26 protein-coding genes (2 of these 26 cut by a window edge) are annotated in these 57,671 nt (G+C 64.8%); 11 read left to right on the forward strand and 15 right to left on the reverse strand.

The genetic code is table 11. The features are described 5' to 3' along the window. On the reverse strand, positions 1 to 31,677 hold the 5' portion of the coding sequence (locus ACFWF1_RS35815) for a hypothetical protein (protein ID WP_379322253.1). It extends 5,265 nt beyond the left edge of the window; the window shows 31,677 of its 36,942 coding nt (coding positions 1-31,677); it begins with the start codon at positions 31,675 to 31,677; the stop codon falls past the left edge of the window. 66 nt (positions 31,678 to 31,743) lie between these two features. Next, on the reverse strand, positions 31,744 to 32,217 hold the full coding sequence (locus ACFWF1_RS35820) for a YbaB/EbfC family nucleoid-associated protein (protein WP_379283675.1): 474 nt from the start codon (positions 32,215 to 32,217) through the stop codon (positions 31,744 to 31,746). Between the two features lie 206 nt (positions 32,218 to 32,423). Here ACFWF1_RS35820 and ACFWF1_RS35825 point away from each other — a divergent pair, with 206 nt between their 5' ends. Beyond that, complete coding sequence (locus ACFWF1_RS35825) at positions 32,424 to 34,091, forward strand: hypothetical protein (RefSeq protein WP_379283674.1); 1,668 nt, start codon at positions 32,424 to 32,426, stop codon at positions 34,089 to 34,091. Positions 34,092 to 34,097: 6 nt separating this feature from the next. Here the strand turns inward: ACFWF1_RS35825 and ACFWF1_RS35830 are convergent, their stop codons facing one another. The 3 genes from ACFWF1_RS35830 to ACFWF1_RS35840 all read right to left on the reverse strand — a co-directional run bounded on the left by ACFWF1_RS35830 (position 34,098) and on the right by ACFWF1_RS35840 (position 37,297). Next, the gene (locus tag ACFWF1_RS35830) at positions 34,098 to 34,988 is read right to left on the reverse strand and encodes an SDR family NAD(P)-dependent oxidoreductase (RefSeq protein ID WP_379322254.1); all 891 of its coding nucleotides are present in this window, start codon (positions 34,986 to 34,988) and stop codon (positions 34,098 to 34,100) included. Positions 34,989 to 35,027: 39 nt separating this feature from the next. Continuing rightward, entirely contained in the window at positions 35,028 to 36,458 is a 1,431-nt protein-coding gene (locus ACFWF1_RS35835) for an MFS transporter (protein ID WP_379283672.1), read from the reverse strand. Positions 36,459 to 36,688: 230 nt separating this feature from the next. Beyond that, positions 36,689 to 37,297, reverse strand: a complete 609-nt coding sequence (locus ACFWF1_RS35840; RefSeq protein WP_379283671.1) for a nuclear transport factor 2 family protein — start codon at positions 37,295 to 37,297, stop codon at positions 36,689 to 36,691. A gap of 82 nt (positions 37,298 to 37,379) precedes the next feature. Here ACFWF1_RS35840 and ACFWF1_RS35845 point away from each other — a divergent pair, with 82 nt between their 5' ends. Beyond that, complete coding sequence (locus tag ACFWF1_RS35845; RefSeq protein WP_379283670.1) at positions 37,380 to 38,138, forward strand: AraC family transcriptional regulator; 759 nt, start codon at positions 37,380 to 37,382, stop codon at positions 38,136 to 38,138. Positions 38,139 to 38,144: 6 nt separating this feature from the next. Here the strand turns inward: ACFWF1_RS35845 and ACFWF1_RS35850 are convergent, their stop codons facing one another. The 3 genes from ACFWF1_RS35850 to ACFWF1_RS35860 all read right to left on the reverse strand — a co-directional run bounded on the left by ACFWF1_RS35850 (position 38,145) and on the right by ACFWF1_RS35860 (position 41,599). Continuing rightward, positions 38,145 to 39,983, reverse strand: a complete 1,839-nt coding sequence (locus ACFWF1_RS35850; protein ID WP_379283669.1) for a BTAD domain-containing putative transcriptional regulator — start codon at positions 39,981 to 39,983, stop codon at positions 38,145 to 38,147. Between the two features lie 283 nt (positions 39,984 to 40,266). Beyond that, positions 40,267 to 41,025, reverse strand: a complete 759-nt coding sequence (locus ACFWF1_RS35855) for an SDR family NAD(P)-dependent oxidoreductase (RefSeq protein ID WP_379283668.1) — start codon at positions 41,023 to 41,025, stop codon at positions 40,267 to 40,269. A gap of 52 nt (positions 41,026 to 41,077) precedes the next feature. After that, positions 41,078 to 41,599 carry a DUF6790 family protein gene (locus tag ACFWF1_RS35860; RefSeq protein WP_379283667.1) on the reverse strand — a complete coding sequence of 174 codons (522 nt, stop codon included), beginning with the start codon at positions 41,597 to 41,599 and terminating at the stop codon, positions 41,078 to 41,080. A gap of 226 nt (positions 41,600 to 41,825) precedes the next feature. Between ACFWF1_RS35860 and ACFWF1_RS35865 the strand changes: the two genes are divergently transcribed. The 6 genes from ACFWF1_RS35865 to ACFWF1_RS35890 all read left to right on the forward strand — a co-directional run bounded on the left by ACFWF1_RS35865 (position 41,826) and on the right by ACFWF1_RS35890 (position 48,619). After that, positions 41,826 to 42,551: a GntR family transcriptional regulator gene (locus tag ACFWF1_RS35865; RefSeq protein WP_379283665.1), complete on the forward strand. Its 726-nt coding sequence runs from the start codon at positions 41,826 to 41,828 to the stop codon at positions 42,549 to 42,551. Between the two features lie 276 nt (positions 42,552 to 42,827). Beyond that, a complete protein-coding gene (locus ACFWF1_RS35870) occupies positions 42,828 to 43,400 on the forward strand; it encodes a DUF6790 family protein (RefSeq protein WP_379283663.1) in 573 nt (190 codons plus the stop codon). Continuing rightward, entirely contained in the window at positions 43,397 to 44,602 is a 1,206-nt protein-coding gene (locus tag ACFWF1_RS35875) for an FAD-dependent monooxygenase (RefSeq protein WP_379283662.1), read from the forward strand. The genes ACFWF1_RS35870 and ACFWF1_RS35875 overlap by 4 nt, the downstream gene beginning before the upstream one ends. After that, positions 44,602 to 46,374, forward strand: a complete 1,773-nt coding sequence (locus tag ACFWF1_RS35880) for a sulfatase (protein WP_379283661.1) — start codon at positions 44,602 to 44,604, stop codon at positions 46,372 to 46,374. Before ACFWF1_RS35875 ends, ACFWF1_RS35880 begins: the two co-directional genes overlap by 1 nt. Before the next feature lie 26 nt (positions 46,375 to 46,400). Further along, positions 46,401 to 47,720, forward strand: coding sequence for an MFS transporter (locus ACFWF1_RS35885; RefSeq protein ID WP_379283659.1), 1,320 nt, complete (start codon positions 46,401 to 46,403; stop codon positions 47,718 to 47,720). Then, the gene (locus ACFWF1_RS35890) at positions 47,717 to 48,619 is read left to right on the forward strand and encodes a formylglycine-generating enzyme family protein (protein WP_379283657.1); all 903 of its coding nucleotides are present in this window, start codon (positions 47,717 to 47,719) and stop codon (positions 48,617 to 48,619) included. The genes ACFWF1_RS35885 and ACFWF1_RS35890 overlap by 4 nt, the downstream gene beginning before the upstream one ends. Here ACFWF1_RS35890 and ACFWF1_RS35895 read toward each other — a convergent pair. Then, positions 48,616 to 49,227 (reverse strand): TetR/AcrR family transcriptional regulator, encoded by a 612-nt coding sequence (locus ACFWF1_RS35895; RefSeq protein ID WP_379283656.1) that lies wholly within the window; start codon positions 49,225 to 49,227, stop codon positions 48,616 to 48,618. The genes ACFWF1_RS35890 and ACFWF1_RS35895 overlap by 4 nt on opposite strands. 102 nt (positions 49,228 to 49,329) lie before the next feature. On the opposite strand from ACFWF1_RS35895, the gene ACFWF1_RS35900 reads away from it, so the two are divergent. Both ACFWF1_RS35900 and ACFWF1_RS35905 read left to right on the forward strand, forming a co-directional pair. Beyond that, positions 49,330 to 49,986 (forward strand): peroxiredoxin-like family protein, encoded by a 657-nt coding sequence (locus ACFWF1_RS35900; RefSeq protein ID WP_379283654.1) that lies wholly within the window; start codon positions 49,330 to 49,332, stop codon positions 49,984 to 49,986. Positions 49,987 to 50,079: 93 nt separating this feature from the next. Continuing rightward, positions 50,080 to 50,502, forward strand: a complete 423-nt coding sequence (locus tag ACFWF1_RS35905) for a MarR family winged helix-turn-helix transcriptional regulator (protein ID WP_379283653.1) — start codon at positions 50,080 to 50,082, stop codon at positions 50,500 to 50,502. 66 nt (positions 50,503 to 50,568) lie between these two features. Here ACFWF1_RS35905 and ACFWF1_RS35910 read toward each other — a convergent pair whose 3' ends face one another. Next, positions 50,569 to 51,444 carry an LLM class F420-dependent oxidoreductase gene (locus ACFWF1_RS35910; RefSeq protein ID WP_379283652.1) on the reverse strand — a complete coding sequence of 292 codons (876 nt, stop codon included), beginning with the start codon at positions 51,442 to 51,444 and terminating at the stop codon, positions 50,569 to 50,571. Between the two features lie 92 nt (positions 51,445 to 51,536). Next, positions 51,537 to 52,889, reverse strand: coding sequence for an amidohydrolase family protein (locus tag ACFWF1_RS35915; RefSeq protein WP_379283650.1), 1,353 nt, complete (start codon positions 52,887 to 52,889; stop codon positions 51,537 to 51,539). An 86-nt stretch (positions 52,890 to 52,975) separates the two neighbouring features. On the opposite strand from ACFWF1_RS35915, the gene ACFWF1_RS35920 reads away from it, so the two are divergent. After that, positions 52,976 to 53,356, forward strand: a complete 381-nt coding sequence (locus ACFWF1_RS35920; RefSeq protein ID WP_379283649.1) for a winged helix-turn-helix transcriptional regulator — start codon at positions 52,976 to 52,978, stop codon at positions 53,354 to 53,356. 26 nt (positions 53,357 to 53,382) lie between these two features. On the opposite strand, the gene ACFWF1_RS35925 is transcribed toward ACFWF1_RS35920, so the two are convergent. The 4 genes from ACFWF1_RS35925 to ACFWF1_RS35940 form a co-directional block, all read right to left on the reverse strand. Continuing rightward, a complete protein-coding gene (locus tag ACFWF1_RS35925) occupies positions 53,383 to 55,059 on the reverse strand; it encodes a hypothetical protein (RefSeq protein ID WP_379283648.1) in 1,677 nt (558 codons plus the stop codon). A 282-nt stretch (positions 55,060 to 55,341) separates the two neighbouring features. Further along, entirely contained in the window at positions 55,342 to 55,905 is a 564-nt protein-coding gene (mug, locus tag ACFWF1_RS35930; protein ID WP_379283647.1) for a G/U mismatch-specific DNA glycosylase, read from the reverse strand. A 31-nt stretch (positions 55,906 to 55,936) separates the two neighbouring features. After that, a complete protein-coding gene (locus ACFWF1_RS35935) occupies positions 55,937 to 56,821 on the reverse strand; it encodes a helix-turn-helix domain-containing protein (protein ID WP_379283646.1) in 885 nt (294 codons plus the stop codon). A gap of 322 nt (positions 56,822 to 57,143) precedes the next feature. Beyond that, positions 57,144 to 57,671 carry the 3' portion of an HNH endonuclease gene (locus ACFWF1_RS35940; protein ID WP_379283912.1) on the reverse strand. It continues 408 nt past the right edge of the window, so 528 of the gene's 936 nt are visible here — the last part of the coding sequence; its start codon lies beyond the right edge, outside the window; it ends in the stop codon at positions 57,144 to 57,146.

A 57,671-nucleotide genomic window follows, 5' to 3' on the forward strand; every position in this document is an offset into this window, starting at 1 on the left:
ACCATCGACCCCACCACTCACCCCGTGTTTCTTGAACATCGCTCCGCGACGGCGATGTACCGCCTCTTCGGTCACCTCAACACCCAGTTCTTCGCGCAGCGCCCGTACAGTTCGCGAAGCGCTGTAGCCGGCCGCGGCATACAACCATTCCCGCGGCTGCTCGGAGATAGGCGCGCGCAAAAGTTGCGCTCCAGGATGCTGGGTGGAGTCGTATGTGGATGCTTGGGCTTCCGCCGGCGCTGCGGTCGCCGAAGAGGCCGACCCATCTCCTGCCCGGCGGTCCCGAAGCTTGGCGATATTGCTGTGGTTCAGGCGTCCCTGCCGCCGCAGCTCGGGGATAAGCTTCGCTGCCGCATCCCTGATGTCCTCGGGTCGCTGATCGGCACCAGCCCCCGATTCACCGGTAGCTACCCGCCCGAACTTCTCCCACACACTCCCCAAAATCTGATCCAACTCACCCGCGGCAAACCCCAACCTCCGCTCGATCTCCTCGAAACCGAACCCCCCAGCCCGATACTCCAACACCGCCCGCTCCGCCGTCGACAAAAACACCCACGACGAACCAGACGACCCCGGCACCAAATCCACAAACGTGAACTGACCCAACTCCACATCCCCCGCACGCGCCCCCGCAGCCCCCACCAAATCCCCCACAGCACCCAGCAGACCCTCCGCATCAAAAACAACACCATACATCTCGTACAGGCTGATCAATGCTTTCCGCGCTTTACTGCCCGATACTCCAGGGATATCCTCGATCCGCGCGAGATCACGACCACTCAGCACATGAGAAATAACCCGCTCTTCATCATCCGTCAAATATTGCGACGGATGACGCACAAACTTCAGGGCCTGCTCCCGATCCGGAAACCCCAACTCCCTCGCCCGCACCACAGCAGCATCGAAACCAGACACCCCCAAAATGGAATAGATCCATTCGAGGCGCCTCCTCACCGCCTTGATTGTTATATCGTTTTCGGGCAGCGAGAGTGCTCGCGCAATTCGCGCGGCATCGTAACCGGCGACAGCATACGTCCACACTTCCTTCCGCGCGTCACTGAGGGACACAATCGTGGGCTCCGACCCCACCTGCCGCAATTCAGCGAACAAACCCGGAACCTTCCGCACCGCCTGATCCAAAGCTCGAGCATCAGACTCTCGATTCCTCGTCCGAACGACACCGAATACCCGATACAAATCTTCGACAGAATTCTGCACCTCAGAAATTGTGCGTGCGCCTGCTTCCGGACGTTCACCGAGTGCCGCCACGATCTCACCGACAGAATTACCCTTCATCACGTAGGGCAGTACATCCCTCTCACGGTCCGTCAGATACCGCCACGGCGGCGGAACCTGTTGCAAAGCCTGTCCCCGATCCGCAAGCCCCAACTCACCAGCCCTCGCCAAAACACCATCGACCCCACGCACCCCGTGTTTCTTGAACATCTCTCTGAGAAGGCTACGTACCGCTTTTTCGGTCACCTCGACACCCAGTTCTTCGCGCAGCGCCCGTACAGTCCGCGTAGCGCTGTAGCCGGCCGCGGCATACAACCAGACGTCCATCTGCTTGGGGGCCCGTCTCGGTGCAGCAGCGCCGCCCGCGGGGTCCGGTTGCCGGCCTGCGTGCGAAAGTTGATCGTCCCCCCCGGGGACACTGGACGAAGACCCCGCCACCTGTCCCAGCCCGCCCGCACCGGCATTCCTCCGCCTGCGCTTGGCGGGAGGGGCGAAGAATTCGCTCGGCGGGCCCGCTGTGGCGAGGTCCACGTTCTTGGGATTTTCCGGTCCGTAGAAACCGTATGCGGCGGAGCCGCCGATCCCGATTGCTTTGAATTTCGGGAGGTGTTCGAGGCCGACGGCGACAATGGTGCCGCGGCTGGGAATTGTCCTGTCGGGCGGGTCCACGCGGATGTCGGGTACCCACGTATTCGCGGCCATCCGCAGCTTCGTGCCGTCCGGCATGGTGAGGAATTGCGCTCCGCTGGGTGTTTGCCAACGTCTGGCACCGTTCGGTAAGGCCAGGTCTCGTGAACCGTCGGGGTGCGCGAATTGCCGGGTTCCGTCTCGGGCGATGCTGTAGGTTGTCCCGTCCGGATCCTCCCGTGATTGGCTGCCGTTGGGATGGACGACGTATTTGGTGATGGTCTTGTCCGGGTTCTCGTGATGGAGAACCTGGGCGACGTCGGTTGTGGTGGCGTATCCCCATCCATTCGGCTCGAGGCGGTATTCGATACCGTCCTGCGAGCGGAGGAAGGGATTGCTGGGGTGCGGGTTCTCGAGCAACAGCGCGATCGGCAGGCCTTTCTCATTACGTAGGACGCCCTGGACCGGGTAGGCGTGACTGCCTCGCAAACCCGGTACCGCAATAATGTTTTCGAGGTCATTTCCGAATGCGGCAGTACCCAGCGTCACTATGCCGCGTTTGCGTGCCCAATCGATCCGGTCGGCGATTGCCTCTGCGGCGGTCCGGTACTCGGGATTCCGCTCGAACAGGAGCCGCCGCAGCGCGGGCGGTCCGTCGAACATCGCGTGCTGGTACGCCGTGAGGGCGTCTTTCTCAGCTGCCCACTGTCCGGGGAATTTTTCGTCGAGGTAACGACGGAAGCCCGCCGTCGAGTCGATGGGGTCCTCGTCGCGTAGATAACGCTCCCACGCAGCGGCTCGGGCGGCCTTATTGCCGGGATGGTCGGCCATTATCTTGCGCCACACGACATCTCGTCTGGCGAGGGTCCGCTTGCGGAAATTGTCGGAGTCGTCGACGAGCCGGTGGGAGAACTCGGGATCGGAATTTTCCAGGTGGCGACTCACCAGGTCGTGCAGGCTGTCGAAGTCGAAGTGGAGCGGGTGCAGGAAGGTGAAGTCGGCGATGACGTGGGCGGGTTGTGGCAGCGCACCGTTCTTGGGGAGGTAGAAATCCGGGATGATGTTGACGAAGATGTCGAGCCCACCGGAGGATCCGAGCGCGTGGTAGCCGTTGACGCCGCCGAGTAGTGCGTACGCCTTCTCGATAATGACCACCCACAAGGGTTGCCCCGGCTCGTGGGCGGCGAAATACCCGCTCTGGGTGCCCGGGGCCACGTGGACGCTTTTCTCCACGCGTATCCACCCGGTTGTCCACCCAGCATCGCCGCGATAGCGCAATCGTACGAAGACGGTGCCGTCCCCGTTGTCGTGCAGCATCTCCTCGATCAGCCACGGTGCGTGCTGGGCCATCGCCTTGAGCGGGGCGATCAGGGCGCAATCGCCGATGTTGCCCTGGCGGGCGTCTTCCGGTTTCGGTCCGTGCGGGCCGAACAGTTCATCCTGATGCCGCTCTACCAGGACCGGGACTTCGGGCAGGACGTAATAGGGGACCTCGACGGTGATCCACGTCCCGCTGTCGGGGTGCCTGACCGTGCGCTGCGGCCCGGGTGCGGATTTGGCGACGAGATCGTACTCGTACGGCACCTTGATGACCCCGTTTCCGCTGGCGTCTTTGCCGAGAATGCGGAACTCGGGCGACTTGTCTTTCCATTCCAGGGTGCCGGGCGAGTTACCCTTTCCGGCCTCGAATTCGAAATCGCTCACGAGATCGTAGGGAATCGGGCGATGCCTGGTGTCCGGACTACCGTCCGGGCTTACCAGGTGGTACTCAGGCGGACCGTTCGGTGGTGTGACCAGGTACGCCTCCGCGCGGCCGGTAGTCGGTAGCTGATCGATCTCGCCCCGCTGGTTCACGAGGGTGATCGCGGCTCCGCCATCGGGCAGAGTGAGATGTCCCGATTTGATCACCACCGCGGCTTCGGGCAGCTCTTTCGCCTTCTGCTCAGGGGTGAGGTTGTTCAGACGCATGCTGTCATCGAGCTCCGGCGGCGGAGGCGGCCGGTGGTGGGGCAACTCCCGCGGCGGGGCCGAGTTACCGCCCGGCGGTTCGTAGTCGAGGTGACGCAGCAGTGCATCCGCGAAGTAGGTTTCCGCACCTTCGGGTTCAAATGGCGGCACGCGACGTCCGGGGCGATCACGCATCGGTGTATCGACCGGGGCGTGACCAGCCGGGCTCTCGGGCCGAGAGTCCATCGAGACGTCTGTCGAACTGCGATCATCGGGACTGCCCGGCCGATCAACCATCGAGATGTCGGTCGGGTTGTGCTCAAAATCCATTCCCAGCAGGGTGTGTGCGGAATCGGGCCCTGCCGGGCCGGTGAGCGATTGCGGAGAATTGTGGGAGCCGGGTGCACTGGTGAATTTCTCGCCCGGCGGTTCGTCTGCTGATTCACGATGGGCGAGGTGTGGCCGCAAGTCGTGGGGCTGCGACCCATCGATGGTGCGCCCGATCTCGCGGCGGGACTGCCGATCACCTTGCCCGATTCGGTTCGGCGGGCCGGAAGGTGCGGGCCGCGTGTCGAATTCGTCGTCACCGGCCAGTCCGGGGTGCGCGGGCGACTGCGGTCGCGTCCCGAACCGTGCACGGCCGAGGTTGGCCCCCGCAGTGTGTGCGGACCCGCCCCCGGCATTCCGATTACTCGCGGACGCTTGGTCGTCCTCCTGCGATACGGCGAATACGTGATCGATGTAATCCTTTTCCTCCGGCAACGCGGCACGCAGGTCCCCGGCCAAATCACCGCCGTGCGTCCGCAGCGCGTATGCGGCCTTCACCGCCTGCAGCGGGTCACGGTCCAGTCGCGCCACCAACGCCAATGCGATGTCCGGTGTCGCCGCCGAATGCACCGCTTCCGCGTAGTCACGCACTCCCGGCAGTCCCGCAGGCAGCTGACCCGGCTCGATGTCCGACGGGGCGGGTGCGCCGACTGGCAACTCTACTTCGAGCGGCGGACTGGAAACCGGTGTGGATGCGGTGTTCGACGGTGCTGTGGTCGAGTCGCCGAAGGCGAAGCGGGTGCCGGTGCCGTGAATCGACAAGAACGCGAATTTGGTCAGCTGGGTGGCGTCGAGGGTGAGGGTGCCGCCCGGGCCGTAGGTGAGTCCGTCGATGGTCTTGGGCACCTCCGGGTTGTCGTTCCACGGGTTCTTCAGTACGAGGACGATGCCGCCATCGTCGCCGGCCCGCACATCCAATACCGAATACACATGGGTCCCTACCAGACCCGGATATTCGGTGATGTTCTCCATACCCGCACCGAAACTTCCGGTGCCCAGCAGGACGTTGTCGCCGCGACTGCGAATGAACCGGACCAGATCGGCGAAGTGCTGCCGGACTACGGAACTGGTCACAGTTTCCCTGGGATCGTTGATCCGGCTGAGGTAATCCAGGACGGCGGCGATCTCGGTTTGCCATTGCGCCAGCTCCGCTTCCTCCAAATGATAATTGAGGAAATTCCGGAATCGTTCGACGGAGCTCTCTCTATTGATGTTCCAGGTCGGCTCCAGCGCGCCGAGTCGTTGCGCGAACGCGAACACCGACTCGAGATCGGCAGCCGGGCCGATCTGCTCAACGAGCAGGTCATACAGCGAATCAACGCCGAATCGCATAGGATGCAGGAAATAGGCCAGGTCGATACCGCTTACCGGCTGGCGGGCGGCTCCGGTGTCGTCCACCTCGTACGGCGGCAGCAACTCCATCATCGCGCTGGCCGGAAATCCGCCCTCGATCAACTGGGCTTTGCCACCCCGCATGACCATATAGCCCTTTTCGACGAGCGCAGGCCACAATGCCCGGCTCGCGTCATGGGCCGCATAGAGCATCTGCCCGTGTTCGTCGGCCCAGAATTCTCTATTGATCCGCTTCCACCGCGGGGCACCATTGGTGAAATATCGCAGACCGAAAGTGCCGTCGGGATATTTGATTATCATATCCCGGATCGGCTGGGGGTTACTGGCGGGGATAACGATCAGTGGCGCTATCAGATGGCAGTCCCCGATTCGGCCTTGGGCCGCATCCCCCGGCACGGGTCCCGCATCGCCGAATACCGGGCCCTCGGCCCACTTGATCGTGCGACCGAGCTGCCCCAGCACCCGCTCCGAGACCCGGGTGTGCCCATCCAGCAGCAGTTCCCCACCGCTGCCGACATCCAGCGATATCGACGTGCCAGCCGGAATATGCGTCTCGGTCGCGTCCGGTGTCATCCGCCGCAGCCCCGCGAACATCGACTTCGCTGCCGGTGACGACCAACTGGTCGGCGTCGTCCAGTGATACACGCCGTCACTGTCGGCACCGAACACGGTCAACTCACCCAACAGGTTTCGATCCACCGAATGCACCGGGGACGTCGGGTCGTCACCGATCCACACCGCGAGCACATCCGGATTCTGCGGATCGACGACGCCGTGCACGTCATCACCCGGCCGCACGCTCAGCAACCCACCGTGCCGGTCCACGATGACCAACCGGCCCGCCGGTGCCGTGATCGTCGTGCCCGGCATCGGCGATATCGGCGGCGGATGGACAGGCTCACCGAACCGCCGCACCGACACCGTCACATCGGCATGGATATCGGGCCGCAACAACGCATACGCCTTCTGCGCCAACGCCGCCCACAACGGCTCGCCATCGATATGCCCCGCATGCATCGGCATCCCCGACGAGTCGTGCAACAGCCGCCGATCCACCCCCACCCAACGCGGCTCGCCATCCAAGAAGAACCGCACACCCACAATCCCATTGGGGTACTCGTGGAACATCTCCACCAGACCCCGCGGATCCTCCGCGGCGAGCCTGCCGAGGTTACCCATCAGCACCCCGTAATCGGCCCAGCTTCCCTCCCGCGCATCCGACTCCCGCGGTGCCAGCCGCCCATCCACTGTCGCGAACACCGGACCCGAATGCATGACCATTGCGGTGCCAGCCGCCGGTCCACCCAGACCCAGCGCCCGCACGGCATTCTCTCGAAGCACGATCCGCCAGCTCAGCGACTCGATCCGTACCGCACCGCCCGCCTCCGGCCGGGTCGGGAGCAAATCGCCGACCCCCAGCTCCACCACTCCGTTGTCGTAGAACAGCAACTGACCCGCACGCCGATCACCCTTCGGCGTGCCATGCAACCCACCATTCGGATCCCTGCGCCAATCGAGGTAGCGAAGCAATTCCGTGTGCACCCGATACGACACCGCAGGATCCGAACCCAACTGGATCCGTGAATTACCCCGCACTTCCAGCCCATCCCACAGGACATGGTCCGTCGGCCCGATCACTACCGCCTGCCCGTTTCGGGCGATCAGCACCGTATTTCCGGTATCCCCGATCGTGTCCGCCTGCCGCGCAGACAAATTCGGCGGCGCCACCGAAGAAACCATGGCGGCATCGGCATCGACCGTGCTCGCGACCACCACAGATTCGGATTCGGCTTCGAACAACCACCCCAACTGATCAGCGGTAGACGCGAATTCCCGGCCTTCGAGGTACCCGGGTCCTAGGCCGTTGTCCTCGGGGAAACCTTCCGGCTCGTCAACGGAACTCGCTTCGCCCACACCTTCATACGGCGAGCCGATTCGGATGCTCCGGGGATATTCCGAGGTAGGCCCACCATTGGGGCGCACTGAGCGGACCTCTGCGGAATGTGGAGCGGATGTCTGGTCCACGCTGACGATCGGTGTGACATCGGAGGACTGCTCGGATTCGGGTGGCGCAACGAATCCGGTGCCCGGCCCGGCGGTGGGGCCGCTCCCTGTCGGACTCGGGTCGGCGTCGGATACGTGCACGTCGGTGTCGCCGGTTGGGTGGCCACCGAGGCGGGTGTCGGCGAGGACTTCGGCGCCGTCGGTCGGCGGCGAGGGGTTGCGATGGGCATCGGCGGTGTGCCGGGTGGGTGGAGGTGCGCCGTCGAATATCGGGCTGGCGGATCGGCTGATGGTGGGGGTGCCGATCGGAGTGTGATAGGTCGATACCGACGGCGAACCGACTGTACTGGTGGCGGGGGTGCCGACCGGCGTGTGATACGTCGACACCGACGGCGAACCGAGGCGTTGTGACACTGAATTCGCGTGTGTCGGTGGTGCGAACACGTGAATGTCCCGCAAAGTGCGGTGTTGAGTGGTGAATTCGGTGATCGCGGTATCCAGGCGATCCTGTGATGTGGTGGGCTCGACGATCGATTCCGACGGTATGTGGGCGGCCGGGGAGAAGTCGTAGTCGAACCACACGACGGTCGCGTGTTCGGGGTGTGTGCCGGTGTTGGCCACATGTTGGGTAGCGGTGTCGGCGAGCACCTCGTGCATCTGCCCGGGTGCCGTGACGGGGTGTGCGTGCCAGTGCGCGGTCCTGGCAGTGTCGACGGAACCGAATCCGATGACGACGTGGCCGCGACCGTGGTCGGCGTCGTGGTCGTGGTCGTGGTCGTGGTCGTGGTCGAAGGACAGCAGCCGGATCGCCGATTGCTCGGTGCCCGCGCTCGCAGCCGCTATCGCGGCGTTGAGCTCCGCGGTATGCAGGGCGGCGAGCACTGCCCGCAGGTCGTTCCGTTGCCGTTGCTGGCTCGACGACGGCCACCAGAGCTTGTCGAGTCGCTGGATCTCGAGCTGAAGATATCTGGTGTTGAGGGTGTGCCGTACCGAGGCTGGGATGCCGTCGTTGTTGCGCAGGCCGGGGTACCCGGCGAGCAGCTGGTGCTGGTATCCCGGTGCGAGGTCGATGAAATGCAGGTCGTCCCACCAGGATTGGCCGGTGTCGTGCCACCAGGTGGCGATCGCGTCGCCAGATGGGTTCGTGGTGTCGAGTCCGCGGGGTGGTTGCGGCGGGGTGATCCGGTCGTTCGGTCCCGGTTCGGGATGCGCGAACAGCTGGCGTTGCAGCTCCGGCTGGACTTGGAACAAGTAGAGCCATCGCCGCCACCGGGTCAGTTCGTTCTGCTGCCGGTCCAGTGTTTCCTGCCGAGCCCGCAGGAGGTCGCGAATGCCGGGTGCGGAGTCGGCGGCGCTGTAATCGTGCTTCATGCGGATCAGTGCCGTGGTGGCGGCGTCGTGTTCGATCTGGCGTCGTTCCACTTCGGTGCGTTGACGGCCGAGTTCGCCGACGCGGTTACGGGGGTTGTTTGCGACGTCCAATCGGCCGAAATTGTCGTCGAGTTCGAGTCCTTGATGCCGGAGCACGTCGAGCGCGTAGTCGTTGTTGGCCGGCGGCGGCCGATAGTGGCCGCTGCGGGGGCTCATCGCGGTGAGCCTGCCGTCGCGTACCACGATGTCGCCGAACGCGGCACCGGTGCGGCCGCCGCTGAACGACGAATGTTGGATAAAACCGAGTTCTTGCATGCCAGCGTAGAAATTGCCGAACTCGTCCATAGCGAATATCGCCCAACCGTCGCCATCGGAAAATACGGTTTGGGACTGGGTGGTGTCGAAAAGCCGTCCGTCGAGGACCCGGTACAGCTTGCCGTTGCGCACGAACAGCCGGTGGTTCTCCAGCTCCTCGGGGCTCATGCGCCGGACCGGAGTGTAGGCGACGTTCCCGGGAGCGCGGGCGAGCTTCCGGGCGTTCGGGATGGCGTCGAGGCGAGATCTGATAGGGATTGGGCGGGTCTCGCCGACATAGTCCTTCAACGGGGCCGCACCGTCGAGGAGTGGGATGTGTGGCGAAGCCAGCACTCGAGTCAGCGGCGGTGGAATCTCGCTTCGGGGCACGACGTCGTCGAGACTGGAGCTCAGCGTGGTTGGCTTCGCTGGGACGTGCGCGGCGAACAAACCCCCCTCCGCAGTGACGCCGATCCAGTAACGACCATCGGATGTGTACCGCAGGAACACGCTCGGCCGATCCGGAGCGGGGGTGCGCATCGACATCTCTCGGTTCGGATGCTGGACAACGAGATTTAAACGGAAAGCATCTGCGGCGAGGCCCGCAACCAGCTCCACGGCCTCGCGCTGCGACATGGTCCGGTGAACGCCGATATCCGCTACGGCTTGGTGCCGTCGAGCCAGTCCTTCGTCGAATCCCTCGCGTCGCTTCAGTTCGCGCTGCCATAGCGCATCGTCGATCAACCCCCGGCGTCGATCGCGGTCGTCGACGGCACGATCTCCGGCCTCCCTCTTCTCGCGCAGGTTCAGGTAGTCGCCGATGCAGGTGCGCACGAACTCGGCATCCGGGAGATCCCGGATCTTGGCCACGGCGATGAACAGTGGATCGTGGCCGGATACGGGTTCCCAGCGCGCCGGCACGGGTGTCTGCACGGCCGGGGCGCCGGTCGCACGGTCGTCCGGGGCGCCGATGCGGATGTTGCGTGGGAAATGCGGGAGTCCTCGGCCGTGCAGGCGCATTGGGCTCACTTCGCCGGTGGCGGTGTAGTGAATGGCGAAGAGACCGGCCGATTTGGTGGGTCCGGGAGCTCGGCGTATGTGTTTCGGAGCGTTGGGGTCGCTGGTGTCGATGTCGTGGACGACGATGACGCCGCGGTCGTTGACCATCCGGTAGGCGTGTGCGCCGATTCCGTTCGCGTTGACCTCGGGGTGCACGCTGACGACCACGGCTTCCGCTCCGGGGCCGAGAAGTTCCAGCTGCTTGGCGATGCTGTGTTCGTCGGTGTGTTTGCGGAGTTTGCCGCCGGCGAGCTTCTGGGCTGTTCGCCGCGAGCGGCCGGGCAGGGCTTGCCTCCAGCGGCCGAGCAGCTTTTCGGTCCGGGACCGGTACTGCAGCTGGATTGCGGTGCTGCCGGTGTTGTGCTGGATGTCGGTCAGCACGTGGTCGAAGCAATCGTAGGGACCGGGTGTGGCGACACTCGATCGATCGGCGACGGCCGCATGCGCGGCCGTGCCGTCGCCGTGGACGGAGACCGTGGGAGTTGTTGTGCCGCTGCTTATTTGGTGCAACATTCGCTGGAAGGCGGCCGGTACGGGGAGGGGTGAAGTGCGCACGATCGCCGAGATGTGCTGCATCGCCGGCGAGGTCGTCGCGTCCGCCAAGTCGCCTCCGCCGCGGACACGGGAGACGAAGCCGCGCAGTCGTTGCAGCGCGCGCGATCTGCGTGAACGTTGCTCGTACGGGATGTGGGCGGGCGTGCTGCCGTCGGTTCCCAGGGTGCGAGAGTTCCGGCGTCCGGTCGTGAATGTCGTTGTGCCGTCTGGAGTCTGGCGGCTTCCGTCGAAGTGCGGGGTGTCGCCGATGTGGTCCTCGCGCGCCGCGGGTTCGGTGCTGGGCGCATCGTAGACATCGTCGGGGACGTCCTCGAACTGCGCGTGCTCCGGGTTGATCTCGGCCAGCATCTCGGATGGACGGCTCATCTCGAACGGACCCAAATGCACACCCGCCTGCGATGTTTCGCCGTGCTGCTCGCGCGTCCCGGAATCCGGCGTGACCCCGGTCGGGGAAACACTGCGCGGTGGCTCCTCGGTTTCCGGGATAGTGGGCAGTTCTGTCGGCCGGAGTAACTGCGCTTCCCAGGTCGGTCCGAACAGCTCGTACATATCCGGCAGCCCGGAATGCAGTACGGAGCCGTTGGCCCAATCGTGGAAGCTCCTGAGAGGGAACCGGTTCTCTCTGAAACGGTTGTCCCGCTGCTCCGGGTGTACGGAACTGCTCCGGGCTGGAATATCGACGGCGAATATCCGGGGAAGCGCGGCCTGCCTGGAGCTTTCGGCCTCCCGCGCCTGCTGCAGCGAACTGGCGCGAGGCGGAATCTCCGGACGAACGAGCCCACGGCGAGGCCGGTGCTGCTCGTCGCTCCCGGAAGCCCGCTCGTCCCTGGGCGCTCCGGAATCATCCGGCGTTGTTTCGGTCTGCCGCAGTAGTTCCTGGTCGTCGCTGTCGGCCACCGAATCGTCATCGCTCCACAGTGCGGACCGCATGTCCGCCAGCCGGAGCGGGATCGCCAGGGCGGTCTGGTCGGTGTCGAGTAGCGGTGTGTCGTGGGTCCGGTCCGAATCGGCGCTGTAGACCGATCCGTCGTCGGAGCGTGGTGGTGACGAGAATCGGTCCGACAACGAGGCAGGGCCGCGGGTCTCCCGGCGATCGAGCGGTCCGACGAGGTCGGTGAGCTGCTCGACCTCGCGCTGACGCCGGCCGAGGTCCGCGTCCTCGATCGATGTCCGCGGCGACGCGAGCGGTTCGCGATGCTCGGTTTCGGTGGATTCCTGCTCAGGCAGCGGCGCGTACTGAACGGTGCCGGTCGACTCGACAGTGCCTGTGAGAGAGGAAGATCGGACGACATCGGTGAGCGGGGCACGAGGTTGGTTCAGATCGGGCTCGTGGACCGCGTCGTCGCGCGATGTCTCGCCGAGCCGCTCCTCCGCCGCCAGGACATCGAGCATGCCTCGTTGCCATTCCTCGACCCGAGCGAGGTTGTCGGACTCCGTCGCTCGGTCGACATCGCCCTGCTCTTCCTCCGCCGGTGCGTGCCGGACGGTGTCCGCCGACCGCACGCTGTCGTCGGAGTGCGGTGCGGGCCGGAAATCGTCCGCGTCGTCGGTCCGTGACGTCGTGAATGGGTCCCAGTGCTCGGTTTCAGGGTTGGCCAGTGCGAATGGGAACTCCGAATCCGACTGTTCTGCTTCGGAGCCCGGCTGGAGTGCAATGGAAACCTGCGAGCCAGCCGGAGCACCTGCCAAGTGCGGCAAGGCGCGGATCGGTGCTGCCGCAGCAGGTTTGGTGGTCGAGCCGTCCGTATCGGCTGAACGCTGCGCTGGTGTCTGCGCGTTCCGCCGCTGCTGGGCTTTCCAGTTTCCGGCCAGCACCGCCGGCGCAGGTCGGGTGGGCAGCTTCGTCGGGAGGAGGGGCGGTGCGTTCGGTTCGGCCGGTACGGCGAGGTAGAAATGGTTCCCGTAGGTCAGGGCGGTGGCATTTGGTGCTTCGGTGGTTTCCGGGCCGAGTATCACTGCGCGCGATCTGTAGTCCCGGCTGTTCAGAGCCAGTAAAAGCCCGCGTCGGCGCAGTGCGACGCCCGCCGCTCCGGGGGCCAGATGGCTGGCCGCGTTTCGCCAGACCCTCGGCGTCCTTATCGCTTGGACCTGCCGGTCGAACTCGGTGCGGAGTTGGCCGTTGTCCCGTGCGGCCCGCACGACCGCCAACTCATCGGGATCGAGAAGCGCTGCGCCAGGCTCTTTTTCGAGTTTCGCGCCGACGAGGTTCGTGAATCGCTCGAAGTAGTCTTCGGCATTCCGATCGATCTCGGTGGTTCTCTCTACGCGTACTTCGGGCTCGTTGGGATCGAGGAGTCTCGCGTTACGTTCTTCTTCGAGTAGTACGGCGTCGACGATGGCCTTGAACTGCTCGAAGTAGTCGTCGGCATTCTGATCGATCTCGGTGGCGATCTCATCGCGCAATTCGGCGATCCGTTGGTCCAGTATCGCCTGCGTCAGCGGCGGGTCGTTCGAGTAGACCACGCGCTCCAGTGCGAGGGGCAAGCAATCACCATCGTCGCGCATGGATTCCCAAACATGTCCCGCGGGTGCGGCGATGCCGTTCACAGCGGCCGACCGAGGGCCTTGCCACCGGACGCCGCGCGAGGAGGTGGTGTCGCGGACGGGCTCGGTGTGCTGCTTCGGCTGCTGCGCGGGTTTCGGGGCGGGCACGCTGGGCGGGGCTTTCGACAGGATGTCGACGGCGCGCCCGACGCTGTTGCCGACGGTCCAGGTGATGCCCTCGGGGCCGGTCAGCTTGATGAGTACGAAGGTGCGGATGCGATGGTTATCCGATCCGAGGCCGTCTTTGTTCAATGATGTTGTGCCGTAACGGATGAGCATGCGGAGCTGATGGCCCATGCTGACCGACATACCGTGCCCCTTGGCTCCGCCGGCGTACGGGAAGCCGGCGGGTGCGCCGCGGTTGCTGGCGTCCGAGACGGTGGGGATGCTGATGCCGAAGGTCGGCATGAAGGTGACGCCTTGGTCGGCACCGAAGGCGAAATTCTCCGTCGTGACCCCCAGGGCGTCGATAGCGATCGTCCCGGTGGTCTGCTCGATCTCATACGAGTAGAGGGTCACCTCGGCGGTGATGTCGGTGACCTTGTGGCCCGGCGGGTGCGGCAGCGGGGTCGGCAGGGGGTCGCCGGTGTTGCCGGTGCCGAGGAAGGCGGCGATGGCCGCGGGGCCGAGCGCGGTGGGCCGGTGCTTCCTGGTCAGCGAGTTCAGGGCGATGACCGCGCTCTCGAGAGAATGCGTGCGGCGGCTGGCCTCGACGCGGGGGGCGACGGCGCGCAGCGCTCGAGCGAGTTGATCGAATCCGTCGAACCAGTACAGCTGGAACGGGTTGTTCGGTACCCAGGGCTCCACGAGTCGGGTGGGCAGGTCGGTGGGCATCTCCATCTCGATGGCCACACTGCCTTCGGGCGGGGCCGGGCGCGGGATCGACGGGTCGAAACGGTAGACCTCGGGTGTGATGCGGCGGCCGGGGTCGATGCTCGGCTCGGTTCTGGTGTCGGCGGCGTGGAACTGGACCAGGTTGGTGGATTCCAGCGTGATCGATTTGGTGTAGATCGGGCGCCCCAAATCCGAAGGATCCAGTCCCCGAAGAACGACATCCGAGGGCAGTCGGGCCAGACCCTGAAGGGTTGTCTTCTTGGACAGTCGGGCGAGTCCCCGAACGGCTAATTTCATCGGCAGTAGAGCGAGGTCCACCAGGCGGGTCGGCAGCGCCTTGGGTAGCTGCCACCATTCGATCTTGATCTCATAGAAGTAGAGAAGCTCGAAGAGCGCGGTGATATCACCGCGCACCCAGACGTCGTACGACCGGTTGGAGTCATGTGATCTGCCGCTTGTTCCAGTGCCACTGACCGCGAAGCTGAACGTGGGGCGCACGCCAACTCCGGGTACTTGCCCGGTGGGGTTGACGCTCCACTGGTCGCTTCCGGCGCGATTCGCCCCCACCTTGGTGGTACGGCCACCGAGAATATTGCCGTCGCCCGAGACGTCGTAGAAGGTGTTCTCCAAACCCACGCCCCCGGGAAGTTGCCTGCCGCGTTTCTGGTCGAGATCTTTGGTATCCGGACGCGCGGTGAAGGTAAGCACGCCCAGGAGTGAACCGAACCACGAGCGGTGGACGAAGCCGAATGTGTTGCTGCCAGGGCCGATGGTGCGGGGATCGAAAACGTAAGCGTTGATGTCCATCAGCAGGCCCCGGAAGAAGCTGGCCGAGCTCGGTGTCATGATGCCGGGCGCCACCGGCTCCACGAGTGTCTCGAGCGCCTTCTTGAACCCGTCTCGGCCGGCCGCGAAGTTTGTACTGACGATTCTGCCGAACGAGATGACGCCGCCGCTCTCGATGAAAGTGCTCGGCAGATACAGTTTTTCGTCGTTCCGTTTAGCGATCTTGTGCACGCCGCCGGCTTCGACGAGTGCGGCCAGTTCGGGATGCAGCTGTAGATCCTTGTCGTGCAGCATGAATTCAGCCCGGCCCGGCGAATCGACGACAAGGGTGTTATCGCCGTAGGGCGCGCGCTGCGCCATACCGAGCAGGTGCTGCACCCAGGTGGCGAAGTCGTTCGCCACACCGATGACCACGTTGCGGGTGCCCTTCTCGACAGTGATGACATGGACCACTCGCCCGGTGAACCAGAAGGCCGGGCCGCCGGAGGTCGAGGTGACCCGGTTGGAGCCCAATGATTCAGCGGCACTGGAGCTTTTCGATCTGGCGAGGGTGTGCTGGTAAGTGCCGCCGGGAATGAAGCTGCCGTCGGCGGTCTCGCCGAAACGTTCGGTCATGCTGATGCCGAGCTGGTCGCTGTGCTGGGTGGAACTGCCGGTGGCCACATGGTTGCGTGAGGGGCTCCAGTTCTCGGAGTTGGTCCGCACCGATTTCGGCGACACCGTCAGGTCAGCGATATAGGACTCGATACGTATCCGGAAATCTCTGCCCGCGACGACGCCCTCGGTACCGCCGACCTCGATGTCGTCGGAGTTATGCGAACCATGCGCCAGCATCGCCAGCATCGCTTGCGGCGATACGCTGGTGTGAATGACCTGATAAGGCCCCGACTCCGGATCCGTGGTGCGCGTCCCGAAGGCTTGGTCCCACACCCACTTACCACCGGCGACGGCCAGACCCATTGTCCAGTTGGCCCAGCCGGTGCCTGCGTCGGTATCCGATTCGGGGGCGGCAGGTACCCCCTCCGCTCTGTGCAGCACGCCGGACGGATCCACGACGACGATGGTGGGGATTTCCGGCTCTGTGGCACGGCGGTCCCAGCGCGGTCGTTCGGCATTCTCGTCGGGTTCGACGGGGAATGCGCCGGGCATCCGCGTGCGGGTGTCGGCAATGTCGGTTTCTGCGTCGGGTGCCCATTCCGCGCTGTGCAGCACGCCGGACGGATCCACGACGACGACGGTGGGGATCTCCGGCAGTCGGGTGTCAGACGGGCGGCGGTCGGTGTGCGGGGCTTGCTGTGCGGCAGGGGGGTTCCATCGCGGCAGTTCGGCATTCTCGCCAGATTCGACGGGGAATGCGCCAGGCACCGTCTGCTGAGTTTGGTCGGCTTCGGTTTCGTCGATTCGGCCGGTGCCGGTTCCGGCTCCGGTTCTGTCGATGAGGCTGAGGATGGCCCGGCGGATCATCGTGCTGCTGCCCGCATCGCGAATAATGGCGTCCTGGGGGAGTTTCCACTGCGGCGAGGTGAGGTTCTCGATGTCGGCAGGGGTGACTTTGCGGATGATAGCGGGTGCGGGCGGAGCTGATTCGGCGGGCTTTTGGGACACCGCGCGATAGGTGGGGAGATTCAGGCGGACAAAGCCGTCACTGCGCATCGGCTCCGGGCTGGTGCCGTGCCGGTAGGTGATCTCCATCCAATGGGTAACCGGAATAGTGAAGTTCTGCGCGCCCTCGCCGGCGGGGCTGATGAGCATGTTGTTCGCGCCGGTGTCGAAACCGTGCAACTCGCTCTCCGAGTGCTGGTACGCATGGATGGCACTCGGCGTGACACTAGCCAGCAGTTGGCTGCGCTTCACGTCGAACGGATTGGTAATCGCGACATTACCGCCGCCATTCGGGTTGAGCCGGACCGACGATTTTCCGGACTGCGTGCTGCTGGAAAAAACGAAGCCGACCGTATTCTGTGTCTGGAACTTGGGCAGAATCCAATCATGAGATACGCCCTGATGTGCGTCCTCCTCCGATTCGTAGTGGCGTTTGGTGACGAGCCGGATCGAAATGCGCTCGGTCCGATACCGTCCCGGCTTTTCGAACCAGACCAGCGAACCGCCCTCGAGCTTTCTGGTCTGCTCGTCTACGTCGCCATCGATCATCTCCTGTAGGGCTGCCTTCAAGTTGAACTGTGCCCGCATCTGTTCGAAGGCGACGATATTCGCATCGCGCGCGGCGGCGAGCCCCCGCTGGGTGATCAGGTCCAGTACACCGGGCTTGTCGTGTTTGCTCGAGAAGAAGCCGTTGTCGGACAGGAATTTTTCGGCCTCGACGAACAACGGCTCCGTGTTCCCGACCGTGACGGGGGTGGTGTCGGGGCCGAGTTGCTGCAGATGCAGGACCTTCGACGGCAGATACAGTCTCTCGTCCAGTTTCGGTTTGCGACCGAGGGCGCCCTTCGGCGGTACCAGCACGTTGACCGGATATGTCTTCCCTTTGGCCAGTGGAGTATTCGCGGCAGGCCCGAAGCGCTCGCCGTCTTGGACCAGGACGATAGTGACCCTCGCGCGTGGCGTCGTATGCAGCAGATCGTCATGGAGCCGCAGCGAACGCACCGCCTGGGCCTTTCTGCCATAACCGAGGGTCTGGTCGGATCGGTCGGAAACCCCACCACGAAAGGTGATCTGGCCGCCGCGACGCGAATACCCGGACTCCTCGAACTCCTTACCCTGACTGAAAACGAAGCTGAACGCCGGGTGCGTGCCGAGTTCATTGGTGATCGTGGACTTACCCTGCACCCCCAGTTCCCGGACGGTGTAATTTTCCAGGCCGAAACTCGTATGCGTGGGACCGGTGAGTTCGGTACCGCCGTCGAGGTCGACGCTCATCAGGAAAAAGCCGAGCGATTCACCGGATGAGGTCTGCATGCGCGGCGAGGCCATCGAACCGCCCTGCATCAACTTGATGTTGCCGAGGAAATTTTCTTCTTTGAGAAAACCCCGCAGGTCATCGGCGGAGTCCTCGGAGATGCCGGCGAGACGAGCACGGAACCCCGCTATGACATCGCTGACCAGTTCCTCGTGGTTCGGACTGCTCAGCGGCGCGTCGAGGGGAACCTCTTCCAGCGAGGGGTACGCATCGTCGCGCCCTGGGTGCCAGGCCGGGGGCACCGTGGTCGGATCATTCTCATCGACCACCGGTAGCTCGGTGCTGTCGGCCAGGAATTTCGGGATCCAGACAATCAGGCGGCCAGGCGTTTCCGCATCGATATCGTGCCAGACCCTGGCCGCGGTATCGGATGACAGCAGATCCGGGTTTTCATCGCTGAGCTGGAACGTCATCGCGTAATCGAACGGAATGGACGGGCCCTTGCTCGACATCTTGACCGTCGACTCCACCGAAGCGGTGGCCTCGACGTGCGTGGACAACTGGTCATATATCGTCGAACCCTGCGGCGTGCCATCCAGACTGCTCAATCCGGTTTCCCCCATCGGCGCCTTCAGGCCATAGGAACCCGACAGGGACCGCAGGTTGTGTTCGCTGACGTTATTGCTGACCTGGGACCGACCACGCGAATAACGGAAAATGGCTACCGGCGGCCCATTGGCGGTATCGTTGCGGTCCCCGACGGGCGCGAGTTGCTCCGGTGCCGGGCGGCCGTCGTCCAGACTCAGGCGTATCGCGATCCGGTGGCGGCGGCCATTGTGCGTCACGGTCAGCGACATGCCCGACCCGGTGAACAGTCGCGGCCACTCGGCGCTGAGCAGGCGGGGCGTCAGCACCTGGCGAATCTCGGCTCGCAGTTTCGCCTCCGGGCTGTCTCCGTTCGTGACATAACGGTAGATCTGCTCAACCAGGTGCTTTGCCGTCGATTTCCCGCTTTCTTTGCTCATCACGTAGCGGTAGATCTGATCGCCGAGCCATTGCACGGTCGTTTCCGGAAGCGGCATGATCTCGACGAGCTCCTGGACACCGGTATGATCCGAACCGAAATTCTGGGCGATGTAATTCGTTGCCAGCGGAGCGTTGTTCCAGCCGTCTTCGAATGTCCTGGTCAGTGCCCCGAAATAGGTGTCACCCTCCCCTGGCTCGAACATCGGGGTCACCTGGCTCGACTCGTCGAACAGGGCCGGCAGCAGATTGTCTTCCGGGCCGTCGAACAGCGAAGCATGCACGCCGCGGTTGTTGTCGTTGAGTCCGATGCGCCGCGGCGTGTGTGGGGTGGGGGTGTGGTGTTCGGCGGGCGGTGGGACGGGCTGGTTGGTGTGGTCGAGGTAGATGACGTCGATTCTGGTGATGGGTTGGGTGATGCGGGGCGGGTAGGGGCGGGTGGTGTGGTTCGCGGGGTCGGTGACGATCAGGTCGTGGGTGGTGAGGTTGTCGGGGAGTTTGTGGTTGTTGGTGATGAGGAAGGCGTGGGCGCCGATGCGGTATTTATTGTTTTTGTTGTTGACGTAGTCGTCGGTGTAGTTGATGACGACGAAGGCGTGGGTCGCGGGACCTTCTCGGCGCAGGGTAGCGGCGATGACGCCGTAGTCGGGAACCGTGCGGAAGCCGGCGTTGGCGGCTAGTGCTTGTTCGATGTGGTGGTGGGTGACCCCGGCAGGGCCGCGGGGAAGACTGTCGTGGTCGATACGAGCGGAGTCGGGGGCGTGGGTGTCGAGGTGGGCGAGTAGGGCTGGACCACAGTTGTTGTCGCGTTCGCTGGTGCCGATATGAGTGGGACGAACGTGCGCAGTGCTGCCGTCGGGCCCGGATTCCTCGGCTTCCGCGACACCGGCGCGAGAGGGTCCACTGCCACCATCGCCAGATTGCCGCGGCAACGCAGGCAGCGGCGTCAACAACGCCCTGACCCGATCCCTATCCAGCTCACCGCGCCTCGCCTTACTCCTCAGCTCAGCCAAAATATGCACTATCTGACCCAAATCAGCTTTTCCATCGCCACCGTGACTCTGGGAACCGAGACGACGGAGAAGATTAGCTTTTGTCGATTCTACGAGGTTTCCTCGAACGCGCTCCCGGGTCCTATCAGCTCCGGCAGCTAGCAGCCAATCGAACATCTGGTCGTCTGTTATGCCCGCGACAAGACACTGAAGAGCCGTGTTTACCTTCGTTACCGCCGACTGGGGCAATCGTGCGGCACGTTCGTCGATAATGTCCCGCCTCAACGAACCCACATCGTGAGCGATAGCCAACGCCTCCGCGTGAGCTTTCCCTGATCGGCCCCTGTCTCTACCCGATTCGCTTACCGGTACCGATACCTCGAAATTTACATTTATACGATAGGTCGCTTGGTGAACCGCCTCCGGAGAGGTGAGTTCCCGCTGGTGGCGCTGGCGGCGATCGGCGGCGATCGCTTCAGGGGTAAAGCCGGCGGCCGAATATTGCAGCACATCGAACTGCGCTGACAGCTTCGACAGCCGTCTCACGGACCGCGTTGGGGGGAGTTCCTCAGGATCCGGGAGGGCGTTGCTGGCATCCGGGTCGAGTTTGCCCTCTTGGTAGGCCTTGTTCGCGATCTCATGCCGGTAACAGAATGGGTTGCGGGTGGCTACAGGTAGGTCGAGATCATGAGCCGCTGTCATGAGTATCGTCTCCAACGCCTGATAATCGATACCGAGCTGCGCCACGATCTGCTCGTTCTTATAGCCCCTGATAACGCAGTGCAGAACATCCTGCTGCTGAGACACCAACGTGGCCGGCGCAGCGGGGTTGAGCAGCAGCAGACGCTCCCGCCGGAGCGCGGCCACGACATTTTCATCGATCCGGCCCAACCGACGAGCTTCGACCACAGCAGAATCGATATCAGAGACCCCAAGATCTCGGAATGAGCCGCCCGACCGCTGCATCGTCACCCTTATTACGTCCGCAGTTATTCTAGCGAATTCAGGGTTTTGGTTCACGTGTTGCGCGATATCGGCATATGTGTCGAACCCGGCGGCCCGATACTCGAGAATCTGCAGAGGCGACAGTCTGAGGCGGCCGAGGGTCCTGCTGACGTGGCGAGTGCCGCCGTGTGGACGTCCGTGCCCCTCGGAGGTGTACGACGGTTGAGGTTCGCCGTCGGCCCGATCGGAATAGGGCGCACCCTGATTTGGGTCGGCGGCGGTGTGGCCGGCGCCCGCCGGGTCTTCCCAGGGCATCGGGTAGTCCGGCAGGGCCTGGCCTTCCCCCGGTTGACTTGTCGATAAGGTGGGGCCGATCGTGAGTTCGGTGGCGTAGCTGCCGTCGACGACCGGGGCGCTGCCGTCAGGGGCGGGGCCGGGCCCGGATTCGTCGGCTACCGTGACACCGGCGCGAGAGCGTCCACTGCCACTATCGCCAGATTGCCGCGGCAACGCGGGCAACGGCGTCAACAACGCCCTGACCCGATCCCTATCCAGCTCACCACGCCTCGCCCTACTCCTCACCTCAGTCAAAATATGCACTATCCGACCGAAATCAATCATCTCTTTGCTACCAGAAGTATTGAGATTGAGACCACGAATAAGGTCGATCTTTATCTGTTTTACGCTGTTCCGGTCGATATCAACTCCGGCGGCGTGCAGCCTGTCAAATATGCCTTGGTTGTCATATATGCCCGCGACAAAACACTGAAGAATCCTATTTTGCAGTGTCATCGCCGACCCCGGCAATCGTGCGGCAAGTTCGTCGATAACGTCCCGCCTCAAAAAATCCACATCGTGAGCGACAGCCGAAGCCTCCGCGTGAGCTTTCCCTGATCGGCCCTTGTCTCTACCCGATTCGCTTACCGGTACCGATACCTCGAAATTTCTATTTAAACGAGAGATCGCTTGGTGAACCGAGCTCGGAGAGGTGAGTTCCTGCTGGTGGCGCTGGCGGCGATCGGCGGCGATCGCTTCAGGGGTAAAGCCGGCGGCCGAATACTGCAGCACATCGAACTGCGCAGGCAGGTTCGACAGCCGTCTCACGTACCGCGTTGGGGGGAGTTCCTCAGGATCCGGGAGGGCGTTGATGGCATCCGGGTCGAGTTTGCCCTCTTGGTAGGCCTTGTCCGCGATCTCATCCCGGTAACAGAATGGGTTGAGGGTGGCGACGGGTAGGTCGAGATCATGAGCCGCTGTCATGAGTATCGTCTCCAACGCCTGATAATCGATACCGAGCTGCGCCACGATCTGCTCGTTCTTATAGCCTCTGATAACGCAGTGCAGAACATCCTGCTGCTGAGACACCAACGTGGCCGGCGCAGCGGGGTTGAGCAGCAGCAGACGCTCCCGCCGGAGCGCGGCCACGGCATCTTCATCGATCAGGCCCAATCGAAGAGCCTCGACCACAGCAGACCCGATATCAGAAACCCCAAGTATCTGGAATGCGCCGGACGACCGCTTCGCCTTCATCGTCATCCTTATTGCGTCCACAGTGATTTCAGCGAATTCAGGTTTTAGGTTCAGCTGTCGCGCGATTTCGCCATATGTGATGAACCCGGCCGCGCGATACGTCAGAACCGCCTTTTGCAGTGGCTCCAGTCTGGGGCGGCCGGGGATCGTGCTGACGTGGGAAGTGCTGTCGAGTGGGCGTCCGTGCCGGTAGGCATGACCCCCGGCGTCGTCGGTGTACGGTGGTTGGGGTTCGCCGTCGGTGACCGGGGCACTGCCGTCGATGGCGGGGCCGGGCGCGGTCAGTGGATTTTCTAGCGACCTGCGTTCCTGGATGTCGATGACAGCCGTTTCATCCAAGTATCTTCCATCTTCACGAGCCTTTCGCACAGCGTCTCCTGAACCGCGTACACCTAATTTCCTGCCGGCACGTCTCCGTGCGCCTTTTACTGCGTCAATTGTGATGTTCTCTGCGCTGTGTATTATTTTGAAAATTTCGGCTGTTTGTGACAAGGTGTCGCCTGCGGCGGCGTGTTCGAGTGAAAGGCGTGCGAGTCGGTCAAGGGGGGTGGGGCGTATGGTGGTGAATGTGGTGTTGTCCGAGCCGCGGCCGATTTCGTATCCGCTGTTGTCGGATGTCCGGCGGAGGAAGACGTTGGTGTCGTAGGCGCTGTTGGTGATGTGCTGGGTTATCCGGTCGTCGTCGACGAGGAACAGATTCACGCCTTTGTATTTAGCGGTGGCCCAGACCGCGAAGTCCAGGCGGCTCTCTCCGGTGACCCGGTTGCCGGTGATCCGCCCTTCCCCGAGTGCCGCTATCTCATCCACCAGCAACTGCGCGCCTTCGTTGGCCCGGTCTTCAGGGGACATGAAACGAGTCTGCCCATCGAGTGCGTCGTTGGTGATGGTCGAGGCGAACAGGTCACGGTTGCGGCGCAGATACTCGGCCACCCGTGCCGATAACGGTTCCCGTCGACGGGAAGAGTCGCCAGCTCCGGCGAGGGCGACGAGCAACCCGTGTTGGGGTCGGTGCCATGCTGTCGGTGCGGGCAGAGTGGTGGTAGCGGTGAGGATGTTCTCGTTTTCCAGATAGGCGCCGAGGGCGGATCGCGACATCACGACGGCATTGGTGCCGGACCGGTAGATATCGAGCCCTCTACCGTCGGCGCGGACTACCGCATGGACGGTTTCTGTTGTGTTACCGGTGTGCTCCTGCCAACTCACCACAGTTCCGGACGGCAGGTCATTGTTCACTATCTTGTTCCGCAGTCCCGGCGCGGCGGGGTTGACGTCTTCGATGCTTTCGACGCGGCGGGTGTACCCGTCACGCAGGCGTGGCTGGGTGACAATGACCGACAGCTCTCGGACCGAATCACCACGATTGATGAGTGTCTGCCAGAACTGGGCGAGCGGCAGGACCCGACTGTCGTCCCCGTCGTCGGTCACTGTCACCGAGTTGTCTCCGAATTCGTCGAGTCCGAATTCTGCTGTGAATCCTTGGGTGTTCACGCCGAAGCTAAAGAATTGCAGCACGGTACCGACCGGGAAAACGGTGCCGTTGTATCTACCGGAAAATTCCGGTACCGAGGGATGCAATTCTTCCGTAGGTCCGTACCAGTCCACGAGAGGCGAGCGTGCCAGGGACGACACACCCGAGTCATCTCCCGCGCCGACGTCGACAGCGCCGAGGGCGCCGCCATCCCCGGAGGAGGACGCGTGTGCCTGGTCGGTGACGTAGGTGTGCGGCGGTTCGGGTTCGCCGTAGGGCCAATCGGAATAGGTCGCACTCTGATATGGGTCGGCGGTGGTGTGGCTGGGGCCCGCCGAATCTTCCCAGAGCATCAGGTCGTCCGGCAGCGTCTGGCCTTCCCACGGTGGACCTGTCAGCATCGCGGGGTCGATGGTGTAGCTGTCGTCGATGATCGGCGGGCCTTGGCTGGTTACGTCGGTGTCGTGGATCCCGAAGTCCCCGGTATTGACCGTGTAGTCCCACATCGGGTCGTCGTCGGCGCTGTCGGGTCCGAGGGCGATGAGTTTGTTCTGCGAGGATGTGGGCGACGGCTGGACACCGGCGGGCGGCGGGATAATTTTGCCACCGGCCAGAGTGAAGTAGCTGGCGTGCACCGTCTGAATCTCGGGGCGCTGGGATCGCGGCGGGTAAGGACCGATCTCGTTGAACGCCTCATCCACCATAGTGACGGTCCCGTCGAGCCCCGCGACCACATAGAACGAATGAGCACCGATACCGTTCTTGTCGACCGGCCCCTTGTACTCCTCGACCACATGAACCACCGCAGGACCCTGAGCACGAAGATGTTCCGCGACCCGAGCGTGACTGCCGTACTCATCCAACGGTGCACCGAAATAGGATTCGGCCTCGGCGAAGGTACGCCCGCCCAAACCTGCCGACTCCACAGGAACGGTCATATGCGGACTACCAGTGAGCCGCTTGACACCCGCCACCGACAAATCGAGACAAATATTACGACGACCCGAAATCAGCTGCTGCACAACAACACTCGCAAGATGACTATCGATACCAGGTCCCTGGATCGGCTGATAGTGCGGGGCACTACCGTCAGTCACTGCCGGCGCGGATCCTCCGCGGCCGGGGTCGTCGGGTGCCAGGTTCAAGTGCACCTGCTCGAGGTCGAGGTCGATACGCGGCCCGTCGTCATCGACTATCTCGGTCAGGTTCTGGAAGCCGACGCGACCGGTACCGAAGTTCTGGTGCGCCAGCGCATTCGGGTGGGCAGCCGAATAGGAGTCGGCGGCGTCGAAGATCTTGTCCAGCGGACGGAAATATGACTCGTCGACGGGCGGCTCGAACTCTGCTCGCCCGGACATGCCAGATCGGCCCGAAGCACCGGATATGTTGCGCGACAATGAATCTGCTGACCCATCGAACTGCGGCGAACGTCGAGCGGTGCTCGCGGCATTGCCATCATTGCGAGTGCCGGTCAGCTCCCGCGCCGGAGGTGGCGTCACCTCTGCCAGCGGCGCCTTCGAGTTCGTATCACCGTCAGTGTCGCTGTACATGTCGGTGTCGCTGGTGATGTCACTGCCGTAGCGAGTGCTGGTGTCGCTGCGCGTATCGGTGTTGTCGTCGGTGTCACTGTCGTAGCGAGTGTTGTTGTCGCCGTGAGTGTTCGCGCCATCGTCCGACTCGGTGTCGTGGTGAATACCGGCACCGCCCGGGGTATCGATACGGTCCGGTTCCGGTGTACCGGTCTGCTGCTCCGGCAGTTGCAGGGCGGGCGGCGGTGCGGTGAAGTCCATCCCCGGCGGGGCCAGGGAAGTGGCGGGCTGCTGGCCCGGGCCAGGAACAAACACCGGAGGAGCGTTGGCGCGGTAGGTCCCGGGATCCTCGGAGGACTGCAGCTGGTCTTCCGTCGCATGTCGCAATGTGGTTGCTGTGTCTTGGGGGGCAAGGTGTGGGGCAAGTTGCGGCGACGGCGTGTTCGAGGAGGGTGCTTCGTGCGGGGCGGGCAGGGCACCGGCTCGGTGGTTCCGGGGGCGGGCGGATGCGGCGAGGTGCTCGTCGACGGCGCGTTGCAGGGTGGGTTTTGTCTGGTCGTGCAGAACTTGCTCGGTGTGCTGTACGGCTTTGTTCGCGTCGCTGAGTGCGCTGCGGGTCTCGGCAGTCGGGTTCGCCTCATGGTCGGCAACGGCCTGCCGGTGCGTCTTGGCGGCGTTCTGGTATTGGATGACCTGCCGGATGACTCCGTCGTGCGCTATCGGGCCCTGGTAGTCCTTCGGTGCGTACCAGTGCCCGACGGTGCCGGGGGTCCCATCTTTTTCCCGGTCGGGTCCGTGGCCACCGCGGCCTACTCGACCGTCACCCTGCGCAACCGCGGCCTCTCCGAATCTGGAACCGCCGATGAACTTGGCCGAATTACCGGTCCCCGCCTCGATCAAGCGTTCAACCGTCTCGAAGTCCGTGCCACGCATTCGGCTCTGGTTCACGAGAGCGAGTACCGCGTCCTTCCGCTTGTTGTCACCGAATTTGTCGATGATGTGCTGGCCCGCCAGTTCGGCCTCGGCGGCGCTGTCGAATCCGTCGTCGAACCGTGCATCGAGGATGTCGTACTTCCATTTGATCCCCTCGGCGACGGTGAATTCGTCACCGGCCATGGCGCGCACCTTCTGCTCGACCAGCTCATCGATCCAGTCGGCGACACCCTTCTCCGAGTCGGTCTTGTCCCGCCACCCCGACAACCGCACCCGCTCGCCGTCCACGATGACCGGCCGACCGTGCTCGTCGACCCGGATGTCGTCACCACGCAGATCCCGGTTGTCGAAGCCACCGACCAGCTGATTGACCCCGGTCGCCCGCACATCGACCACCTGCCCGTCCCGCACCACCAGTTCGAGCTTCGCGTCCGCCACGACCTGGCCGGCCAAGTCCTTCAACATGTCTTCGGTGCTGTCGAACTCCCGATCCTTCAAAAACTTGACCTGAGACGTGTAGTACGGATCGATGTCGCGCACCGGACCGTGGATAACACCCTGCTCGAAGAGCTTCTGCTCCGCGAGCTTCGCCGTCCCGGAATGGCCCTGGGTGTCCTGCAGCAGCCGGGTACCGAGCAATTGCGCATCCGACATGTGCAGCGCTTCCTTGGGCAACTCCGCCATCACATCCACCCCCGCCTCCAGCTCCAGGTACGGATGCACCCCCTGGTAACGGGTCTCGGTCCCCTTGCTCCGGTCGGCCATCACCTTGGCATTAGCCGACATCGTCTTGATCTTGTTCAAGGTGGGGGTGTCACCCCTGCCTTCGAGGTAGTCGTTGTTGCGTTCGGGCCCCCATCTGGCCACTGCCTTGTGGGCGTACTCGCCCAGCAGCGGATCGTCCTCGGTGACCCGCGGTCCCGGCACCCGGTTGAGCCGCTCGATCACCTCGGCGGACGCGTGGGCCGGCCAGAAGCCCCGGGTGCCCTCGGGCTTGCCGAAATGCGCGGCCGTCAACGGATCCTCCGGCAACGCCGCGGCCGCCTCGACCCGATCGTGGACCTGCCGGCGAATCGCGACCTGTTCGGCGGCCATCTTCTCGGGATTACCGGGCGTCAGGACCGATTCCTCGTTGCCCAAGGTGTCGATTTCATCGGCGATGTGCTTACCCGGAGGGAACGGCTCGAACCGATCATCCAGACCATGCCGGGCAGCAGCGTCGTTGAAAATCTCCGTCATCTCGTCCAGGTCGGGCCGCTCCAGATTGAAACGGTCACGCAACGCCTCGATCTCTTCTTTCGGCATGCCCTTTTCTTCGAGGCGGCCCAGCATCCGCGACTCCTCGTGCAGGACCCGGTTCTTCATGTCGTACATCGTGGCGACCACGATGTGCCCCGCACCCTCTCTCAGCTTGGGCAGATCCCCCTCGCCGACGATCCGGTCCACCTGCACATCCAGGCCACCGATGCGTGAGGACAGGTCACCGAACTTCCCGAACTCGCGAATCAGATCCCCGACCTGATTGTCGCCGCTGGTCGTCACATACGCCCGCCCGCCCTCGCGGGCGGCCACCCACGCTTTGGCCAGCGTCACCAGCGTTTTGCCCTCACCGGTCCGCAAGTTGGAAACGTGGGACATGATCCCGAACAGCTGGGTATCCCTCAGATCGCGGCCACCCTTCGCCTCGACGTCGTATCCCGTCGCCCGGCGCACATACTCACGGACACCCACGAACTTCTCCACGGCCGAACCCTGGTTGACCATGTTCTTGACCTCGTCGTCGGAGGCCCGCGCCACCACCTCATCCGACCGCTGCCACACCTCCTGGTCATAGATGTTGGCGAGCTCGAGGAACTTCTCCTGCGCCTGCCTTTCCTTACCCGCCGCAGCCCTGAACGCCGTCGCACGGTCGACCAGTCCGGTCTCGAACACCGCCACATCCGCTGCCCCCGCAGTCCGCGACACCTCCCAGCGCTTCTCCAGAATCTCCAGTCCACCGCTCTTGAACTCCGCGAACGCCTGCACAAACGCCGCGGTCTGCTCGTCCAGCCGAGACTTCAGCTCATCCACACCCGTACGAGCCTTCGCTTCGGCCTCCCGATCGGCCAACGCGTGCTGCAGTTCGGCTACCCGCCGGTCCACCTTCGACTGGAAGTCTTTGTCCGCAGCCGAAAGATGCTCCGCCAGTTCGGCGGTCAGCTCCCGGGTCCGCTCCTGGACCCGCACAAGCTCCTGCCGCCCGGCCCGCACCTCCGGCCGCAGCCACCCCAACACATCGGAAGCGACACCCCTTCCGCCCCAACGTTTGTGCAACCGATCACGTTCGGCCTGGACCGTCGCCAACGCCTCCGAACGATCACCGGCAGCTTCCCGAAAGAACTTTTCCCGCGCGGTTGCCATCGACTTCAACTCGGCCGAGTGATCACCGGCCGCGACCCGCACCAGCGCCTCATGCGCGACCATCTCCGACCGCAACTGCTCGGTACGGGTATTGATCTCCTGCTGCAGCCCCTCGAGGCGCTGCAGCCGCGGCTCGTCATCGGCGGCCTCGGCGTCATAGTCGCGCCTGCTTCTCTCCAGCGCGGCCCGTTCCTGGCCCACCCGTTCCTCCGCGGCCCTGATCCGCTCCTCCAGACCACCGCGCACCCTCGCCTCGGACTCGTCGAGCGCGTTGTTGTAGGCATGCTTGGTTGCCTCCAGATCACCGCGAATCTGCCCGACACGGCCCCGATTCTCGGTGAACTGTGTCTCGGTATCGGCGAATACCCGGGCGTTCTCGTGGTCGATCGCGGCGATTCCGGCCTTCGATTCGGCCTGCAGCTGCTCCCACCGCTCCTGCACCGCATGCTCTATTGCGGCTTCATGCGCGCGCAGTGCAGCTGTGAACTCGGCCGCGGCGTCATCATGCGACTCACGTAGCGCCTCTGCGGCTTTCGATCCCTGCTCGACGTGATTGACCTCGCCCTTGCTACCCAGCAAGGCATCGCTGTCGTCGACGTTTTTCCGCGCGGCTTCCAGCCGGCTCCGGGCCTCGGTTACTGCCGAGTGGTCACGGATCTCGGCCGAGTCCCGCAAGCGATTTCGCAGTTCTGCCACGCGCCGGTCCATCGGCTCGTCGGTGCCGGTCGTCCTGCGCGAGGGGTCGGTTCGGTGGCTACCGACGGGGGTGTCAGGACGCGAGGTAGTGTGCCGCTCTGAAGCGAGCAGGCCGGGATTGTCCGGTGCCTCGGTGGCGCGCAACCGATCGTTGGCCTCGGCGAGGGAGTCCGTCAGCGGCTGAACTGCTCGTCGAGGAGGCTGCTCGGAAACAGCCGGGCCGTCTTTTGTTTCGGACAGGTGCACCCGAGGCCGTCGAATCGAGCGGTCGTCGGGCTCGTCGGTACCGTTTTTCCGGTGCGGCGCACCGTTTTCCGAGTGTCTACGGGCCTCATCGCTCGAGTTTCGGTTGGTGCGGATCTGCCCGGCTTCCGAGCCGGACCCGCTGTGCCCGGCCGGGTTTTCTGGACGCGGCCCGGCCGCGGGGCCGACGTTTCGCTCCGGTGACGCCGCTCGCGACGAGACCGGTGACTGGTCGTCCCTGGCGACGACCGGACGCTGCCCGGCCGGGCCGGACTCGTTGTGCGCCGCGGTAATCCGCGCCTGCGATCCGACGTCGGATGCCGAGGTGATCGGCGCTCCCGATCGGCCGCGGATCTGATCGGAATCCGGCGTGGTTGGCCGAGTAGAGATTTCGGATCCACTCCGGCTTCCATTCGCCGATACCCCGTCCGTGGACCGACCCCGGCTCGGCGAGTCCGACCCGCCGTCGGTAGACGAGGCCCTCGACGGCGGCCGCGACTCCGCCTGACCGGGCGGCGGCTCGTGCCCGTTCGAACCGCGCATCGAGGATGCCTCGCCGGTATGGGATACGGGCGAGGCGAATTCGCCGCCGGAGCGCGCAGCGACCGACGTCTCCGGCGAAAGATGTTCGGGAGCAACCGAACTCTTCTCCGACAGTGCCCGCACGCCGTTAGGCGGAGCCGACGACGACCGGGACACCTGCTCGGAATGGGACTCGGACCCGCGGCTGGCCGGTGGCGGCGCACTGACGGACCGGTGCGCTTGGGCCGACGACGCCGAAACATGCGACGCGGACCCGTCATCGGCATTCGAATGGTACGAACCCGAGCGGCCCTGCAACACGCTCTTTGCCGAAATACTGCCGGTGCCTATGGATGTCGGTCGAGTCGACCCGGTGTGGCCGCTCACCGAGGATGAGGTGGAGCGCGAATCATGTTCGGACGAAGCGCGACTGGACACATTTCCCGGACGCGATTCCGCCGCAACCATGGAGCGGTTGTTCTCATTCCCGGTATCGACGGCACGCGACGACGCCGGCCTGGAGGGTCCCCCCTCCGTTTTTTCATCGGTGCGACCGCCTGCGGCGCCACCGGCACCATCGTCCCCGCCCGATTCCGAACGGGCAGCGCTGCCGTCGATGGCTTTCGCATGAGCCTTCAAATCGACGGGAGACATGGACAACGCCTTGCCCGGTCCCCCTCGACCGGACACGCCGCGCAGGGCGCCGAGCACGCCCGCCGGGTTGAGCACGGCTCCGGCGATCATGGCCGGATCGAAATCCCACTCCCCGGTCAGTAACCCACCGGTAACGAAACCCGCACCGACACCTGCCAATCCGCCGCCGATGCTGGAGGTCATGCCGATGCCGAAGGCCTTCACGCCCGTCATCTCGAAGTTCTTGGCAACCCAATTACTCAGGCCTTTACCGATGAAGCTGGCAACCGGCACGCCCGCGGCGGCGCCTGCCGCGCCAGTGGCTCCGGCCACGAAGATCTGCTTCAAGTCGTAGCCGCTGATATGCCCCTTCGACTTCTGAATACCCTCCACCCCGACCTCGGTCAGCAGGCCGAGGCCGCCCTGCACCACGGCGCTGATCGCGGTCAGTTTCCACAGCGGCATCGTCTGGATCGCGGTGGATTGCTTGATCAACCAGCCGAGCCGCGAAGCCGAGGCGCGGTTGATGCCCGTCACCACGCCTTCGGTCTCGAGTTCCACAGCTGGAACCAGTGCCGCGCCGAACCAGGTCGTCAGCAGGTACGCGATCTCGGCGCCCGCCAATGACAGGGTGAAGATTTGCTGCAGCTTCGTGTGCTCGATCGAGACACCCGTCTGATGGCTCGCGGTGCCCAGCCCCCGTAACGCGTCCACCTGGTGCGAAATTGCCTGATCGCCGGAAAAGAACTGGTCGAACTGGCGTTTCATCTTATCCGCACCCGGGCCCGAGTAACTCTCGGACGCTTTGTCGCACGCCTTCTTCAACTGGTCGATCAAACCATCCAGGCCGTCTGCCGCCGTCTGGAAATGGCCGTCGAGCGAGAACATCTTGTCCTCGTCGCCCTTCGGCCACTCACCACCCACCAGATAGAACAGCCATTGCAGCGGAGGCGGAAACGAAAGACTCACCCGCGCGATCCCAACCGCAGGCGAGTACCTACCGAGGCCTCGATCTTCGTCACCACAGGCGGCGAATCACTCGCTGTCGATGACCGACCGCCGCCGGGGCCGGGAGTCATCGGCCGGGAAACGATTCGGCTCGAACGACGCCCGCTGCAGCTCAGGCACATCCGTGCGCAGATCGGGCATCCCCTCGACCATCGACGACAAACTGGGCAGCCGAGATCGCGCCGTGCGGACCGGAGCCAGCAAATCCTCGGCCAAGGTGGCGACCTCGGTGGCCGCCGCTTGCGCGGCCTCGAGCACCCCCGTCGCGATGTCGTCGTAATCGAGGTCGTCGATGTCGTCGGCGAAATCGATGTCGATCGGTACGCCGTCCGCATTGCAGGTGACCGTGATCCGCCTGTCCCGTGCACTGGCCGTTGCGACGAGCTCGCTCCGTTTGCGCTGCATTTCCGCGATCGATCGGATGTGCGTGCCCACCGTTTCCATGAGGTCATCGATCTCGGCCCCGGACCGGCGACTGTCGGTTCTCCGGCTGTCGACCATGGCGAAACCTCCTGACGGTCAACGATTTTCGCAAGGCGGCAGGCGCCGAGGTAATGCGGTTGACGTCGACCGTAGCATTCTGCTTGACTTGCAGGCAAATGATTTGTCTATTCGTCAACGATCCGAACCGGGCCCGCCCCTCGCGACCACGGTCGACGATGACCGGAGCCCGATCGTGACAGCAGGACCCCGGAGGACTGGTTCCGATGACTGATCCGCAGCCGAACGAACTGCGACCCCAAGACTCCCCCGGCGACAGCGCGATCGATATCGGCTTCACCCTGGGCAAATCGGCTACACCGAGCACAACGCCGCCCGCCGATACCGAGGAGACCACTCCGCCAGCGGAGGATGCGAACCCGGGGAACATCGACGCCGCGGCGGCCGCTGACGCACAACCGAGCGAGCCGCAAGCAGACGACGCGCACCTTGCCGACACCGACGAACAGGCACCCGAGAACCAGGCGCCCGAACTGCAGCCGATCGAACAGCAGGCGACCGAACTCGCCCACCGCATCGCCCGCGAACTCGGCGCCACCGGTCCCGAGGGCTGGCAATACCTGCAGGCGGTCTTCTCCCTCACCATCGCGGGCGGTGTCGCCTACATCCTGTACTACGACGCCGAAGATCAAGTCTCCCAGGCAGAACCGCCCGCCGAGGTCAGCGAACTCGTCCGGCTGCACCGCGACATCTCCGCGCAACTCGGCGACGGACCCTGGTGGCGGATGCTCATCGACCTCGACCGCACCGGTGAAGTCCAGGTCGACTACGACTACGCCGACGAACCGTTCCCCGACGATCACCTGCTGCCCGCGGACGCCTACCGCGCCGACCTGGAAACCTTTCCCCGCGAACAGGTTCCGGTGTGGCTGGCCGCGTACATCTACCACGACGAGCGGCAGTGGCGTTCGCCCGAGGACGCCGCCGCCCAGGCCCGCGCCGACCGCGACGACGGCATCGCCTCGACCCTCTCCCGCGACGACTTCCCCCCGCTGCCCGTACTGTGGGCACGCTGGGCCACCATCGCGGCCGCTTTCGTCGCCGTCGGCTCCGAACTCGGACCGCGAATCCGCCCCGCGCTCGGCATCTTCGAGGGTGCCACGCGCAGCGGCGCCACCCTGTTCGTCCTGCCCGGCGGCCGCGCCGTCCTCTCCGGCGGACTGTGGAACGCTCCCGAACTCGACGCCGCCTACAACGCCGACGAGCCGCTGCCGGACCTGTATGCCGGCGCCCCGGACTGGGTGGCCAACCAGGTGCTCAATCCCCGTGCCGCCCAAGGCATGCTGTCGTTCTGCTACTGGTGGGAGCGCGGCAGCTGGCACCGCGGCGAGTCACCGGCCGCCGCCGAGTTCAGCGCAGCCGTCCCCGGCGTGTGGTCGGCACAGACGGTCACCGACATCCTCTGCGCTGTGCTCGGCGACGAGCCGACCGAGCAACAGCGCGACGCCGCGGCCACTCTCGTCGCCGCCGCCGAAACCGGAGTGGTCACCCGAGATACGTTGTCCGCCTTCTTCGATGACGCCACCGACAATGTCGACGCCGCGATGTATCAGCTGTCCCTGGCCGGCCTCACTGTCACCGACCTCGAGCCACTCCCCCGAAACCAGGCCATCACCCTGGTCCGCGACTACATCGTCGGCCTCGACGTCGACACCACCGGTTACCCGCTCGACCAACTCGTCGCCGAACGCCTCGAGGTCGGCTGGATGGTCTTCGTCCCTACCGAACCCGGCGAGATCGCCATCGGCCGCGCCATTTTCTATATCGCCGACGACGGAGTGATCGAACAGTCTTCCTCGTCCACCGCACCATCGCTGTATGCCGAAGGATTCGAACAACGTTTCCGGGAGCGCGGATCGGCGTCGATCTCGTAGCCGGCTTTACGCGGGCGCTGACAAATATCCACCGGTGTCGTATGCGCCCGCTTCCGTGCCCAGGGTCAATACGGCCCCCTGGATGGCGGCGGCTCGCGGTGAGACGAGAAACCGTACGGCCTCGGCGACTTCGGCGGGCCGACTGCCGTAGCGGTTGAGCGCGCAGCGCGGGTCGACGGAATTGACCCGCACGCCCTTCGGTCCGTACTCCGTCGCCCACAACCTGGTCAACATCATCAACGCCGCCTTCGCGGCCTGCACCTGGCCACCGTCCCCGACCTCGGCGAAGACTCCGGGGCCGCCGACGTTGACGATCACTCCCCGACCACGCTCGGCCATCAACGGCGCGAACGCACCCGTCAAGACCAACGGCGCCTTCACATTCCGGTTGAACACCACATCGAACATGTCCCCGGCTGACCCACCATCGAGCTCACCGGCATTGTTGACCAGCACCTCCACCGGAGCATCCGCCACCACACCGGCAGTCTCGGCAATCACCCGACGCAGCGCCACGGAGTCACCCAGATCAGCCACCAAATCCACCGCCCGCCCCCCGGCCCACTCGATCAACTTTCGAGTCTCCGCGGCACCGGCACCATCACAGCCACAGACCACGACGGAATACCCGTCGTCCGCTAACCGCAACGCAACCTCCCGACCGACACCGCCCGTCGAGCCGGCGACCAACGCCCACGAACCCCGCCGGTTTCCCACAATGCCTTCTCTCATCTGATATCTCGAATCGGCAGGACGGTTGCAGCTCATGCGAGAGGTCGACGAGCCTGGGCGACGGATTCTGGAGGCTTGCCGATGCCGAGGCCGTCCCGGGCCGATAAACGCTGTAATTCCAACACTTTTGACATCATGTCCCATATTAGGATTACTAAGAATCATCTGATTTGACCAGGAGTCAATCAGACCATGCGGCGGCCGTCAAACAAGCGGACCGGCGTCCCGGCTCGCCGAAGACCGGGGCACGGCGAGCATGGCCGCAGCGGCGGCCACGATCAGGAACACCACTTCCGCCAGGTAGGACTGGGTGAAGCCGCGGAGGCCGGGAAGTCCGTTGTGCTGGTTGCTCGCGATGAGGGTCGAGACCACTTGCGTTCCGATCGCGCCGCCGATCATCCGGATCACCTGATTCATCCCGGTCGTCTCGCCCACCTGTCCGGCGGGCGCGGCGTGCACCACCACGGCGGACAGCGCCGAGGTGGCGGTGCCGAGACCGAATCCGAAGATGGCCAGGCTGATCATCATGTCGAGGGGGTGGTGATACCGGATGGCGATGTATCCGCTGCCGACAGCGCACGTCAGGCATCCCGCGACGAGCGCGGACAGGAAGCCGATTCGGTGGGCGATGCGCCCGGCCAGCGATCCGGCCACCGCGATCGCGACCGAATACGGAAGCAGGTAGAGGCCACAGACGAGTGGTGATGCGCCGTAACCGAATCCGCTGCTGCTCGGCACCTGCGCGAAGATCGGATACACGGCGGTCGAGGAGAACATCGCCGCCCCCAGCAGGAATGCGGTGATGTTGGTCGTCCACAGTGCGCGAACGCGCATCAGGTGCACGTTGATCAACGGCCGGCCGCTGATGCTCTCGGCAGTAACCCACAGCGCGCAGACCACAACCCCGCCGAGCAGGAGGCCGAGCGTCGGGCCGGAGGTCCAGCCCCAGGACGAGCCCTCGCTGACGGAGATCAGCACAGCGGTGATGCCGATCGTGAGCAGGGCCGCGTTCACCCAGTTCACTCGCCCGCCGGGGCGCACCGGCGATTCGGAGATGAACACCCAGGTGCCGAGAATCGCGAGCACGGTGAGGGCGAAGGGAATCCAGAAGAGCCACTGCCAGCCCAAACTGGTCGCGACCAGGCCGGGCAGGATCACGCCGACGCCGGCGCCGACGCCGATCATCGCGGACACGGCGCCGATCGCGTGGCCGATACGTTCGTGGGGCAGCTCGTCGCGAATGATCCCGAACGCGAGCGGCAGTAGCCCACCGGCCATGCCCTGCAGCACCCGCCCGAGGACAACGACGGCGAACACGCCGGACACGGCCGAGACCAGCGCTCCCGCTGCCATCAACATCAGGGCGACGAGAAGCATCCGCCGCTTGCCGAACATGTCGCCCAGCCTGCCCAGTACCGCGGTGCTCACGGCCGCCGCCAGGAGGTAGGCGGTCAACAGCCACGTCACGCCGCCCACCGAAGTGTGTAAGTCGTTCTGTAGCAACGTGAGTGCCGGGGTTACCACCGTTCCGAGGACACCGTAGACCAGGACGCCGAGCATCAAAGCCGCGACCATCCAACCGGTACCCGCCTTGCGCTCGGACATGGGGGCCGTGGTGACTTGCAGAGACGACATCCGTTCTCCTTCAGTGATATTCGTGACGCCGCTCAGGTGGCGGGCCGAAGAGACCGATTCCCTGCCCTTACCGTAAGTTGGCCGGTATGCCGTTCAGGGGCCGATAAGTACCTCGAATCGGCCATGTACCGGGCGATGATCCTGCGGCCGACGCGGTTTCGGCAGAGCGCCCTATTTCGCCTCGACGTGGTGGCAGCCGATGCCTGCGGTCTCGCTGTCCGGACCGCGTTTCAGCGGTGTGCGAGGTGTGTCTCGGTCAGCCACGCGCTGCCTGCCTCGAGAATCGCCGCCTCCTGCGCGCCGAAGCGAGTCGGGTAGGTGCCGGTTACCGGGTGCCCGGCGGTTTCGAGCAGATAGGCCAGCGCCGCGTACTCCCGGGGATGACGGCCGGACAACGCCAGTGCGTCGATGTCCGGGGCACCCGCGACGCCGAACGGGTAGGTGAATCCGCCCATGTCGTAGACGGAGTCACGATGCTCGATGCGCCAGCTGCCGCCGCGGCGGCTCACGCGGTCGAGGAATCGGTTGTGGATGGTCGCGCCGATCCCCGCACCGGTGAGTTCCGCGAGGAGGATCGCGTTGGTCTCGACGAACGCGCGATCGCCGGCGAAGCGGATGCTGGGAGCGCCGATGAAGTGCTTGCTGCGCAGCGGCCCGTGCCCCATCCGGCGGGAGCCGTCGATGAAGTCGTGGGCAGAGCCGGCGAACCAGAGGATCCTGAGCGTGGCGTCCTCGTGGAACAGTCCGGCCAGCTCGTCCCACTGCTCCCGGTCCCGATGAATCCAGCCTGTCATCAGTTCGCTGATCGCCAGGTGGTCGTCGATTCGGTTGTCGCTCATGCGGATTCCTCCCTGTTCGATGTGCTGTCAGCTCAACTGTTGTCGATCGCCCCGACGACAACCACTGATAGAATGACTTTCTGTGCCAGAAACCCGCCAATTCACCCCCTTACCGGAGTCTGCCCGGCTGTGGCCGCACGGCGAGCACATGGACATGCACCGGCACCCGCAGGGGCAGCTGATCTACCCGTCGAGCGGGATCCTGTCGATCGCGACGGAGAGCGGCATCTGGATCACCCCGGCCAATCGAGTCAGCTGGACCCCGGCCGGCTTCGCTCACGAACACCGCGCATACGGGGAAACCGACGTGCGGACCCTGCTGCTGCCGCGGACTCTGGCCCGGACCCTGCCGGACCGGCCGACCGTGTTCGAAGCGTCCCTGCTGCTGCGAGCGGCAGTGCTGCGACTGACCGATCCACGACCGCCCGCCACGGCCGCCGCGTTCCGGCTGCGTCAGGTCATCGTCGACGAACTGCTCGAGACTCCCGAGCAAGCGCTCCATCTGCCGAAACCACGCGACGATCGGCTCCGCGCCGTCACCGACCTGCTGCACGCCGACCCCGCCGACGGATCCTCACTGCTCGAGCTGGGCCGGGCGGTCGGCGCGGGCGAGCGGACCCTGAGCCGGCTCTTCCACACCGAACTCGGCATGAGCTTCCATCAGTGGCGCGCGCAGCTCCGCGTCCAGCACGCTCTCGTACACCTGATGGACGGGCGCACGGTCACCCAGACGGCCAGTCTGTGTGGCTGGTCCAACACCGCCAGCCTCATCAGCGCATTCACCGCCATCCTCGGCCAAACTCCCGGTCGATACCAGGCCAGCCTGCAACGCGCAGACTGAGTTTGTTCACAGGGCACGCCTTTCCGCCAGGAGGAGAGTGGCGCCCAGTGCCGCGGTGCCGTCGCCTTCGCCGGCGAACCGCGGTTCAGCCGAGGTGCAGAAATCGCGCAGCCGGCACAGGGCCTGCGGCGATTCACGGCGCTGCGCGGGGTCGGCCACCTTGCGGGCGAACAGTCGCAGCAGATCGTGCTGCCGATACTGACCCAGCTTCGGTGTCTGCAACATGCCGTGATCGACGAGGGCCTCGCAGAGCTGCTCGGCCTCGGCCCGATCCCGGTTCAGCAGCGCGGCGACGGCCGCGGCCGACAGCTCAGGCGCTTCGGCGTACCCGAGGAGGACGAAGGCGCGCGCGAGCTCCGGCACGAGCAGGCGATAGCTCCCCCAGAACACCGACTCCACACTGGTGTTGCCGAGGGTGAGCTCGGCCAATCGCTGATGCTCGTCGGCCAGGCGCTCGGCGACCGTGCTGAGTCGCCAGCCGGGCCGGCTCGCGAGTCGCGCCCCGACGATGCGCAATGCGACGGGCAGGTTTCCGCACGCGCGCAGGATCTCGCGGGCCGCGGCGGGTTCGTCCGACAATCGCTGGGTGGTCACCAGCCGCTGCAGCAGCGTCCAGGCTTCGTCGGTGCTGAGGACGCCGAGCGGGACCAGTCGCGCACCGAACAGTTCCGCCAGGCTCGACCGGCTGGTGACCAGCACCGCCGCCGCGCCCGCGCCCGGCAGCAGCGGGGCGAGCTGGTCGACGTCGCGCGCGTTGTCCAGGATCAGCAGTATGCGCTTATCCGTTACGGTGTTGCGCCACAACGCTGTTCGCCCGGTCGCATCCGCCGGCAGCTCGCCGGGCCCGACCCCGATCTTGCGCAACGCGACCGTCAGCAACATATCGGCCGATGGCGGCTGCTCGGCCAGACCGTCGAGATCGAGATACACCGACCCGTCCGGATAGTGGGCGCGCATGTGATGGGCGAGATGCATGGCGAATGCGGTTTTTCCGATGCCGCCCATGCCGGTGATCGCGATCGCCTGCCGATGTTCGGCGTCGGCGCCGAGCACCTCGGTGAGCTCGCGCACCAGATTCCCGCGTCCGACGAAATCGGCGAGGTCGGGAGGCAGTTTCATCGCAGCGAATCGCGGCGGCTCGGCCGACAGCAGCTGTTGATGCAGCCTGACTATCTCCGGGCCGGGACTGAGGCCGAATTCGTCGGCGAGCACGCGGTGTGCGTTGCGATACGCGTCGAGCGCTTCGATCCGCCGCCCGCCGCGAGAGAGCGCGACCATGAGCAGTTCGTGCCAGCGCTCGCGGTGTGGTTCGGCCGCGATGAGCGTCTGCGCCTCCATGACCGCCGCCGAATGCCGGCCGAGATCCAGCGCGACGAAGATCGTCGCCTCACTTAGCTCCGAACGCAGCGTGGCCAGGCGGTTCCGCTCCTGGTCCGCCCACGGTCCGGGTAGACCGACCAAGGGGTCGCCCCGCCACAGATTCCGTGCTGTCGCCAGTTTGGCCTCCGCCCGATCCGGAGCTCCCGATCGACGGTCGGCTTCGGCGGCGGCGATGAGTGCCTCGACCGCCACGACATCGAACTTCACCGGCAGGCACAGTCGATACCCGCCCTGAGTCGAATCGAGCCACTCGAACCCGGCACCCGCGCCGCCGTAGGCATCGAACTCTCGGCGCAGGGTGGATATGTTGTTGCGCAGCACGCTGATTGCCGAGGTCGGCGGGTTCTCGGACCATATTCGCTCGATCAGCTGTGCCGCCGTCAGGGTGCGCCCGTCTTCGATCGCGAGTATCGCCAGCACGGTCAGCAGCTGCGGCGCGGCGATGTCCAGGCGATGGTCGTCCAACCACGCCTCTACCGGCCCCAGTACCGATAGCCGAAGTTCCGTAGGTCTCGTCCGACTATTACCTGGGTTCCGCGATGCTGACACTGGTCCCTCACCTTCGAACATCGAGGCTGTTCGGTGGACTCTGCGATGCCGACGCGTCCGCGCCGACTTCGTCCATATTGACTAAAAGAAAATTGATTTGACTGCAAGTCAATCAGAATGTCGCTGGTGGCGTCAATCGCCGCGAAAATTGCCCGGCGCGAACCCGATCCGATGGGCGCTTATCCCGTAGTGCCAGGCCTTACGCAGGCGCTGACGGGCGGCCATAACTCTCCGCCGCGCTTGCTGCTCCGGTCATGGTCAGTAGGGCGCCCTGTACTGAGGCGGCCCGAGGAGAGACGAGGAACCGGATGGCCTCCGCGACCTCGACCGGGTCGCCACCGTGCGGGTATCCCGGATCCACTCCCCCTCTGCGCTCCTGAGCCGTCGCATGGCCAGGATCCACGAAATTGACCCGCACGCCCTTCGGCCCGTACTCCGCCGCCCACAACTTGGTCAGCTTGATCAACGCCGCCTTCGCGGCCTGCACCTGCCCGCCATTCCCCGCCAAAGCGCCGAACCCACCCACATTGACGATCGCTCCCCGACCGCGCTCGGCCATGAGCGGCGCGAAGGCACCCGTCAAGACCAAGGGCGCCTTCACATTCCGGTTGAACACCGCGTCGAAGACGTCCTCGGTCGACCCGTAATCCGCCTCGCCGGCATTGTTGACCAACACCTCCACCGGAGCACCGGCCACCAACTCGACCGTTTCGGCGATCAGCCGCCGCACGGCCGCGGCATCACCGAGATCGACTGCCAGATCCACGGCCCGTCCCCCGGCCCACTCGATCAATTTGCGAGTCTCCTCCGCACCGGCACCGTCGCGGCCACAGACCACGATCGAATACCCGTCTGCGGCCAACCGCAACGCCGTCTCCCGCCCCACACCCCCCGTCGAACCAGCGACCACCGCCCACGAACCCCGCCACCGAACGTCCTCCACGATGTCTTCACTCATTTGAGTCATCTCTCTCTTGCGGCGACTCCGAGGTGGTTCCGACCGCCGCGTCTCAGGCGAAGGCTGCACGGGCGGGCTCGGTGGCGGACAGTCGTTGCGAGCGGTAGGCGAGAACGATCATGACCGCGGGGAACAGCAGGTCGCAGACCAGGACTCCGCCGGTGTTGCCGGGAGCGTGATCACCGTGCGCGAACCACTGATAAACATGGCCGATCAGCGCACCCCACAAGAACATTCCCGCACCCAGACCGATCGTGATGCGTTCACGAGCCGAGGCCGAGACGGCACGAAAGCCCATGACCGCGAGTCCGAGGTTGGCGAAAGCGATCTCGAACTGGAACGGAGTCGAATTGAAACCGATCGACGTGGCCATCACCTCCGGCACCGTCAGAAACGTGAAGGTCATCCACAGACTGCCGAACCCGAGCGCGACCACGGCCCACCACCGTTGCCAGGTCTCCAATGCGGCTGCGCGAGAAGGACTGTGCCGGGTCGCAACGGTTGCGCCGACGACCGCGACCAGCGGCCAGAACAGAGGGACTGAGGTCTTTGCGAGGTACGCCATATCGTTCATGCCTCGAGTCTTGCATAGTTAATATTAACCACGCAAGACTTCCGATCCTTCAATGTGAGCCTTCAGCAGTTCCAACCCCATTGCCCATCCTCTTGTCTCACCGAGAACCTGCCGGAGCAGGTTAGGCAGCCTTCCGCAAAAGCTTGGGAGACCTTGCGGTACAGGTACTGCCAGAGTCCTCAGCTTGTCTTCAATAATGTATTCAATTATGTTTTCAATCATGAAGGTGAGCAATGACGCTGTCAACAGCGGTGCTGAGCAGGCCGGCACCGACCGCCGGGCGGCCACATCTACCCGCCCCGCGAGCGGCACCACGGCGAAGGTTCTCGATGCCATTCGCGGCGCCATCCTCAACGGCGAGCTCTCCCCGGGAGAGCAACTCCGTCAGCAGGCCTGGGCAGAGCGGTGCGGCGTCAGCCGCCCACCGGTCCGGGAAGCCCTCGAGATACTGAGCAACGAGGGCCTGCTCACGCACGGACTGAACCAGGGCTACTTCGTCGCGAAGTTCAGCAACGACGAGGTGGAACAGCTCTACACCATGCGCGACCTACTGGAGACCGAGGCGCTCCGCACGCTCGAGTGGCCCAGCCCGGAGATCCTGGCCGAGCTGTCCGCGCACGTCGACCGAATCGAAGCCGAGGCGCTGGCAGGCCGACCCGACCTCGCGAGGGGTGCGATGGCCGACCTCTACCTGTCCATCTACCGCCTGTGCCACCGCACGCTCATCATTGCCGAAATCGAACGGCTCTGGGCGCGCACGGCCTCCTATCGCGCGCACAACTACGACATACTGGCCGCACCGCAGGAATCGACGGTCCAGTTCCGCCTGATACTCGACGCGCTGGCCGCACAGGATCGCGAGCGGCTCACCGAGCGACTCCAACGCCCGGTCGTGACCATCCTGTCCCGCGCGCGGTCGGCGATCTCACACTCCGCGGCCGCCGACAGTTAGACCATTGTGCGAGAGCCGATTTCGCGGATGGCTCCGCCCCAGCCTGAGCACGTCTCCCTGCCGGTGAGCTCGATAAATCCGCACCGGCCCTTCGATCACCATATTGGCCTTACTGGCAGTAAGATTATTTCGTCAGGAGACAAGCGGCATACGATGGCCGTCACACGAGGATCGGATATCGATGGTGGAGAACATCTTTCAGGCGGGACCGCCGTCCAAGATTCGGGCCACGCCAGAGTCTTGCGTGGTTAATATTAACTGTGCAAGACTCGAAGCATGAGCAACACGTCATACCTCGCCCAGACCTCACTCGCACTGATCTGGCCGCTGGTCGCGGTCGTCGGCGCCTTCGTCGCTACCCGGCACAGTCCCTCTCGCGCAGCCGCGTTGGAGACCTGGCAGCGATGGTGGGCCGTGGTCGCCCTTGGGCTCGGCAGCCTGTGGATGACGATCTCGTTCTTGACGGTGCCGGAGGTGATGGCGACCGCGATCGGGTTCAACTCGACCCCGTTCCAGTTCGAGATCGCCTGCGCCAACCTCGGACTCGCGGTCATGGGCTTTCGTGCCGTCTCGGCCTCAGCCCGCGAACGCATCACCATCGGCCTCGGCGCGGGAATGTTCTTGTGGGGTGCGCTGATCGGCCACGTTTATCAGTGGTTCGCGCACGGCGATCACGCGCCCGGCAACACCGGTGGCGTCCTGGTCTACGACCTGCTCTTCCCCGCCGTGACGATCATCCTCGCCTACCGCGCACAACGACTGACCACCACCGAACAGCCCGGAACCCCAACCCTGTTGCCCAGCAACGTGACTGACTCATCGCACGAGGCCTGGAGCAGGCAGGCATGAACACCGCAATCGTGATCGGTGGCGGAATCGGTGGATTGAGCGCGGCACTCGGCCTGGAGCGCGCCGGCTGGCGGGTGACGGTACTGGAACGAGCGGCGGAGTTCCGCCCGGTCGGCGCGGGGCTGATGCTGGCGCCCAACGCGGTGCGAGCTCTCAACTGGCTGGGACTGGCCGAGGAGCTCCGGTCGCTGGATACCGCGCAGGGCGCCACGGGAATTCGGACCGCATCTGGAAGATGGCTGTTGCGTGGCGATGTCACCGAGATCGTCCGCCGGTTCGGTGTCCCCGGGTACATGCTGCACCGCGCCGACGCACACACCCTGCTGATCGGAGCCCTGCGGCAGACCAACCTGTGCACCGGCCACCAGGTCACCGAGGTCGATCCCGACCTGGGCACCGTGACATTCCAGCGCCCGAACGACGAAACCGCAACGCTCAGTGCGGAACTCGTCGTCGCTGCGGACGGCGTCCACAGTCCGATACGGGCGCAACTGTTTCCCGGCCATCCGGGACCGGCCTACGCCGGGTATCTCACCTGGCGCGGCGTCGTACCGGCCGAGGCAGCCGCCGACATCGAGGTGGGCCGCTCGCTGGTCGAGAGCTGGGGACGAGGACAGCGGTTCGGCATCATGCCGCTCACCGACGGACGCGTCTACTGGTACGCCACACTGTCGGCCCCACCGAACTCCCACGCCCACGCGAACATCGACACGATCGCGCGACTCTTCCGCGACTGGCACGACCCGATCCCCCGCCTCATCGCCGCCACCCCACTGAACTCGCTACTGCGACACGACATTTACTCCCTGGAAACACCGCTGCCCACCTACGTTTCGGGCCGAGTCATCCTGCTCGGTGACGCCGCGCACGCGATCACCCCCGACCTCGGGCAGGGCGCGGCCCAGGCACTGGAGGACGCCGCGACGCTCAACGCGCTCGCCACCACAGAGTCCACCGTGGAATCCGTGATAGCCGGCTACGACCTGGCACGACGTGGCCGGACCCAGCAACTGGCGAAGGCCTCGGCGTCGGCCGGACGAGTCGCGCAATGGCGCAATCCGCTGAAGGTCGCGCTGCGCAACAGCCTCGTGTGGCTGACACCGCGCTCGCGGTACCTCGATTCACTGACCGGCACCTTCTCCTGGACACCCGAAACCTCCTCTACGGCAAGGGAAACCGTGGCGGCCGAGGCGGGCTACTGATGCGCACGGTCCTGGTCCTGTTCGACAGTCTCAACCGCCGATTCCTGCCGCCCTACGGCGCCGATTGGGTGCACGCCCCGAACTTCACCCGCCTCGCCGCGCACACCGTGCGGTTCGACAACTGCTACGGCGGCTCGATGCCATGCATGCCCGCCCGCCGCGAGATGCACACCGGCCGCCACAACTTCCTGCATCGTTCCTGGGGCCCGTTGGAACCCTTCGACGACTCCGTGCCGGAAATGCTGTCCGCAGCAGGGATCTACTCGCACCTGGTCACCGACCATCCGCACTACTGGGAGGACGGCGGCGCGACGTACCACAACCGATTCCGCACCTTCGAGTTCTTCCGCGGGCAGGAGGGCGACGCGTGGAAGGGGCAGGTCGCCGATCCGCCGCAACCGCCGAGCCCACGTCGGGTCCGAAACCAGCTGTGGCGGCAGGATCTCGTCAATCGCCAGTACCTGACCGAACCGGCCGATCACCCGCAGATCCGGACGGTGCAGGCCGGCCTCGAGTTCATCCGCACCAATCACGCCGAGGACGCGTGGTTCCTGCAGATCGAGTGCTTCGACCCGCACGAACCGTACTTCTCGCACCGCGAATTCCAGCGCCACTACCCCGCTTTGGACGCGACGGGCCCGTCCCCGGCGTGGCCCGACTACAAGCGCGTGGCCGAAGATCCGGAAACCGTGGACCGCGCGCAAGCCGAATACGCCGCGCTCCTGACGATGTGCGACGCGTCGCTGGGTCGCGTCCTGGACGTCTTCGACGAACTGGACCTCTGGGACGACACGCTGCTGATCGTGTGCACCGACCACGGATTCCTGCTCGGCGAGCACGGCTGGTGGGGCAAGAACGTACAGCCCTGGTACGACGAGAACATCCACACGCCACTGTTCGTCTGGGATCCGGTTGCCCGGACGCAAGCAGGCACCTGCCGGGAACTGGTTCAGACCATCGACTTCGGGCCCACGCTGCTGGACTTCTTCGGTCTCCCGCCGACCACGGATATGCAAGGGCGGTCGCTACTTTCGCTGCTACGCGCCCCTGTGCCGGGCAGGCATCGAGCGGGGGCACTGTTCGGGATCTTCGGCGGGCACGTCAACGTCACCGACGGGCGGTACGTGTACCTGCGGGCCCCGGCCGCACAAGGCAATGCGCCGCTTTTCGAGCACACGCTGATGCCTACGCACATGGCATCCCGTTTCGCCCCAGCCGAATTGGAGGACGCGCAGTTGGTCGGCCCGCTCCCGTTCACCAAGAACGTCCCGGTGCTGCGAGTCCCCGGGTTCGCTGTCGGCGACCCGTTCGACTTCGGCACGGCCCTGTTCGATCTGGAAAGCGATCCCCGCCAAGAGAATCCGATGATCGACGACGACCTCGAACTGCGGATGATCAACCTCCTGCTGGACCTCATGCACGCGAACGACGCGCCGGATTCCCAGTTCACCCGCCTCGGACTGCCCGTCGACGGTCCCGCTGATTCCCGGCACCTACTGGCGCGGACCCAACTGCACGCTTACCAGGAAGCCGTTGCCCCACTACCGGTTCCGGCGGACTTTCCCACCGGACGACCGGGGGTGAACACGCCGATCACCGATCTCCTCGCCACCGCGGGCACCCGCGCGATCGTCGAGGCCGCGCTCGGCCCCGCGATCGCCCGCATCGCCGAGCAGACCGGGTCGGTCACCCTCCTCGACCTGGCCGATTTCACCCCGGCGCTGACCCGCCGAACCCTGCACGAGCTCGATCGGGCACTGGCCGAAAGCTGACCGGCCCCCCTCAGTGAGGTATTCCGTTGACCGACACCGTCATTCCGGCGTCCCTGACAACCACCGGCACCCCGGTGATCGTCCCCGGCCGCTGGCGCAAACTCGCCCTCGTCGTCGCTCCGCTCTGGGCCGACAACAACGAATCCAGTGTGCTCAGCACCCTCGCCCCGGTCATCGTCGCGGCGGTCGCGGCACCCGCGGCCGCGGTCGGCTACCTGACCTCCATCGGGAAGTTCATCAGCATTGTCTTCGGCCCGCTGTGGGCGTGGGTGGCACGCCGGACCAACCGCAAGGTCGCCTTCGCCGTGGCCTCCGGTCTCGCCGGAATCGCCACCGCCGCAACCGGTCTCGCGCAGAGCTACGCCCAGCTCATCGTCCTGTACGGAGTGTCGGCCGTGTTCATCGCCGCGGCGCTGCCGATCGCCAGCGAAATCACCGCCGATCTGTTCGACGATGCCTCCCGCGGTCGCGCCAATGGTTACACCTGGGGCGCGATCTCCCTCCTCGGCTCGGTGCTCGGACCACTCATCGGGCAGTTGTCCCGCGTGCCCGACGGCTGGCGCTACGGATTCTTCGCCTGGGGTGCCATCACCGTGCTCACCGCCGTGCTGCTGGCCGTGTTCTTCGCCGACCCCGCCGTCGGCGCCAGCGAAATCGCCGCGCCGACACGGCAGGCCGAGGACAGCCAGATCACCTGGACCAAGGTGCGGCAGATGCTCCGGATCCCCACCTTCGTCCTGATGCTGGTCCAGCGACTCATCTCGGGTCACCTGCTGATCATGAGCTTCGGCGTCGTCTTCCTCGTACACACCTACGGTTTCAGCACCGCGGTCGCATCGATCGTCACCCTGCCCTTCGGCATCGGCTACCTCCTCGGCACCTTCGGCGGCAGTCTGGCCACCGACTACCTGCAGAGCAGGCTGCCCAGGATCGGACGCGTCATCGTCCTGCAGTTCGCTCAGCTCGGCTTTGGTGTCGTCGCCGTGGTGGCTACTCAGCACGACTGGGGTGGTATCGAGGTCTTCGCCGGATTCTGGGCGGTGCTCGGCTTCATGCAGGGGCTCAACCCGGGGGTGAACCGGCCCATCGTGGCCGCCGTCGTACCGCCCGAAATGCGCGGCGCCGCCTTCGCGCTCCTGCTGTCGGTGTTCGAAGCCCTCGCGTACGCGCTGTTCAACCTCGCCGCCGGACTGCTCACCGACGCGATCGGCCTGCGCGGCGTAATGCTTTGGATCCCAGGCATTCTCATGCTCGTCAACGCCGCCTTCTGCACCCTCCTCTATCGCACGTACCCCCGCGACGTCGAACGACAACGCGCCCTCCTGGTCGAGCGAGCGGCCGGATGAACCCCGCCCGGCACCCGATCGAACAGGCACACCTGCCCGGCGGAACCTTCGCGATGGGTGATCCACACCACGACGGATTTCACGCCGATGGAGAGACACCGGTGCACTCCGTGACACTCTCGCCGTTCACGATCGACACGACCACCGTCACCAATGCCGCCTTCGCGACGTTCGTCGAGCAGACCGGGTACGAAACCGACGCGGAAAAATTCGGGCACTCTGCCGTGTTCCACCTCGTGCTGGCAGCCGACGAGGCAGATCTCCTCGGCCCCACCACGCATACGCCGTGGTGGATAGGGGTGCAGGGAGCGAGCTGGCGGCACCCGCAGGGACGGCATTCGAGCATCGCCGACCGCGGCGATCATCCGGTCGTCCAAGTCTCCTGGCACGACGCAATCGCCTACTGCGACTGGGCAGGTCGGCGCCTCCCCACCGAAGCGGAGTGGGAATTCGCCGCGCGCGGTGGCCTGCCCGGAGCCCGCTATCCGTGGGGTGACGAGGCGCCGGATTCCGGCGGCCGGTGGCGGGCGAACATCTGGCAGGGCACCTTCCCAATCACCTTCCAGGAGAACGACTTCCGCACCACCGCACCGGTGCGCACCTACCAGCCCAACGGGTACGGACTCTGGCAGACAGCCGGAAACGTCTGGGAGTGGTGCGCAGACCACTTCTCCCCCAACACCTACAGTAACGACGCCCGAGCAGGCCACGTACGCGATCCGCAAGGCCCCGCCACCGGACATGCACGGGTACTACGCGGCGGCTCATACCTCTGCCACGACAGCTATTGCACCCGATACCGCACCGCCGCCCGTTCCTCGAACACCCCGGATTCCACCATGGGCAACGCCGGCTTCCGCACCGCCGCAACAACATCGGCGGCGGCCGCTGCGGGTTAGCTGTGTGTGCGGTAGCTCCCGATGAGGGCGAGCGCACCATCGAGGGCCCGGCGCAGTGCTTCGGGATCCCGGCGAGCCTGGGCGAGCACCAGGCCGCCTTGGAGACTGGCCAACATAGAGGCAGCCAACCATGCGACGTCAGTTTCCGGCCGCAGCTCACCGGATTCGGCCATGGCCGCAAGACCCGCGCCGATAGCCGACTCCCACCGATCGAAACCGGACGCCAGCACCGCACGGACATCGTCGTCGCGCTCGCCGAGCTGTCCGAGGAGGTTGGCGATCGGACAGCCACCCTTCCCTTCCCGCTCTTGCTGGAGTGCGACAAGGGCATCGGTCCAGCGCAGCAGCCCGGCCCAGGTGTCGAGTCCGGCGAAGAGGTCTTGCTGGGCATCGAGTACCGCGTCGTTGGTGGCCTCGGCGACCGCGCGAAGCAGGTCGCTCTTGTCCTCGAAGTAGTGATACAGCTGGCTGCGCGATGCCGGGGCGCGCGCGCCGACCTCATCCAGACTCGCCCCGAGGGCACCGTTTTCGGCCACGACATCGAGTGCGGCGGCCACGATCCGGTGGCGGGTGCGGCGGCCTCTTTCGGTAGTCGGTAGGGCTCTCATCAGAACAGTATCCCCGGACTGGACTTGACGGTCCAGTCCCGGCATGGTTCGCTACCCACTGGACTACATAGTCCAGTTTCTTCGATCCGTCCTGGAGGTCCGATGTCCCTCAGCATTCGCGAGCAGTCCGACCAACTGAAAGCAACTGCGGCCGAACACCTTCCCGCCGATGTGCTCGCCGTGTTCGACCACAGCGTCCAAGGGTTCCTGGACCAGGGCATCCCCTCCGGCGCGATCCGAGCCGGACAGCGCCTGGAGTCCTTCACGCTCGACGACGCCACCGGCACGCCGGTCAGCCTCGACCAACTCGCTTCGGCCGGGACGGTCGTGCTGGTCTTCTATCGCGGCGGCTGGTGCCCCTACTGCAACCTCGCACTGCGCACCTACCAGCAGGAGTTGTTACCCCAATTGGGCGCATTCGGCGCCCAATTGGTGGCCGTCAGCCCGCAGTCCCCGGACGAGTCCCTCTCGACCACCGAAAAGGCCGGACTCGAATTCACGGTCCTGTCCGACCCCGGCAGTCGCGTCGCCGAGCGGATCGGAATCGCCTTCCAACAGGCCGACGAGGTTCTCGCCGCCCAACGCAAGCTCGGCCTCGACTTGGCCGAGGTCAACGCGGAGGGGTCGACCCGGCTGCCGCGGCCCACCGTCCTCATCGTCGACCAGGACCGCATTGTGCGCTTCGTCGACGTACAACCCGATTACACCGCCCGCACCGAGGTCGCCGACGTCATCGCCGCGCTTACCGATATGCGGTAAGTAATCCACCGGAGCGCGACGCATCAGCCTGGGTCGTATCGCGAGCATTGCCCAGTTAATATTAACCATGCAAGACTCTGATAAGATCACCCTATGGACGATGGGCTAGGCGATTTGTTGCATCGCGTCGTACTCCTGCTCAGCGAGGCCACACGCAAGCGCATGGAAGGCTCGGGCGGTTTGAGCTACAGCCAGATGCGACTGCTCGGCACGCTGGAAGAAAGCGAGCCGATGACACAACACCAACTGGCGCAAGCACTTTCGGTATCCGACCCGGCAATCAGCCGAGCCCTGCGCCCACTGGAAACAGCCGGACTCATCCAGGTCGACCCCGACCCCGAGCACGGACGACGCAGACTGGTCACCACCACCGAAGCCGGCCGCACCGCCTTCCACACCAGCGGCAAACCCCTCTACGACGAACTACGCACAGCCCTACTCGCAGCCAACTTCCCCTACGAGCGCTACATACACGACACCGTCCTGCTCGCCGAACTCCTCACCCCATCCCGCTAACTTCACCCATCATTCCGGCGACGAGCCGGGTCCGAGGTCTACCGCTGAGCAATCACGGTCCCGATGTCACCGTAAAAGTTCGATCAGTGGTGCGAGCTTGTCCATGTTGCGGTCGAGGACGGTTATGTAGTTGATGCCGTAGCTTTCGCGGCGTTCGCGCAGCTGGCTGACCATGTGCTCGGGTGTTCCGACGAGCAGTCCTATGTATTTCTCCAGTTGATCGGTGTCGCCAACCGAGACGTACGGAGCGAGTCGCGTGAGGGCTTTCTCGTGCTCGCCGGGCAAGATCAGTGCCTGAACCAAGATGTTGATCTCAACTTTGTCCGCCCGGTCGCCGAGCAACTCCCGAAGATAGGCCAGGCGATCCGCAGTCGCCGATGGCGTTGCCAGCGTCAAATGTCCACCGTCGGTGGTTCCGGCGCCCGTGACCGCAATGATGTCGGCATACTCGGCGGCGATACGGAGCATGCGCTTGCCCCACCCCGCGATCAGCACGGGCGGGCCGCCCTCCTGAGCCGGGCGCGGCCTGTAGTCAACGTCAGCGAAGAGACGCCGCAGTGTCGCGGCAGTCTCCGCCACCTGGTCGGCGCGCTTGCCACCACTCGGGAACGGGATGCCCGCAGCCTCGAACTCCGCCTTCACGAATCCCGCGCCGAGACCCAACTCGACTCGCCCACCGGTCAATTGGTCGACCGTCGCGACGTCGCGCGCCAACAGCGTCGGGTTATAGAACGGCGTATTGAGCACAAACGTGTTGAGCCGCACCCGTTGTGTCGCTTCCGCGGCAAGCATCATCGCCGGGAACGGTGCGGGCATGCCCAAGTGATCCGGGACGCTGATCACGTCATACCCGAGTCTTTCCGCCTTCTGACATTTTTCGATCCATTTGTTCCGGGATCCCCGGGACGTCATGCTCACACCGAACCGGAAGCCATCGCTCATCTGCTCATTAGACCAACGATGCTAAGGAAGTGGCGAAAGTCCTTCGGCCGCATCTGCAGGACCTTCTCGACGGCGCATTCCGCCCAGGCGTCTCAGTGCTGAGCTCCTCCTAGCGGCGACGAAATTGCCGGACCGGTGCGTCGCGGATGTGACGGGCGGTTGTCGACGACGATCTCGCCATTGAGGATGGTCATGCTGAGTTCGCGCAGGTTGCTGATGTCCCGGGTGGGATCGGCGGTCAGCACGATCAGGTCGGCGCGCTTGCCGGGTGCCAGCGTGCCGAGATCGGGACGCACGCAGTGCCGCGCCGCGCCGGTGCCTGCGACAAGCGCCTGGACCGGCGTCATCCCCGCTGCGACCATCAGCTCGGCCTCTTCCAGCGTGTTCGCCCCGAAAAGGCCACGCCCCCAGAAGGTGTCGCTCCCCAGGGCGATGTGCACGCCGGCCGCGGCGACCTTCGCGAGATTGCCGCGGGCGTCGGGATGGATCGCATCGTGAATCCAGAGCGTCGGCGTGTAGGTGACGTCGCGCTCGAGCATCAGATCGATAAGCGAGTGATCGCTGATCGGTTCCACCGTGACACCATGCTCGAGCCCGTCCGCGCCCGCCTCGATCGCTTCGCGGGCCGCAACCTGCTGGGTCGTGTGCACGGTCACCAGGAGACCTCGCTCGTGCCCGGTTTCGATGCCCGCCCGAAGCAAGTCGAGCGGAAGCCGCACAAGCTCGACCTCGTTCGGAAAAGCGGCATTGTGCCAGACGTACTTTGGTGAGCCGGCGCACGCGCACGCGCCTTCGGAGAGAAGTTTGATCGCGTCCACCTTCTGGTCGGCCAGATGGTGCACCAGATCACGCATCTGCGCCACGCTGTCGACCTCACCCGCGAATCGTGTTCGGGCCCAAGGATTGCCGCCGAAGACAGTAGCTGCGGGATGCCCGTCGCGTCCGGTGATGCCGCAGCCGGTCGTCAGGAGCCGCGGGCCGCGTAGTGTTCTCGATGCGATCCTCGCTCGCGTCCGCACTATCTCCCCGGTCGGATCGCCCACCGACTTGATGGTGGTGATCCCGTGCTGAAGGAACAACTCGAGCCGTCCGGGTAACTCGTCCTCCTCGAACGTGCGCATCGACTCCGGATCGGACACCGCAACGACGTCGTAGAGGTGCAGATGCGTGTCGATCAGGCCCGGCATCACCCACCCGCTGTCGGCGTCGACCACCTTTCTCCCCCTCAGAGGTTCCGCTGAGACCGCAGCGATCTGCCCACCATTGATGGCGACATCGCGCAGCCCGGCGTGCACCTTGTGTCCGTCGAAGACGTGCGCGCGGCGGATGACGAGGTCGTAAATCTCGGGATCGCGAGCTTCGATCCTCGTGATCGTCTCGGGTTCATAGACCATCGCTTCAACTCCTGATCGGGCAGTACCTGATGCGGACCAGGGGCCGGGCATCCGGACCGCCGCTGGCACCATTCCGTAATCAGGTTACTTAATACAACCTGGAATGCAAATGTTCCCCGACTCGTATCATGGAAGACGTGACCGAGACCCAGCTCCCGCTGACCTCCTGCTCCTACACCGAGGAGGTCTTCGGCTTGCTCGGCAAACGCTGGACCGGCCTACTCATAGACCTACTCCTGCAACGCCCCGCCCGCTTCAACGAACTACACGCCGCCCTCCCCACCCTCTCCAAGCGCGTAATGAGCGAGCGCCTCACCGAACTCCAAAACGCCGCCCTGGTCGAACGCGAAGTAGCCCCCGGCCCCCCGATCACCGCCACCTACCGCCTCACCGAACGCGGCCAACAACTCGCCCCAGCAATGGACGCCCTACGAATATGGGCCGGCGCCCCCGTCGACAACACCGGCCGCCCGATCCCCCCGAAACCAAGTCCACCCCAAACGACCACCCCGCACTGACCTCGCCCGAGCACTGGATCGTTGCGTCACCGCGGCGGTGTCTGCTGCTGCCGGTTCGACAGTTCGTCGACGAAGATCTTGGCGCATCGCGTCACTTGCGCCGGAGTCAGTGCGCCGAGGTCTTTTCCGCAATCGGCGTTGCCCGCGGTGGGTGGCGGGGTGGACAGGGTTTGGCCGGCGGGGTCGAGTTCGGTGAGCTGGACCGGGATCTTGTGGCTGGCGCTGATATCTATCCGATAAGCGACACGGCCGTTGAATTCGACGAAACCGCGCCAGGTGTCGCCATCGATCGGGGTGAACTCGACCAGCTTGCCGCCGTTGGACATGACCGTGCCCGCGTTGACCGCCAGCCAGGAGCGCGCGTCAGCGTCGAGGTTGTCGATGTTGATCCGGCGCGCGTCGGTGTCGTCGAGCACATACACCGACTGCGGATTCAGATTCCGCCGGTGCACCTCGTCGGCGGGGGTGACCGAATACGCGACGAACAGCTCGGATGTACTGCCGCGCAGGATCATCGGCGTGACCCACTGCAGCCGCCCGGTCCTCTTGTCCCGCAACAGGTATTCGGAGACATTACCGCTCTGTGCCTGCGAATTCGCCGGGTCGAAGCCGAAGTGGTTGCGGTTCATGTTTTCTCGGCCGGCCGCCCACTTGGTCTCGGTACGCTGTTGTGCCATCAGCGATTTCGGGTAGACCGGGCCGGGCAGTGCGCCCGGACCGACGTCGGTTCGATAGTCCAGGTTCACGTGGCCGTGGTCGCCGTGCACGATGATGACGCCGGCCGGCGCATCGACCGTGCGATGGGTCCACGGGATCGGCATCGTGACCGGAACCACCACGACCGGCTGTTTGCCGTCGCAGTACCCCCACACGTCACCCATTTCGTAGCCGATCAGCGGAAACCGCTCACTGATCAGGTTGGTCAGGCTGTTCATCCGGGCACCGCCGAATGCCCTGTCGATGCCGTAGTCGCCGGTGAACGTGCACGCGGTGACCGCACCCTCGCCGGTCCACTCGGCCACCCCGCCCAGCGGAACATTGATGCCGCTACCGTCCAGGACGCCACTCCAGGATCCGGGGACGGCGCCGCGGCCGTTCAGGTAGGTGATGGTTTCCGGACGCAGGCTGACCGCCTGCACGTCGCCGATCGCGCGCCCCAGCGCGATCGTGGCGCCGTCGAGCGACCCGACGCGCGGTTCCCAGCCCGCGGGCGACAGGTCCCCCTGCTGGATACAGCCGTAGACGTCGTGGCCGCCCAGGACCGCGCACCCGCCGGAGTTCTTCGTGCCGCCGTTGGCGAGCAGATGCAGCGACGACGGGACCTGACCAGGATCACGTGCATAGAACGTGCTGGCACCGGCGTAGAAGCGCCCCGCGTTCTTGTCGAGGTTGACCATGAAATATATTGGTACACAAATCGATACGACGCTCAGAGCTGCGCCGATCACGGCCACTGCCCGATAAGCGGTATGCACCCGCGGCCGGTCTCGATACACGCGGACGAAGTAGACGGTCAGTCCGGCCAGATAGTAGACAATCACCCACCACAGCCCACTGCCGTGCTCGATCACATTGAACAACCACGCGCGCAGGCTGTTCTGCATGCCGAACCCAGGCGCGACGACGGCGCAGAGCAACCAGAAGACGCCGATCGCGATCAGCGGCACCGACCAGACGAGAAGAAACCGAACCGTCCGCGGCATATCGCTTCACCAGTTCTCGCTCGACCGCCCCCGTTGGCCACGGTTGCGGCTGTGAAATCTCGCTCAATCGAACTGTAGGACAGCGCATCCGGAAACACACGACCCCGAATGCTTGGTCTTCGAACCGGCCGCGATCCACCACGCAGTTCTGCGTGGTGACTCTCGACTGCCTGGTCCAGATCGCCACAACCGATCACGATCAACTGGCGGCCGCACCCATCTCCCGGCACCTCGCACCCGCCCCGATCACGAAGTCCCTGCGCGAATTCGCGCGGAAGGTGGTCAGCCGGTTTCGACCACCTCGCGCAGCGCGCGGAATTCGACGGCGAGGGCGTCGAGTGTGTAGTGGGCGTTGAGCCCGCTCGGGTTGGGCAGCACCCACACCGCGGTATCACCGATCCGCTCGGTTTGGGGGCCGATCGTGATACGCGGACGACCGAAAGCCGTGCGGTAGGCGCCGATACCGAGTACGGCCAGTACTCGGGGTTGATACTGCTCGACCCGATCGACCAGGGCGCGTCCGCCGACGCGCAGTTCGTCGGCGGTCAATTGCTCGGCTTTGGCGGTCGTGCGTGCGGCCACATTCGTGATCCCCAAGCTCAGCGCGAGCAGTTCGCGCTGTTCGTCGGGCTGCAGTAGACGCGGCGTGAAACCGGACCGATGCAAGGCCGGCCAGAACCGATTTCCCGGACGAGCAAAGTGATATCCGGTGGCCCCGGACCACAGGCCCGGATTGATCCCACAGAACAGCACACGCAAGCCGGGCCCGATCAGATCGGGAATAGTCTTGTCCTGCGCCGCGGCCAGATCCGCGGGCGACGGCCGAACTGACGAACCAGAACCCATTCCCTCAGTCTGCCGGATGCCCAGCCGCGGGTCATAGCGCCGCGGCGGCGGCCATCATCAGCGCCCGGGACCGCTCCGGTGTTTCCGCCTGGATCGCGAGCCGGTCCATTACACCGCGATAGAGCAGGACGTCGTCCCATCGATCCAAGTACAGCGCGGTGGTCAGCTGCTCCAAGTAGATGACGTCGGGCAGATCGCGCTCGGAGAAACGCAGCATGGTGAACGAACTACCCGCCGCCGCACTGGCACCGGACCGGTACGACAGCACCTGAATCGTCACACTGGGTTTGGCCGACATCTCCACCAAATGCTCGATCTGCGCACGCTGCACACTGACACCCCCGACAGGTCGATGCAGCACAGCCTCGTCCAGTACCGCCCACAGCATCGGGCCACCGGACACATCCAGGACCTCCTGACGCCTGGTACGCAACTCCACCCGCCGAGCCGCGTCGTTGCTCTTCTGCCCCATCTCGACAACCGTGGCCGCATAGTCCTCGGTCTGCAGCAGCCCCGGAATCAGTTGGCCCTCATAGGTTCTGATCGTGCGAGCCGCACCTTCCAACCCGAGATAGGTCTCGAACCATTGCGGCAACAGATCGTTGTATCGATGCCACCAACCCGCCTCATTGGCCTTGAGCGCCAGATCTACGAACATCTCCCGTTGCGCCGCGTCGGTAACCCCATACAGGGCAAGCAGATCCACGATGTCACGTTCTTTGAACCCCGTCCGCCCCAGCTCGAGCCGGCTGATCTTGGCATACGAACCACGAATATGATCCCCCGCCGTTTGCGGCGTGATCCCACAAGCTTCACGCAACCTGCGCAACTGGCCACCGACCGCGATCCGCAACGCAGTCGGACCGCGCTCCGCAACACTCGGATCGACGACGATCCGTTTAGGTTCCGCGACCATGCTCGTCCTACTCCGATGCTGAAAGGCCACCCGCGGCAGCACCGCCCACGCCCCAAGCTCTCGCAAGCACACCGCGTCCGAGCTGATGATATCGCCCGAACCCACCAGGTCGATCAAACCGGGCCGAACCTACCTCCACCCGACCGATATTGAACAACCGACCAACAGAGCAACCTCATCTGAGCCAACCGCACCAATCCGACCCACCTGAACAGGCCGAAGACGGACATTGCTTGCAGCACAAAGGATGTCGGCTTCCACTGCGCCCGGAGGGCGACACACGCGCTAAACACACTGTTCCGAACGCTAGGCCGGTAGATGATCAGCTGGCAATGACCTTGTTCGACTTGGTGCGGTTACATCTCCAGCACAAGGTCTGAAGGTTGTCGGGCGCGGTCAGCCCGCCCTTGGATACCGGTATGACGTGGTCCACTTCGAGCAGCAGGTGCGGCTCAGCTGCGAGCGAGACAGAGCAGTACCTACAGGTGTAGCGGTCACGTTCCTTGATCATCGTCCGCAGCTTCGAGGTCATCAGCGCCCGCTGACCCGCTACGCTCCTACGGAACTTGATCTTCTCCGACATCGACTCGATCATCGCGTCGATCGTCTCTCGGTTGAGCGTGACAGTCGTGCGTTGCGAGCTATTCCCACCAGCACTGACATACTCGAACACGTACACGGGGTAAGGCACCGTGATCGGCGACAATTCGACCCCGATGTGCTTCATGAACTCGCCTGCGTAGTGCTTCATGATGAACTTGGGTGGGCTGATCGACTGGGTGATGCTGGCCTGGCGCTGCCCGAGGTTGGTAACGGCATCTTCGAGGCGAGTGATGCCATCGCCCAGGTT

This window comes from Nocardia sp. NPDC060255, from assembly GCF_042727395.1.
GTDB lineage: Bacteria > Actinomycetota > Actinomycetes > Mycobacteriales > Mycobacteriaceae > Nocardia.

Coding starts and splice junctions, on each gene's coding strand:
- ACFWF1_RS35840 (WP_379283671.1), bottom strand. CDS start 37,297: ATGAGCGACAACCGAATCGACGACCACCTGGCGATCAGCGAACTGATG.
- ACFWF1_RS35905 (WP_379283653.1), top strand. CDS start 50,080: ATGGACGATGGGCTAGGCGATTTGTTGCATCGCGTCGTACTCCTGCTC.
- ACFWF1_RS35900 (WP_379283654.1), top strand. CDS start 49,330: ATGTCCCTCAGCATTCGCGAGCAGTCCGACCAACTGAAAGCAACTGCG.
- ACFWF1_RS35895 (WP_379283656.1), bottom strand. CDS start 49,227: ATGAGAGCCCTACCGACTACCGAAAGAGGCCGCCGCACCCGCCACCGG.
- ACFWF1_RS35875 (WP_379283662.1), top strand. CDS start 43,397: ATGAACACCGCAATCGTGATCGGTGGCGGAATCGGTGGATTGAGCGCG.
- ACFWF1_RS35915 (WP_379283650.1), bottom strand. CDS start 52,889: ATGCCCGGCCCCTGGTCCGCATCAGGTACTGCCCGATCAGGAGTTGAA.
- ACFWF1_RS35830 (WP_379322254.1), bottom strand. CDS start 34,988: ATGATTCTTAGTAATCCTAATATGGGACATGATGTCAAAAGTGTTGGA.
- ACFWF1_RS35860 (WP_379283667.1), bottom strand. CDS start 41,599: ATGAACGATATGGCGTACCTCGCAAAGACCTCAGTCCCTCTGTTCTGG.
- ACFWF1_RS35890 (WP_379283657.1), top strand. CDS start 47,717: ATGAACCCCGCCCGGCACCCGATCGAACAGGCACACCTGCCCGGCGGA.
- ACFWF1_RS35925 (WP_379283648.1), bottom strand. CDS start 55,059: ATGCCGCGGACGGTTCGGTTTCTTCTCGTCTGGTCGGTGCCGCTGATC.
- ACFWF1_RS35820 (WP_379283675.1), bottom strand. CDS start 32,217: ATGGTCGACAGCCGGAGAACCGACAGTCGCCGGTCCGGGGCCGAGATC.
- ACFWF1_RS35870 (WP_379283663.1), top strand. CDS start 42,828: ATGAGCAACACGTCATACCTCGCCCAGACCTCACTCGCACTGATCTGG.
- ACFWF1_RS35880 (WP_379283661.1), top strand. CDS start 44,602: ATGCGCACGGTCCTGGTCCTGTTCGACAGTCTCAACCGCCGATTCCTG.
- ACFWF1_RS35825 (WP_379283674.1), top strand. CDS start 32,424: ATGACTGATCCGCAGCCGAACGAACTGCGACCCCAAGACTCCCCCGGC.
- ACFWF1_RS35935 (WP_379283646.1), bottom strand. CDS start 56,821: ATGGTCGCGGAACCTAAACGGATCGTCGTCGATCCGAGTGTTGCGGAG.
- ACFWF1_RS35835 (WP_379283672.1), bottom strand. CDS start 36,458: ATGTCGTCTCTGCAAGTCACCACGGCCCCCATGTCCGAGCGCAAGGCG.
- ACFWF1_RS35855 (WP_379283668.1), bottom strand. CDS start 41,025: ATGAGTGAAGACATCGTGGAGGACGTTCGGTGGCGGGGTTCGTGGGCG.
- ACFWF1_RS35910 (WP_379283652.1), bottom strand. CDS start 51,444: ATGAGCGATGGCTTCCGGTTCGGTGTGAGCATGACGTCCCGGGGATCC.
- mug (WP_379283647.1), bottom strand. CDS start 55,905: ATGGGTTCTGGTTCGTCAGTTCGGCCGTCGCCCGCGGATCTGGCCGCG.